Source organism: Citrobacter sp. RHBSTW-00859 (genome assembly GCF_013729795.1).
GTDB lineage: Bacteria > Pseudomonadota > Gammaproteobacteria > Enterobacterales > Enterobacteriaceae > Citrobacter > Citrobacter braakii.
This window is the reverse complement of the sequence record NZ_CP056284.1, coordinates 4,689,722-4,743,893: the sequence shown is the minus strand read 5'-3', so window position 1 is coordinate 4,743,893 and position 54,172 is coordinate 4,689,722. Positions and strand designations below refer to the sequence as shown.

The 54,172-nt window shown below is 52.7% G+C and carries 65 protein-coding genes and 2 pseudogenes (2 of these 67 cut by a window edge); 22 read left to right on the top strand and 45 right to left on the bottom strand.

Features of this window, described 5'->3' with window-relative positions; genetic code table 11:
* On the bottom strand, positions 1-571 hold the 5' portion of the coding sequence (gene lysC / locus HV302_RS23855; RefSeq protein ID WP_016155333.1) for a lysine-sensitive aspartokinase 3. Its footprint begins 779 nt before the window's first position; 571 of the gene's 1,350 nt are visible here — the first part of the coding sequence; its start codon is at positions 569-571; its stop codon lies off the left edge, out of view.
* Positions 572-873: 302 nt separating this feature from the next.
* Here lysC and pgi point away from each other — a divergent pair, with 302 nt between their 5' ends.
* The 5 genes from pgi (at position 874) to HV302_RS23830 (ending at position 6,764) form a co-directional block, all read left to right on the top strand.
* Positions 874-2,520 (top strand): glucose-6-phosphate isomerase, encoded by a 1,647-nt coding sequence (pgi, locus tag HV302_RS23850; protein WP_016155434.1) that lies wholly within the window; start codon positions 874-876, stop codon positions 2,518-2,520.
* A 469-nt stretch (positions 2,521-2,989) separates the two neighbouring features.
* Positions 2,990-3,232, top strand: coding sequence for an exopolysaccharide production protein YjbE (gene yjbE, locus HV302_RS23845; RefSeq protein ID WP_003826562.1), 243 nt, complete (start codon positions 2,990-2,992; stop codon positions 3,230-3,232).
* Between the two features lie 63 nt (positions 3,233-3,295).
* Positions 3,296-3,934 (top strand): YjbF family lipoprotein, encoded by a 639-nt coding sequence (locus HV302_RS23840; RefSeq protein ID WP_046275310.1) that lies wholly within the window; start codon positions 3,296-3,298, stop codon positions 3,932-3,934.
* Positions 3,931-4,668, top strand: coding sequence for a capsule biosynthesis GfcC family protein (locus HV302_RS23835; protein WP_016155437.1), 738 nt, complete (start codon positions 3,931-3,933; stop codon positions 4,666-4,668). Before HV302_RS23840 ends, HV302_RS23835 begins: the two co-directional genes overlap by 4 nt.
* A complete protein-coding gene (locus tag HV302_RS23830) occupies positions 4,668-6,764 on the top strand; it encodes a YjbH domain-containing protein (RefSeq protein ID WP_075848856.1) in 2,097 nt (698 codons plus the stop codon). The genes HV302_RS23835 and HV302_RS23830 overlap by 1 nt, the downstream gene beginning before the upstream one ends.
* A 34-nt stretch (positions 6,765-6,798) precedes the next feature.
* Here the strand turns inward: HV302_RS23830 and HV302_RS23825 are convergent, their stop codons facing one another.
* A complete protein-coding gene (locus HV302_RS23825; protein ID WP_016155439.1) occupies positions 6,799-7,251 on the bottom strand; it encodes an acyltransferase in 453 nt (150 codons plus the stop codon).
* A gap of 138 nt (positions 7,252-7,389) precedes the next feature.
* On the opposite strand from HV302_RS23825, the gene psiE reads away from it, so the two are divergent.
* The gene (gene psiE, locus HV302_RS23820) at positions 7,390-7,800 is read left to right on the top strand and encodes a phosphate-starvation-inducible protein PsiE (RefSeq protein WP_003031674.1); all 411 of its coding nucleotides are present in this window, start codon (positions 7,390-7,392) and stop codon (positions 7,798-7,800) included.
* A gap of 382 nt (positions 7,801-8,182) precedes the next feature.
* Here the strand turns inward: psiE and malG are convergent, their stop codons facing one another.
* The 3 genes from malG to malE form a co-directional block, all read right to left on the bottom strand.
* Positions 8,183-9,073 (bottom strand): maltose ABC transporter permease MalG, encoded by an 891-nt coding sequence (gene malG / locus HV302_RS23815; protein WP_016155340.1) that lies wholly within the window; start codon positions 9,071-9,073, stop codon positions 8,183-8,185.
* A gap of 14 nt (positions 9,074-9,087) precedes the next feature.
* Complete coding sequence (gene malF / locus HV302_RS23810; protein ID WP_019077872.1) at positions 9,088-10,632, bottom strand: maltose ABC transporter permease MalF; 1,545 nt, start codon at positions 10,630-10,632, stop codon at positions 9,088-9,090.
* A 187-nt stretch (positions 10,633-10,819) separates the two neighbouring features.
* The gene (gene malE / locus HV302_RS23805; protein ID WP_016155342.1) at positions 10,820-12,010 is read right to left on the bottom strand and encodes a maltose/maltodextrin ABC transporter substrate-binding protein MalE; all 1,191 of its coding nucleotides are present in this window, start codon (positions 12,008-12,010) and stop codon (positions 10,820-10,822) included.
* Positions 12,011-12,369: 359 nt separating this feature from the next.
* Here malE and malK point away from each other — a divergent pair, with 359 nt between their 5' ends.
* The 5 genes from malK to ubiA all read left to right on the top strand — a co-directional run bounded on the left by malK (position 12,370) and on the right by ubiA (position 17,639).
* Positions 12,370-13,479, top strand: coding sequence for a maltose/maltodextrin ABC transporter ATP-binding protein MalK (malK, locus tag HV302_RS23800; protein WP_016155343.1), 1,110 nt, complete (start codon positions 12,370-12,372; stop codon positions 13,477-13,479).
* 176 nt (positions 13,480-13,655) lie between these two features.
* A complete protein-coding gene (locus HV302_RS23795; RefSeq protein WP_016155344.1) occupies positions 13,656-15,014 on the top strand; it encodes a maltoporin in 1,359 nt (452 codons plus the stop codon).
* A 113-nt stretch (positions 15,015-15,127) separates the two neighbouring features.
* Complete coding sequence (gene malM, locus HV302_RS23790) at positions 15,128-16,075, top strand: maltose operon protein MalM (protein ID WP_016155345.1); 948 nt, start codon at positions 15,128-15,130, stop codon at positions 16,073-16,075.
* Between the two features lie 180 nt (positions 16,076-16,255).
* Positions 16,256-16,753 carry a chorismate lyase gene (gene ubiC, locus HV302_RS23785; protein WP_016155346.1) on the top strand — a complete coding sequence of 166 codons (498 nt, stop codon included), beginning with the start codon at positions 16,256-16,258 and terminating at the stop codon, positions 16,751-16,753.
* A 13-nt stretch (positions 16,754-16,766) separates the two neighbouring features.
* Positions 16,767-17,639, top strand: coding sequence for a 4-hydroxybenzoate octaprenyltransferase (gene ubiA / locus HV302_RS23780; protein ID WP_181626655.1), 873 nt, complete (start codon positions 16,767-16,769; stop codon positions 17,637-17,639).
* A 60-nt stretch (positions 17,640-17,699) separates the two neighbouring features.
* Here the strand turns inward: ubiA and plsB are convergent, their stop codons facing one another.
* Positions 17,700-20,120, bottom strand: a complete 2,421-nt coding sequence (gene plsB, locus HV302_RS23775) for a glycerol-3-phosphate 1-O-acyltransferase PlsB (protein ID WP_016155442.1) — start codon at positions 20,118-20,120, stop codon at positions 17,700-17,702.
* A gap of 171 nt (positions 20,121-20,291) precedes the next feature.
* Here plsB and HV302_RS23770 point away from each other — a divergent pair, with 171 nt between their 5' ends.
* The 4 genes from HV302_RS23770 to HV302_RS23755 all read left to right on the top strand — a co-directional run bounded on the left by HV302_RS23770 (position 20,292) and on the right by HV302_RS23755 (position 23,177).
* Positions 20,292-20,660 carry a diacylglycerol kinase gene (locus HV302_RS23770; RefSeq protein ID WP_003826594.1) on the top strand — a complete coding sequence of 123 codons (369 nt, stop codon included), beginning with the start codon at positions 20,292-20,294 and terminating at the stop codon, positions 20,658-20,660.
* Positions 20,661-20,769: 109 nt separating this feature from the next.
* Positions 20,770-21,378, top strand: coding sequence for a transcriptional repressor LexA (lexA, locus tag HV302_RS23765; RefSeq protein WP_003826596.1), 609 nt, complete (start codon positions 20,770-20,772; stop codon positions 21,376-21,378).
* 134 nt (positions 21,379-21,512) lie between these two features.
* On the top strand, positions 21,513-22,832 hold the full coding sequence (dinF, locus tag HV302_RS23760) for an MATE family efflux transporter DinF (RefSeq protein ID WP_181626654.1): 1,320 nt from the start codon (positions 21,513-21,515) through the stop codon (positions 22,830-22,832).
* A gap of 135 nt (positions 22,833-22,967) precedes the next feature.
* Positions 22,968-23,177, top strand: coding sequence for a CsbD family protein (locus tag HV302_RS23755; protein WP_019077869.1), 210 nt, complete (start codon positions 22,968-22,970; stop codon positions 23,175-23,177).
* Between the two features lie 48 nt (positions 23,178-23,225).
* Here HV302_RS23755 and zur read toward each other — a convergent pair whose 3' ends face one another.
* Positions 23,226-23,744, bottom strand: a complete 519-nt coding sequence (gene zur, locus HV302_RS23750) for a zinc uptake transcriptional repressor Zur (protein ID WP_003031709.1) — start codon at positions 23,742-23,744, stop codon at positions 23,226-23,228.
* A gap of 115 nt (positions 23,745-23,859) precedes the next feature.
* Here zur and HV302_RS23745 point away from each other — a divergent pair, with 115 nt between their 5' ends.
* The 4 genes and pseudogenes from HV302_RS23745 (at position 23,860) to HV302_RS23735 (ending at position 25,578) form a co-directional block, all read left to right on the top strand.
* Positions 23,860-24,348, top strand: coding sequence for a cupin domain-containing protein (locus HV302_RS23745; RefSeq protein WP_016155350.1), 489 nt, complete (start codon positions 23,860-23,862; stop codon positions 24,346-24,348).
* A gap of 107 nt (positions 24,349-24,455) precedes the next feature.
* A pseudogene (locus HV302_RS28435) lies at positions 24,456-24,530 on the top strand (hypothetical protein); the annotation flags it as partial.
* 145 nt (positions 24,531-24,675) lie between these two features.
* Positions 24,676-25,209, top strand: a complete 534-nt coding sequence (locus HV302_RS23740; protein WP_032177711.1) for a hypothetical protein — start codon at positions 24,676-24,678, stop codon at positions 25,207-25,209.
* 195 nt (positions 25,210-25,404) lie between these two features.
* Positions 25,405-25,578, top strand: a complete 174-nt coding sequence (locus tag HV302_RS23735; RefSeq protein ID WP_020838469.1) for a hypothetical protein — start codon at positions 25,405-25,407, stop codon at positions 25,576-25,578.
* 65 nt (positions 25,579-25,643) lie between these two features.
* Here HV302_RS23735 and HV302_RS23730 read toward each other — a convergent pair whose 3' ends face one another.
* From HV302_RS23730 to HV302_RS23680, 11 genes are all read right to left on the bottom strand, one after another.
* Complete coding sequence (locus HV302_RS23730; RefSeq protein WP_020838472.1) at positions 25,644-25,916, bottom strand: pyocin activator PrtN family protein; 273 nt, start codon at positions 25,914-25,916, stop codon at positions 25,644-25,646.
* Between the two features lie 38 nt (positions 25,917-25,954).
* Positions 25,955-26,527: a 3'-5' exonuclease gene (locus tag HV302_RS23725; protein ID WP_181626653.1), complete on the bottom strand. Its 573-nt coding sequence runs from the start codon at positions 26,525-26,527 to the stop codon at positions 25,955-25,957.
* A 1-nt stretch (position 26,528) separates the two neighbouring features.
* A complete protein-coding gene (locus HV302_RS23720) occupies positions 26,529-26,969 on the bottom strand; it encodes a hypothetical protein (RefSeq protein ID WP_181626652.1) in 441 nt (146 codons plus the stop codon).
* A gap of 10 nt (positions 26,970-26,979) precedes the next feature.
* Positions 26,980-27,735 carry a hypothetical protein gene (locus HV302_RS23715; protein ID WP_088583037.1) on the bottom strand — a complete coding sequence of 252 codons (756 nt, stop codon included), beginning with the start codon at positions 27,733-27,735 and terminating at the stop codon, positions 26,980-26,982.
* A 1-nt stretch (position 27,736) separates the two neighbouring features.
* Positions 27,737-28,267, bottom strand: coding sequence for an ead/Ea22-like family protein (locus HV302_RS23710; RefSeq protein WP_181626651.1), 531 nt, complete (start codon positions 28,265-28,267; stop codon positions 27,737-27,739).
* On the bottom strand, positions 28,264-28,518 hold the full coding sequence (locus HV302_RS23705; RefSeq protein ID WP_048220741.1) for a hypothetical protein: 255 nt from the start codon (positions 28,516-28,518) through the stop codon (positions 28,264-28,266). Before HV302_RS23705 ends, HV302_RS23710 begins: the two co-directional genes overlap by 4 nt.
* Positions 28,515-28,691, bottom strand: a complete 177-nt coding sequence (locus tag HV302_RS23700) for a hypothetical protein (RefSeq protein WP_172751031.1) — start codon at positions 28,689-28,691, stop codon at positions 28,515-28,517. Before HV302_RS23700 ends, HV302_RS23705 begins: the two co-directional genes overlap by 4 nt.
* Entirely contained in the window at positions 28,679-29,218 is a 540-nt protein-coding gene (locus tag HV302_RS23695; RefSeq protein WP_181626650.1) for an HD family hydrolase, read from the bottom strand. The genes HV302_RS23700 and HV302_RS23695 overlap by 13 nt, the downstream gene beginning before the upstream one ends.
* 107 nt (positions 29,219-29,325) lie before the next feature.
* On the bottom strand, positions 29,326-30,243 hold the full coding sequence (gene rdgC / locus HV302_RS23690) for a recombination-associated protein RdgC (protein WP_181626649.1): 918 nt from the start codon (positions 30,241-30,243) through the stop codon (positions 29,326-29,328).
* 445 nt (positions 30,244-30,688) lie between these two features.
* Positions 30,689-30,901: a hypothetical protein gene (locus HV302_RS23685; protein WP_181626648.1), complete on the bottom strand. Its 213-nt coding sequence runs from the start codon at positions 30,899-30,901 to the stop codon at positions 30,689-30,691.
* A gap of 195 nt (positions 30,902-31,096) precedes the next feature.
* Positions 31,097-31,753 carry a LexA family protein gene (locus tag HV302_RS23680; RefSeq protein WP_071684310.1) on the bottom strand — a complete coding sequence of 219 codons (657 nt, stop codon included), beginning with the start codon at positions 31,751-31,753 and terminating at the stop codon, positions 31,097-31,099.
* A 99-nt stretch (positions 31,754-31,852) separates the two neighbouring features.
* Here HV302_RS23680 and HV302_RS23675 point away from each other — a divergent pair, with 99 nt between their 5' ends.
* Positions 31,853-32,050 (top strand): Cro/CI family transcriptional regulator, encoded by a 198-nt coding sequence (locus HV302_RS23675; protein ID WP_049015425.1) that lies wholly within the window; start codon positions 31,853-31,855, stop codon positions 32,048-32,050.
* A gap of 28 nt (positions 32,051-32,078) precedes the next feature.
* A pseudogene (locus HV302_RS23670) lies at positions 32,079-32,375 on the top strand (YmfL family putative regulatory protein); the annotation flags it as partial.
* Between the two features lie 64 nt (positions 32,376-32,439).
* Here the strand turns inward: HV302_RS23670 and HV302_RS23665 are convergent.
* Positions 32,440-32,994, bottom strand: coding sequence for a recombinase family protein (locus HV302_RS23665; RefSeq protein WP_016239587.1), 555 nt, complete (start codon positions 32,992-32,994; stop codon positions 32,440-32,442).
* A gap of 144 nt (positions 32,995-33,138) precedes the next feature.
* On the opposite strand from HV302_RS23665, the gene HV302_RS23660 reads away from it, so the two are divergent.
* A complete protein-coding gene (locus HV302_RS23660) occupies positions 33,139-33,594 on the top strand; it encodes a phage tail protein (RefSeq protein WP_181627491.1) in 456 nt (151 codons plus the stop codon).
* 159 nt (positions 33,595-33,753) lie between these two features.
* On the opposite strand, the gene HV302_RS23655 is transcribed toward HV302_RS23660, so the two are convergent.
* The 26 genes from HV302_RS23655 to HV302_RS23530 form a co-directional block, all read right to left on the bottom strand.
* A complete protein-coding gene (locus tag HV302_RS23655) occupies positions 33,754-34,152 on the bottom strand; it encodes a tail fiber assembly protein (RefSeq protein WP_181626647.1) in 399 nt (132 codons plus the stop codon).
* Positions 34,152-35,111: a carbohydrate kinase gene (locus HV302_RS28430; RefSeq protein WP_326928736.1), complete on the bottom strand. Its 960-nt coding sequence runs from the start codon at positions 35,109-35,111 to the stop codon at positions 34,152-34,154. Before HV302_RS28430 ends, HV302_RS23655 begins: the two co-directional genes overlap by 1 nt.
* Positions 35,111-35,701 carry a putative phage tail protein gene (locus tag HV302_RS23645; RefSeq protein ID WP_181626646.1) on the bottom strand — a complete coding sequence of 197 codons (591 nt, stop codon included), beginning with the start codon at positions 35,699-35,701 and terminating at the stop codon, positions 35,111-35,113. Before HV302_RS23645 ends, HV302_RS28430 begins: the two co-directional genes overlap by 1 nt.
* The gene (locus HV302_RS23640) at positions 35,686-36,762 is read right to left on the bottom strand and encodes a baseplate J/gp47 family protein (RefSeq protein WP_181626645.1); all 1,077 of its coding nucleotides are present in this window, start codon (positions 36,760-36,762) and stop codon (positions 35,686-35,688) included. Before HV302_RS23640 ends, HV302_RS23645 begins: the two co-directional genes overlap by 16 nt.
* Entirely contained in the window at positions 36,752-37,204 is a 453-nt protein-coding gene (locus HV302_RS23635) for a phage GP46 family protein (protein WP_086538983.1), read from the bottom strand. Before HV302_RS23635 ends, HV302_RS23640 begins: the two co-directional genes overlap by 11 nt.
* Positions 37,201-37,743, bottom strand: coding sequence for a phage baseplate assembly protein V (locus HV302_RS23630; protein ID WP_181626644.1), 543 nt, complete (start codon positions 37,741-37,743; stop codon positions 37,201-37,203). Before HV302_RS23630 ends, HV302_RS23635 begins: the two co-directional genes overlap by 4 nt.
* Positions 37,734-38,825: a phage baseplate assembly protein gene (locus tag HV302_RS23625; RefSeq protein ID WP_016239593.1), complete on the bottom strand. Its 1,092-nt coding sequence runs from the start codon at positions 38,823-38,825 to the stop codon at positions 37,734-37,736. The genes HV302_RS23630 and HV302_RS23625 overlap by 10 nt, the downstream gene beginning before the upstream one ends.
* Entirely contained in the window at positions 38,825-40,156 is a 1,332-nt protein-coding gene (locus HV302_RS23620; protein WP_181626643.1) for a DNA circularization protein, read from the bottom strand. Before HV302_RS23620 ends, HV302_RS23625 begins: the two co-directional genes overlap by 1 nt.
* Positions 40,156-42,069 (bottom strand): phage tail tape measure protein, encoded by a 1,914-nt coding sequence (locus HV302_RS23615; RefSeq protein ID WP_181626642.1) that lies wholly within the window; start codon positions 42,067-42,069, stop codon positions 40,156-40,158. Before HV302_RS23615 ends, HV302_RS23620 begins: the two co-directional genes overlap by 1 nt.
* Positions 42,070-42,155: 86 nt before the next feature.
* Positions 42,156-42,551, bottom strand: coding sequence for a phage tail assembly protein (locus tag HV302_RS23610; RefSeq protein WP_181626641.1), 396 nt, complete (start codon positions 42,549-42,551; stop codon positions 42,156-42,158).
* 3 nt (positions 42,552-42,554) lie between these two features.
* The gene (locus HV302_RS23605) at positions 42,555-42,911 is read right to left on the bottom strand and encodes a phage tail tube protein (protein ID WP_016239597.1); all 357 of its coding nucleotides are present in this window, start codon (positions 42,909-42,911) and stop codon (positions 42,555-42,557) included.
* A gap of 9 nt (positions 42,912-42,920) precedes the next feature.
* Complete coding sequence (locus HV302_RS23600; protein ID WP_181627490.1) at positions 42,921-44,399, bottom strand: phage tail sheath subtilisin-like domain-containing protein; 1,479 nt, start codon at positions 44,397-44,399, stop codon at positions 42,921-42,923.
* Positions 44,399-44,587, bottom strand: a complete 189-nt coding sequence (locus tag HV302_RS23595; protein ID WP_044712104.1) for a DUF2635 domain-containing protein — start codon at positions 44,585-44,587, stop codon at positions 44,399-44,401. Before HV302_RS23595 ends, HV302_RS23600 begins: the two co-directional genes overlap by 1 nt.
* Entirely contained in the window at positions 44,568-45,191 is a 624-nt protein-coding gene (locus HV302_RS23590) for a hypothetical protein (RefSeq protein WP_181626640.1), read from the bottom strand. Before HV302_RS23590 ends, HV302_RS23595 begins: the two co-directional genes overlap by 20 nt.
* Entirely contained in the window at positions 45,188-45,730 is a 543-nt protein-coding gene (locus tag HV302_RS23585) for a phage virion morphogenesis protein (protein WP_016239601.1), read from the bottom strand. The genes HV302_RS23590 and HV302_RS23585 overlap by 4 nt, the downstream gene beginning before the upstream one ends.
* Positions 45,730-46,170, bottom strand: coding sequence for a gp436 family protein (locus HV302_RS23580; RefSeq protein ID WP_058587163.1), 441 nt, complete (start codon positions 46,168-46,170; stop codon positions 45,730-45,732). Before HV302_RS23580 ends, HV302_RS23585 begins: the two co-directional genes overlap by 1 nt.
* Positions 46,170-46,763 (bottom strand): hypothetical protein, encoded by a 594-nt coding sequence (locus HV302_RS23575; protein WP_181626639.1) that lies wholly within the window; start codon positions 46,761-46,763, stop codon positions 46,170-46,172. Before HV302_RS23575 ends, HV302_RS23580 begins: the two co-directional genes overlap by 1 nt.
* Positions 46,764-46,846: 83 nt before the next feature.
* Complete coding sequence (locus tag HV302_RS23570; RefSeq protein ID WP_181626638.1) at positions 46,847-47,743, bottom strand: Mu-like prophage major head subunit gpT family protein; 897 nt, start codon at positions 47,741-47,743, stop codon at positions 46,847-46,849.
* A 3-nt stretch (positions 47,744-47,746) separates the two neighbouring features.
* The gene (locus HV302_RS23565) at positions 47,747-48,703 is read right to left on the bottom strand and encodes a phage protease (protein WP_181626637.1); all 957 of its coding nucleotides are present in this window, start codon (positions 48,701-48,703) and stop codon (positions 47,747-47,749) included.
* Positions 48,704-48,906: 203 nt separating this feature from the next.
* Positions 48,907-49,701 (bottom strand): phage head morphogenesis protein, encoded by a 795-nt coding sequence (locus HV302_RS23560; RefSeq protein ID WP_016239606.1) that lies wholly within the window; start codon positions 49,699-49,701, stop codon positions 48,907-48,909.
* Positions 49,694-51,271 (bottom strand): DUF935 domain-containing protein, encoded by a 1,578-nt coding sequence (locus HV302_RS23555; protein ID WP_181626636.1) that lies wholly within the window; start codon positions 51,269-51,271, stop codon positions 49,694-49,696. The genes HV302_RS23560 and HV302_RS23555 overlap by 8 nt, the downstream gene beginning before the upstream one ends.
* On the bottom strand, positions 51,271-52,854 hold the full coding sequence (locus tag HV302_RS23550; RefSeq protein WP_181626635.1) for a terminase large subunit domain-containing protein: 1,584 nt from the start codon (positions 52,852-52,854) through the stop codon (positions 51,271-51,273). Before HV302_RS23550 ends, HV302_RS23555 begins: the two co-directional genes overlap by 1 nt.
* Positions 52,851-53,429 carry a DUF3486 family protein gene (locus HV302_RS23545; RefSeq protein WP_016239609.1) on the bottom strand — a complete coding sequence of 193 codons (579 nt, stop codon included), beginning with the start codon at positions 53,427-53,429 and terminating at the stop codon, positions 52,851-52,853. The genes HV302_RS23550 and HV302_RS23545 overlap by 4 nt, the downstream gene beginning before the upstream one ends.
* The gene (locus tag HV302_RS23540) at positions 53,419-53,697 is read right to left on the bottom strand and encodes a hypothetical protein (RefSeq protein ID WP_181533143.1); all 279 of its coding nucleotides are present in this window, start codon (positions 53,695-53,697) and stop codon (positions 53,419-53,421) included. The genes HV302_RS23545 and HV302_RS23540 overlap by 11 nt, the downstream gene beginning before the upstream one ends.
* Complete coding sequence (locus HV302_RS23535; RefSeq protein WP_249415193.1) at positions 53,690-54,040, bottom strand: hypothetical protein; 351 nt, start codon at positions 54,038-54,040, stop codon at positions 53,690-53,692. Before HV302_RS23535 ends, HV302_RS23540 begins: the two co-directional genes overlap by 8 nt.
* A 26-nt stretch (positions 54,041-54,066) precedes the next feature.
* Positions 54,067-54,172, bottom strand: the end of a protein-coding gene (locus HV302_RS23530) for a VpaChn25_0724 family phage protein (RefSeq protein WP_016239612.1). 182 nt of this gene lie beyond the right edge of the window; the window shows 106 of its 288 coding nt (coding positions 183-288); its start codon lies off the right edge, out of view — the gene reads right to left on this strand; the stop codon is at positions 54,067-54,069.

Below are 54,172 nucleotides of genomic sequence, written 5' to 3'. Positions count from 1 at the left end.
CTTTGCCTTCGCTGCCGATAAAACCCTGAGTGATTACCAGACCTTCGCTCAGACGCGGGGCCAACTGAAGCGTTGCCAGTTCAGCCAGCGCCGCGACGTCGGGTTCTGCGCGACCAAAACGATCGTTGGTGCGCATCACTTTACGCACGTCAAACCACTGCGCTTGCACGTTGCGTTCACGCAGGATCTCGACGAACAACAGGGTAGACATCAGTTCACCGTGGCTGACCAGTTCGTCGGTCAGGGCGGTTGAGGTCGCCAGTGACGCCGCTTCTGCCAGCGTGGTGATGTTTTCCAGCAGACGTTCAATCTCTTCACGAATTACGTTTGGATAACGCAGGCGTTCCAGAATATTGAACTGAATTTGACGAATGGCGTCGAGTTTTTCGAAGCGCTCGGTTGGCTCCAGCCCTTCAGCCAGTGCGACCAGCAGGTTGGTAATTCCAGCGGAAGCGGAAAGTACCACTACACGGACGTTAGCATCAGAAAGCACCACATCAGCGCTGCGATTCATGGCATCAAAATCCGCCACGCTGGTACCGCCAAACTTGGAGACAACTACATCAGTCATAACTACCTCGTGTCAGGGAATGAATAGAGCGACCATGGCACATAAGGCAGAACGAAAACCGGTGCAGGCGCAAATGCAAATACCGTATTTATAAATAAAATGTGTAGCTTGCACTGTCAACGCTGGGATTATGCGGATTTTTCATGCTGCGTTTCCGTTCAGTAACAGCGCTTATAACATCTATACTTTTTACCCTGGTTCGATGGATACAAGGGCGATGGCATTAAAACAATCACACTTTTCTGTGACTGGCGTTACAATCGATCTCAGTCACAATTCTCAAAATCAGAAGAGTATTGCTAATGAAAAACATCAATCCAACGCAGACCTCAGCCTGGCAGGCACTACAAAAACACTTTGAAGAGATGAAAGACGTTACTATCGCGGATCTGTTCGCGAAAGATAGCGATCGTTTCGCTAAATTTTCCGCTACGTTTGACGATCTGATGCTGGTGGATTTCTCCAAAAACCGCATCACTGAAGAGACGCTGGCTAAACTGCAGGATCTGGCGAAAGAGACCGATTTGGCAGGCGCCATCAAGTCCATGTTCTCCGGTGAGAAAATTAACCGCACTGAAGACCGTGCCGTGCTGCACGTGGCGCTGCGCAACCGTAGCAACACTCCAATCATCGTTGACGGCAAAGATGTGATGCCGGAAGTGAATGCGGTGCTGGAGAAGATGAAATCCTTCTCTGAAGCGATTATCTCCGGAAGCTGGAAAGGCTATACCGGTAAAGCCATTACTGATGTCGTGAACATCGGTATCGGCGGTTCAGACCTCGGCCCGTTCATGGTGACCGAAGCGCTGCGCCCGTACAAAAATCACCTGAACATGCATTTTGTGTCTAACGTCGATGGTACGCACATTGCCGAAGTGCTGAAGAAAGTGAATCCGGAGACTACGCTGTTCCTGGTCGCTTCCAAAACCTTCACCACTCAGGAAACCATGACTAACGCCCACAGCGCGCGCGACTGGTTCCTGGCGACCGCTGGCGACAACAAGCACGTTGCCAAACACTTCGCAGCGCTCTCCACTAACGGTAAAGCGGTTGGCGAGTTCGGTATTGATACCGCCAATATGTTCGAGTTCTGGGACTGGGTTGGCGGTCGTTACTCCCTGTGGTCTGCAATCGGTCTGTCCATCATCCTTTCTGTGGGCTTCGACAACTTTGTTGAGCTGCTTTCTGGCGCGCACGCCATGGACAAACACTTCTCCACCACTCCGGCGGAGAAAAACCTGCCGGTGCTGCTGGCGCTGATCGGTATCTGGTACAACAATTTCTTCGGTGCTGAAACCGAAGCGATTCTGCCGTACGACCAGTATATGCACCGTTTCGCGGCCTACTTCCAGCAGGGCAATATGGAATCCAACGGTAAATACGTTGACCGTAACGGCAATGCGGTGGATTACCAGACAGGCCCAATCATCTGGGGTGAGCCGGGTACTAACGGTCAGCATGCGTTCTACCAGCTGATTCATCAGGGTACCAAAATGGTGCCGTGCGATTTCATCGCTCCGGCAATCACCCACAACCCGCTGTCGGATCACCATCCGAAACTGCTGTCTAACTTCTTCGCCCAGACCGAAGCGCTGGCTTTTGGTAAATCTCGTGAAGTGGTTGAGCAGGAATACCGCGACCAGGGTAAAGATCCGGCAACGCTTGACCACGTTGTGCCGTTCAAAGTGTTCGAAGGTAACCGTCCAACTAACTCCATCCTGCTGCGCGAAATCACACCGTTCAGCCTGGGTGCGCTGATTGCACTGTACGAGCACAAAATCTTCACTCAGGGCGCGATCCTGAATATCTTCACCTTTGACCAGTGGGGCGTTGAGCTGGGCAAACAGCTGGCGAATCGCATTCTGCCAGAGCTGAATGATGATAAAGAAATCACCAGCCATGATTGCTCAACTAACGGTTTGATTAACCGTTATAAGTCCTGGCGTTAATCTGCTTCTTCCTTCGAGCCGCAGCGGTGTTGGCTGCGTTCGTTAACCCCGGTCACATAGCTATCTATGCTCCCGGGGATTAACGGTCTTGCCGCCTTGTTGCAATTCGAATGAATTTGCAGATTACTTATAAAAAAAGCCGATATTAATATCGGCTTTTTTATAATCTGGCGCCCGAATATCTACGTTTTTGCTTTACACCTTTATTGAGCTTAATCCTAAAATAATTCATTCTACGTTATCGCGTTTCTGATGTTTTCAGAATTACCGGGTATTGCGTTTCTGTTTTTATATTTTAACTTTTTGATTTTATTGATTTAATTATCTGCCGTTAATCATTTTATTTCTTGCTATCTAATTATCCTAAATTCCCGCCTGGCGTAATTTGCACACTTTGGCTTGTGTATACTCGATCTCGCCCGAAATTCTTTTGGGTAAATCTCCATTCATACAATGAAGGGAATTTGTGATGAAAAAAGTTCTGTATGGCCTTTGGGCTATATCTGCGCTTGCGGCGACTTCTGTCTATGCTGCCCCCGTTCAGGTGGGTGAGGCTGCAGGGTCGGCTGCCGCGTCGGTTTCGGCAGGAAGTTCCTCCGCAACCAGCGTGAGCACCGTAAGTTCTGCGGTGGGGGTTGCCCTTGCGGCAACCGGTGGCGGCGATGGTTCTAACACCGGAACCACAACCACCACAACCACCAGTACCCAGTAATACCGGTACGTTTAATTCTAACCACACTTCGGTGTGGTTATTTTGCCGCTGCGGAGAAATGTCGTGAAGCGACCAGCGCTGATAATGGTTTGCCTGTTATTACAGGCGTGCTCAGCCACCACCGAAGGGCTGGGTCATTCGCTATGGGATAGCGTGTTTGGTACTCCCGGCGTACAGATGACGGACGATGAAATCAAAAACATGCCCTACGCCAGCCAGTACATGCAGCTCAACGGCGGCCCACAACTGTTTGTGGTACTCGCGTTCGCGGAAAACGGACAGCAGAAATGGGTGACTCAGGATCGGGCCATTCTCGTCACGCAGTCTGGGCGCATGGTGAAAACGCATCTCGGCGGGGATAACCTGATCGAGGTGAATAATCTCGCGGCAGATCCGCTCATCAAACCAAACCAGATAGTTGATGGGGCAACGTGGACTCGCACGATGGGCTGGACCGAACATCAGCAGGTGCGCTATGCCACCGCCCGCTCGGTTTTCGAATGGGATGGCACTGACACCATTAAGGTGGGTAGCGAAGATACGCCAGTACGAATCCTTGACGAAGAAGTCACCACCGATCAAACGCGCTGGCATAACCGCTACTGGATCGACAGCGAAGGGCAGATTCGCCAATCGGAACAGTATCTTGGCGCACGTTACTTCCCGGTGAAAACCACGCTGATTAAGGCGGCAAAATCATGATGAAACGAGCCGTTGTGGCGCTGCTATTGAGCCTGAGCGCAGCGTCAGTTTTTGCTGCGGGTAGCGTTAAGGTCTTTACCTCCGCCAGCGAAGAGCCAAAGACGCTGACTGGGGCCGAACATCTGCTCGACCTGGTTGGGCAGCCGCGGTTGAGTAATAGCTGGTGGCCAGGAGCGGTTATCAGCGAAGAGCGGGCAACGACGGAAGCAGAGCGTCAGCAGCAGGCATTACTGGCTCGTCTGGCGATGCTCAGCGCTGAAGAAAGCGGTGACGATGCCGCGGCTATCAACGCATTGCGCCAGCAAATTCAGGCGCTGAAGGTGACCGGCAGACAGAAGATTAATCTCGACCCGGATGTTGTGCGCGTCAGTGAGCGAGGCAACCCGCCGTTGCAGGGCAATTACACGCTGTGGGTCGGACCGCAGCCAACGGATATAACGCTGTTTGGCCTGCTAAGTCATCCGGGTAAACAACCGTTTATACCCGGGCGCGATATCGCCAGCTATCTCGATGAGCAACGTCGGCTCAGCGGCGCAGATCGTAGCTACGCCTGGGTCATCTATCCCGACGGACGCACGCAAAAAGTCCCGGTCGCCTACTGGAACAAACGTCACGTTGAGCCGATGCCCGGCAGCATCATTTTTGTCGGGCTCTCTGATGCTGTCTGGCGCAGCACCCCGGATGAAATCAATGCCGACATTCTTCGCACCCTGACCCAGCGGATACCCGAATAATGAGAAAAACTTATCTGCTCAGCTTACTGGCGCTGGGCGTAAGCGTTGCCTGCCACGGTGAAACCTGGCCCGCGCCCATTGGACCTTCCCAGTCCGATTTTGGCGGCGTGGGACTGCTGCAAACCCCAACCGCACGCATGGCGCGTGAAGGCGAAATGAGCCTTAACTACCGCGATAACGATCAATACCGTTACTACTCTGCGTCGGTACAACTCTTCCCCTGGCTGGAAACCACCCTGCGCTATACCGATGTGCGTACCAAAAAATACAGCGGCGTGGAGTCGTTTTCTGGCGATCAGACTTATAAAGATAAGGCTTTTGATCTCAAACTTCGCCTGTGGGAAGAGAGCTACTGGATGCCGCAGGTGGCGGTTGGCGCGCGGGATATCGGCGGAACCGGCCTGTTTGATGCGGAGTATGTGGTGGCGAACAAAGCCTGGGGCCCGTTTGATTTCTCTCTCGGCCTTGGCTGGGGATATCTCGGGACCAGCGGCAACGTTAGCAATCCGTTTTGCTCATACAGTGATAAATTTTGCCATCGCGATAACAGCTACAAGCAGGCCGGTTCTATTGACGGTAGCCAGATGTTCCACGGCCCGGCGTCGCTGTTTGGCGGCGTAGAGTATCAGACTCCCTGGCAGCCGCTGCGCCTGAAACTGGAGTATGAAGGTAATAATTACCAGCAGGATTTTGCCGGCAAGTTGGATCAGAAGAGCAAGTTTAACGTCGGCGCTATTTATCGCGTCACCGATTGGGCCGACGTTAACCTCAGCTATGAGCGCGGGAACACCTTGATGTTTGGGGTCACGCTGCGGACTAACTTTAACGATCTGCGACCAAACTATAACGACAATACCCGCCCGAAATATCAACCACAGCCGCAGGATGCCATCCTGCAACATTCGGTGGTGGCGAATCAGTTAACGCTACTGAAATATAACGCCGGGCTGGCGGATCCTAAAATTCAGGTGCAGGGCGATACGCTGTATGTGACGGGTGAACAGGTGAAATACCGTGATTCGCGCGAAGGGATCGAGCGTGCTAACCGGATCGTGATGAACGATCTTCCCGATGGGATCCGCACGATCCGCATTACGGAAAACCGCCTTAACTTGCCGCAGGTGACGACCGAAACGGAGGTTTCCAGCCTCAAGCGCCATCTGGAAGGCGAGCCGTTGGGCCATGAAACTCAGCTGGCACAAAAACGCGTCGAACCCGAGGTACCGAAAACGACCGAGCAGGGCTGGTATATTGATAAGTCACGCTTCAATTTCCACATCGATCCGGTGCTAAATCAGTCGGTGGGCGGCCCGGAAAACTTCTATATGTATCAGTTGGGCGTGATGGGAACGGCGGATTTGTGGGTTACCGATCATCTGCTGACCACCGGGAGTTTGTTCGCCAACCTCGCCAATAACTATGACAAGTTTAACTACACCAACCCGCCGCAGGATTCGCATTTACCACGCGTGCGTACCCATGTGCGTGAGTATGTGCAAAACGATGTCTACGTGAATAACCTGCAGGCCAACTACTTCCAGTCACTCGGAAACGGGTTCTACGGACAGGTTTACGGGGGCTATCTGGAAACCATGTACGGCGGAGCGGGGGCAGAAGTGCTGTATCGCCCGCTGGACAGCAACTGGGCGTTTGGTGTTGATGCCAACTACGTGAAACAGCGTGACTGGCGTAGCGCGCAGGACATGATGAAGTTCACCGACTACAGCGTGAAGACCGGGCATTTGACGGCTTACTGGAATCCTTCGTTCGCCCAGGATGTACTGGTGAAAGCCAGCGTGGGGCAATATCTGGCGGGGGATAAGGGCGGAACGCTGGAAGTGGCGAAACGCTTTGACAGCGGCGTAGTGGTGGGTGGTTATGCGACCATCACCGACGCCTCGCCGGATGAGTACGGAGAGGGTGATTTTACCAAAGGGGTGTACGTTTCTGTGCCGCTGGATCTGTTCTCGTCAGGCCCAACCCGCAGTCGTGCGGCGATTGGCTGGACGCCGTTAACACGCGATGGCGGCCAGCAGCTTGGACGTAAGTTTGGTCTGTACGACATGACCAGCGACAGGAGTGAAAAATTCCGCTGATAGATGGCCGGATGGGATCTGCGCTTATCCGGCTCTATAAACGACGTAATAATTTTGCCGGATTTCCCGCATACACGCCTTTCTCGGTGATCGATTTGGTCACCACGCTTCCCGCGCCGACGACCACGCCATCACAGATAGTGACCGCCAGAATGGTCGCTCCGCTGCCGATCGAGACATCGTCGCCAATCGTAATACGTCCCCAACTGTTGCGGTCGGCATTGGGTTTTCCTTCGCGAAACATATCGTTGGCGAACATCACGCCGTGACCGATAAAACAGCGAGCGCCGAGGGTGACATATTCGCAGATGAAGGTGTGCGACTGAATTTTGCTGTCTGCGCCAATCTGCGTATTACCCTGGATTTCAACAAATGGTCCGACAAAAACGTTGTCCCCTAATGTGCAGTCGTAGAGATTTGCGGGTTCATAGATCACCACGTTCTCACCGCAGGTAACGTTGCGAACAGCGGATTGTCTGAGCTGCATAATTCATCCTGTGAAATGTGTCGTGACATACATCATTCCCTGCTGACCTTTCTTGCACAAAATATAAACAAAAAATGTAGATCTCTGTCACATTTTTGCGTTATACAGGAACCTTGCCACTGAGTAAGAGGTGCTGTTATGACGTCGCTATCTCGTCCGCGCGTGGAGTTTATCTCCACTATTTTACAGACCGTGTTGAATCTGGGGTTGCTGAGTCTGGGCCTGATCCTGGTCGTATTCCTCGGGAAAGAAACGCTGCATCTGGCGGATGTGCTGTTCGCGCCGGAACAAACCAGCAAGTATGAACTGGTGGAAGGGCTGGTGGTTTACTTTCTCTACTTTGAATTTATCGCGCTGATTGTGAAGTACTTTCAGTCAGGTTTTCACTTTCCGCTGCGCTACTTTGTCTATATCGGGATCACTGCGATTGTGCGGCTGATCATTGTCGATCATAAAGCGCCGATGGATGTGCTGATCTATTCTGCGGCGATCCTGCTGCTGGTGATCACCCTGTGGCTGTGTAATTCCAAACGGCTGAAGCGAGAGTAAAAGACAACACGCCGCAATTGGGCTGCGGCGTGTTTTGGGTAAAAATTACTGCGCAGAGGCCGGTTGGGTTTTCTCCGCCGCGGGTTCCCACAGTTCTTCAAATTTATCCACCGTCATGATCGCCAATACGGTAAAGCTAAGGTTGATCACGCCGATGGCGATAACGCCTGCGCCAAACTAATTCTGTTTAATTTGTCGAGTTTCAGGCGAAAAATTGATTTGCAGTGATGGGGAGCACGAAAGGAAATAATCGTAAGCGTAATGCAAAATAACATAAAAAAGGGCGCTCCGTAGAGCGCCGAATAACAGTCACAGGTTGGGATAACATAAGTTGAGGGTTGCAGTGGCATTGCCCGTTGCCGGGCAGTTACTTCGGTAAAACTTAACCTTTCACACCACCCGCCGTCAGTCCGTTGACCAGCCAGCGCTGTGCCAGCAGGAACACCAGAGTGATCGGAATGGCTGAAAGTACAGCTGCGGCGGCAAAGTCGCCCCACAAATAGTTCTGTGGATTGAGGTACTGCTGCATACCTACCGCAAGGGTATAGCTGTTCACATCACGCAGCAGCAGTGATGCGACCGGTACTTCGGTAATCGCGGCAATGAAAGACAGAATAAACACGACCGCCAGAATCGGAACGGAAAGCGGCAGCAACACCAGGCGGAATGCCTGCCATGGCGTTGCGCCATCCAGCGCGGCCGCTTCTTCCAGCGAACCGTCGATGGTTTCGAAATAGCCCTTAATCGTCCACACATGCAGCGCAATACCGCCGAGATAGGCGAAGATCACGCCACCGTGAGTGTTCAGACCAATAAACGGAATGTACTGGCCCAGGCGGTCAAACAAAGCATACAACGCGACCAGAGACAGCACCGCCGGGAACATCTGGAATATCAGCATCCCTTTCAGCAGGGTTGCTTTGCCCGGGAAGCGCATACGGGCAAAGGCGTAAGCGCAGGTGGTGGAAAGCGTCACGATACCGATCGCGGTAATGGTGGCTACTTTCACCGAGTTCCACAGCCATAACAGCACCGGGAACGGCGGCGGCGTCACGCGGCCATCCGCATGCTCAACGCTAAAGCCCAACGCCAGTTTCCAGTGTTCCCAGGAGATGTTTTCCGGGATCAGGCTGCCGGTGGCAAAGTTACCTTCACGCAGCGAGATAGCGATAACCATCAGCAGCGGGAACATGATCGCTGCAATGAAAATCAGCAGCAGCAAGTGCGTTGTTAAGAGACGCAGTTTCTGAGATTTGGGTTGTACCATAGCCATGTTCGTTGTCTCCCTTAATCAAACTTCATACGCGTGGCTTTCAGGTTCACGATGGCCAGCGCACCGACCAGCAGGAAGATCAGCGTGGCAATCGCCGCCGCCAGACCGAAGTCCTGACCACCGCCGCCTTCGAAGGCGATACGGTAGGTGTAGCTCACGAGCAGGTCGGTATAGCCTGCTGGCGTGGTGGTACCAAGACGGTCTGGACCACCGTTGGTCAACAGTTGAATCAGCACGAAGTTGTTAAAGTTAAAGGCGAAGCTGGCGATCATCAGCGGCGTCAGCGGCTTAATCAGCAGTGGCAACGTAATCTTAAAGAAGTTCTGGAACGGACCTGCACCATCCATCGCCGACGCTTCATACAGGTCGTCAGGGATCGCTTTAAGCAGACCCATGCACAGGATCATCATGTACGGGTAACCAAGCCAGGTGTTGACGATAATAATCATCGAACGCGCGGTGGTTGGGTCGCTGAACCAGGCCGGTTTGATGCCAAACAGCGCGCTCAGCATCATGTTGATTTCACCGAAGCTCTGGTTGAACAGCCCTTTGAAAATCAGAATCGAAATAAACGACGGTACGGCATACGGCAGAATCAGCAGGACACGGTAAATCGCTTTGCCTTTGAGAGACTCCCACTGTACGAGACAGGCCAGTACCATCCCCACGGCCACGGTGAGGATCACGGTCAGAACGGAGAAGACCACCGTCCAGACAAAGATGGCGAAGAACGGTTTCTGAATGCCTTCGTCGGTAAATACGCGGGCGAAGTTGTCCCAACCGATGGCAACGGTATAGCCTGGGCTGAGTTTTTCGTTACCCCAGCTACCGTCAGCGTTAATTGCCTGATAATAACCAATATCGTTGTTGGCGCGGTATTTTACGCCGCTTTGGCTGTTGGTAAGCGTGCCGTCATCAGCGAGCGTATAGAGTGGCTGCGTGCCGGAAAACTGGCGCAGTGAACTCATAATCACTTTGCTTTCATCCGGCAGGATGGCGGTGAGTTGGGTTAACGCCTGGCGATTTTGCGTAATGACACGCAGCGTCGCACGTTCGCCCGCTGGCAGCGCCTCGGCTTCTTTCAACTGCAGTTTCTGTTCGCCGCCAAATTTAAAGGCGTCGGAGAGATAATTCTTGCCGGTTTCTCCGTCGGTGAGGGCCAGTTGCCACTCCGTACCCGCCGGATACAGGCCGAAGTTGTAGGTTTTCCCCGCCTGATAAGAACGGTCCATCAGGACTTCCTGAGCACGTTCAAAGGTCAGTTGGTTGGTGCTGCTGTAGTTGGTAAAGGCAATTGCGATAGTACAAATTAGCGGAAACAGGACAAACAGCCCCATCCCTGCAACGCCTGGGTAAACATAGCGCCAGGCGTAGGCTTTACGGTTAGCAAAAATATACAGGCCAGCAGAGCTTAAAATCAGCGTCATGATGGCAAACAGGTACTCCCCCTGAGCATACATCAAAACAACAAGGTAACCGACCAGCAGCCCAAGCAGACCCATCACTGACCATTTCAGCCGGTCGCTTTGCCACCAGTGTTTCTTTTTAATGACATCCATGGGGATCAATCCTCTTTACGCTTTATCCTTCGCACTACCTCTTTGTTGGCTGCGGAAGCTCACCCCAGTCACTTACTTATGTAAGCTCCTGGGGATTTGCCTCCTTGCCGCCTCGATGTAGCGCGAGTGATTTCGCGTAACAACGTATTCAATAAACCTGATTCCCTAAGAAATAAGGGAAACCGTATTACTTGGTGATACGACCTTGTGCATCTTTCAGCGCGGCATCGACGGTCTGACGGCCGCTGGCAGCGTTGATCACTGCGGTACGAACGGCATACCAGAATGCGGACATCTGCGGGATGTTCGGCATGATCTCGCCTTTCTGGGCGTTATCCATGGTGGCCGCGATACGCGGGTCTTTCGCTAACTGATCCTGGAAGGATTTCAGTGCAACCGCGCCCAGCGGTTTGTCCTTATTCACTTCATCCAGACCCTGATCGGTCAGCAGGTAGTTTTCGAGGAACTCTTTTGCCAGTTCTTTGTTCGGGCTGGCAGCGTTGATACCTGCGCTCAGAACGCCCACGAACGGTTTGGACGGTTTACCCTTGAAGGTTGGCAGCAGGGCAACGCCGTAATTCACCTTGCTCTTATCGATGTTGGACCACGCCCACGGACCGTTGATGGTCATCGCGGTGTCACCTTTGTTAAAGGCCGCTTCGGCGATGGAGTAATCGGTATCCGCGTTCATGTGTTTGTTCTTGATCAGATCAACCAGGAAGGTCAGACCCGCTTTTGCGCCCGCGTTGTCCACGCCCACGTCTTTCACGTCGTACTTGCCGTTTTCAAACTTGAACGCGTAACCGCCGTCGGCGGCAATCAGCGGCCAGGTGAAGTACGGTTCTTGCAGGTTGAACATCAGCGCGGATTTTCCTTTCGCCTTCAGCTCTTTATCCAGCGCAGGAATTTCTTCCCAGGTTTTTGGCGGGTTTGGAACGAGGTCTTTGTTATAAATCAACGACAGCGCTTCAACCGCAATCGGGTAGGCAATCAGTTTGCCGTTATAGCGTACGGCATCCCAGGTGAACGGATAGAGTTTGTCCTGGAACGCTTTATCTGGGGTGATTTCAGCCAGCAGGCCAGACTGAGCGTAGCCGCCAAAACGGTCATGTGCCCAGAAGATGATGTCAGGGCCATCGCCAGTCGCGGCAACCTGTGGGAACTTCTCTTCCAGTTTGTCCGGGTGCTCAATGGTGACTTTGATACCGGTGTCTTTCTCGAATTTTTTGCCCACTTCAGCGAGGCCGTTATAGCCTTTGTCGCCGTTAATCCAGATAACCAGCTTACCTTCTTCAATCTTGGCGAGAGCCGAGGCGGAAAACATCATCGTCGTTAATGCAGACAATGCGAGGATGCGTGCGCCAGTTTTGATTTTCATAGTTCCCATCCTGTTTGGTGATTTTGCAGAGGTGGCTTAACGGTTACTAGTTTCTTTATACGACAACCTCTTTCCATCCTCCTTACCCCTACGCCCCACCCGCTCTTTATGTGATCTGTGTTACATAAATGTGAGTATTGCGTACTGGCGCACATAAAAACCCACTGATTTTTGCAGGCTGCATCACGAAATTCCTCCGCGGCGTACGGCCCGGGTCTCAGACGCTGTTCTCTCATCCTCCCGCCTCCTCCCCCATAAAAAAGCTGGGGGTGGAGGATTCACGCAGTCAAGGGATCACGCATAGTCAGCCCATCATGAATGTTGCTGTCGATGACAGGTTGTAACGAAGGGAGAAGGGCATGGCGAGCGTACAGCTGCGAAATGTAACGAAAGCCTGGGGTGACGTGGTGGTATCGAAAGATATCAATCTCGACATTCACGAAGGGGAATTCGTGGTGTTTGTCGGACCGTCAGGCTGCGGTAAGTCGACCTTGCTGCGTATGATCGCCGGGCTTGAAACCATCACCAGTGGCGACCTGTTTATCGGGGAGACCCGGATGAACGACATTCCCCCCGCCGAACGCGGCGTGGGCATGGTCTTTCAGTCCTACGCGTTGTATCCCCATTTATCCGTCGCAGAAAACATGTCGTTTGGCCTCAAACTGGCTGGCGCAAAAAAAGAGGTGATGAATCAGCGCGTGAATCAGGTCGCGGAAGTTCTGCAACTGGCGCACCTGCTGGAGCGTAAACCGAAGGCGCTTTCCGGCGGACAACGTCAGCGTGTGGCGATTGGCCGAACGCTGGTTGCCGAGCCGCGCGTATTCCTGCTGGATGAACCGTTGTCGAACCTCGACGCCGCTCTGCGTGTGCAAATGCGTATTGAAATCTCCCGCCTGCATAAACGTCTTGGCCGCACGATGATTTACGTCACCCACGATCAGGTCGAAGCGATGACGCTGGCCGACAAAATTGTGGTGCTGGATGCTGGTCGCGTGGCGCAGGTCGGCAAACCGCTGGAGCTATACCACTATCCGGCTGACCGCTTTGTGGCGGGCTTTATTGGTTCGCCGAAGATGAACTTCCTGCCGGTGAAAGTCACCGGGACGGCCATCGATCAGGTGCAGGTTGAACTGCCCAACCGCCAGCAAATATGGCTACCAGTGGACAGCCATGCGGTACAGGTTGGTGCCAACATGTCTTTAGGTATCCGCCCGGAACATCTGCTGCCCAGCGATATCGCCGATGTCACCCTCGAAGGTGAAGTGCAGGTGGTCGAGCAGCTTGGTCACGAAACTCAAATTCATATCCAGATCCCCGCCATCCGTCAAAACCTGGTTTACCGCCAGAACGACGTGGTGTTGGTAGAAGAGGGTGCCACATTCGCTATCGGCCTGCCGCCAGAGCGTTGCCATCTGTTCCGTGAGGATGGCACTGCATGTCGTCGGTTGCATCAAGAGCCAGGCGTTTAAGGTCCCCATAAAAAACGAAACGCAAAGCCATTCGAAGCTACATCGAGGCGGCAAGTAAATGAATCCCCGGGAGTGTACAAAGAGTACGCGACTGGGGTGACAGAACGCAGCCAACAAAGAGGCAGCCCGAAGGGGGACGCGTTTAAAGAAAAGCAATGATCTCAGGAGATAGAACGATGATTACTCTGCGCAAACTCCCTCTGGCGGTTGCTGTAGCAGCAGGCATTATGTCTGTTCAGGCAATGGCTGTAGATTTCCACGGTTACGCTCGTTCCGGTATTGGCTGGACAGGGAGTGGCGGTGAACAACAGTGTTTCCAGGCAACCGGTGCACAAAGTAAATACCGTCTCGGTAACGAATGTGAAACCTATGCGGAAATCAAATTAGGTCAGGAAGTGTGGAAAGAAGGCGATAAGAGCTTCTACTTCGACACCAACGTTGCTTACTCCGTCGCACAGCAGAATGACTGGGAAGGCACAGATCCGGCATTCCGTGAAGCTAACGTGCAGGGTAAAAACCTGATCGAATGGCTGCCAGGCTCCACTATCTGGGCCGGTAAGCGCTTCTACCAGCGTCATGACGTACACATGATCGACTTCTACTACTGGGATATTTCAGGTCCTGGCGCCGGTATTGAAAACATCGATCTGGGCTTCGGTAAACTGTCTTTGGCGGCGAGCCGTTCACAGGAAGCGGGTGGTTCATACGCTTTCAGCAGCCAGAATATCTATGATCGTACCAAAGACACCGCGAACGATGTATTTGACGTTCGTTTAGCGCAGTTGGCAACTAACCCGGATGGGATGTTGGAACTGGGCGTTGACTATGGTCGCGCGAATACCACCGACGATTACAGGCTGGCGGACGGCGCATCTAAAGATGGTTGGATGTTCACCGCTGAACATACCCAGAGCATGCTGAAGGGCTACAACAAGTTTGTCGTTCAGTACGCCACAGATTCCATGACCACCCAGGGCAAAGGCCTGAACCAGGGTTCTTATGGTTCTTCCACTACGACCATTGAAGATCCCGTTACTGGCGTTAAAACCAACTATGCCAACAATGTTGTGAATAACAACGGTAGCCTGTTCCGCGTGCTGGACCACGGTGCAATCTCCCTGGGCGACAAGTGGGACCTGATGTACGTCGGTATGTACCAGAACCTCGACATGGATAACGACCTGGGGACCGAATGGTACACCGTTGGTATTCGCCCGATGTATAAATGGACGCCAATCATGAGCACCCTGCTGGAAGTCGGTTACGACAACGTCAAATCTCAGCAGACCAGCGATCGCAACAGCCAGTACAAAATCACCCTGGCCCAACAATGGCAGGCGGGTGACAGCATCTGGTCTCGTCCGGCAATCCGCGTCTTCGCAACCTATGCAAAATGGGATGAAGAGTGGGGTTACATCAAAAATGGTAACGACGTAACCAAATTCGCAGCGGCAACGAACTCTGGTCTCAGCACAACCAGCCGTGGCGACAACGATGAGTGGTCCTTCGGTGCCCAGATGGAAATCTGGTGGTAATTCAGCACTAACCTGACGTAAAGACCGAAAGAGGGGCGCAAGCCCCTCTTGATTACGGTTTAGCGCGCTATTGCCTGGCCACCGCTGAACCCATGCTATCTGAGGTGATAACAATGAAAATGAAGAAAAGTCTCGTTGCCCTTTGTTTATCTGCAGGGTTATTTGCCAGCGCACCTGGCATCAGCCTGGCCGATGTGAATATTGTTCCGCAGAACACCACCGCGGCCCCATCTATTCCCACTGCGGCGCTGCAGCAGTTAACCTGGACGCCTGTTGATCAATCCAAAACCCAGTCTTCGCCGCTTGCGACAGCGGGTCAGCGTCTGGATGTCGCCGGTATTACCGGCCCGGTCGCTGCGTATAGCGTCCCGGCGAATATTGGCGAGCTCACTCTGACGCTGTCCAGTGAAGTGAATAAACAAACCAGCGTATTTGCGCCAAACGTATTAATTCTTGACCAAAACATGACGCCATCTGCGTTCTTCCCCAGCAGCTATTTTACCTACCAGGAGCCCGGCGTGATGAGTGCCGATCGTCTGGAAGGGGTAATGCGTCTGACGCCAGCGCTGGGTCAGCAAAAACTCTATGTTTTGGTCTTTACCACTGATAAAGATCTCCAGCAGACCACAACCCTGCTTGACCCGGCAAAAGCCTATGCCAAGGGCGTAGGTAACGCTATTCCGGATATTCCAGACCCGATCGCCCGTCATACCACCGACGGTTTACTGAAACTGAAAGTCAAAACCAGCTCCTCCTCCAGTGTTTTGGTCGGGCCGCTGTTTGGCTCATCCGGCCCTGGTCCTGTCACGGTGGGCAATACCGCCGCGCCTGCGGTGACCTATGCGGCTCCGGCAGCAGCCGTTGCGGCTCCAGCGCCACAACCGGTGAAGAAAAGTGAGCCGATGCTGAACGACACGGAAAGTTATTTTAACCAGGGCATTAAGGATGCTGTTGCGAAAGGCGATGTCGATAAAGCGCTGAAGCTGCTTGATGAAGCTGAGCGTCTGGGATCCAAATCTGCCCGATCCACCTTTATCAGCAGTGTAAAAGGCAAGGGGTAAACATCGCCCCGCATTGTTGATTTTGCAACAACTGGTGCGTCTCCTGGCGCACCTTTTTTTATCCTTCGGTGCTAATTGTTACACTTATGTTGCTCTGGCGATCACTTAATTGTGTTTGCTCACCCCGTAATGCATTTTCTGCGATACAATGCCTTCAAGTTATAAATCGGAGAGTAAGGCATGCCACACCCTGCGTTAACGCAACTGCGTGCGCTGCGTTATTTTGATGCGATCCCGGCGCTGGACGCCCAACTGCTCGACTGGTTGTTACTGGAAGATTCCATGACTAAACGTTTTGAGCAGCAGGGAAAACAGGTCACCGTAACGTTGATTCGCGAAGCATTCGTTGGGCAAAATGAGGTGCCTGAAGAGCTGCCGCTGCTGCCTAAAGAGTCCCGTTATTGGTTACGTGAGATCCTGTTATGCGCGGATGGTGAACCCTGGCTTGCCGGGCGGACCGTGGTGCCTGAATCAACCTTGTGCGGCCCTGAGCTGGCCTTACAAAATCTGGGGAAAACCCCGCTCGGACGTTACCTGTTTACATCATCGACATTGACCCGAGATTTTATTGAGATTGGCCGCGATGCAGCGCTGTGGGGGCGCCGTTCCCGCCTGCGGCTGAGCGGTAAGCCGCTGATGCTTACCGAGCTTTTTCTACCTGCATCGCCGTTGTACTGAGAGGAAGATAAAGATGGAGTGGAGTCTGACGCAGAATAAGCTGCTGGCATTTCACCGCTTGATGCGTACGGATAAGCCAATCGGTGCCTTACTGCTGCTCTGGCCTACGCTGTGGGCATTGTGGGTGGCAACCCCAGGCATGCCGCAATTGTGGATCCTGGCGGTTTTTGTTGCTGGCGTTTGGTTAATGCGCGCTGCCGGCTGCGTGGTGAATGATTATGCCGACAGGAAATTTGACGGACACGTTAAACGCACCGCAAATCGACCGCTGCCGAGCGGGGCCGTCACTGAAAAAGAGGCCCGAACGCTGTTCGTCGTATTGATACTGCTGGCCTTCCTGCTGGTTTTGACGCTCAACACGATGACCATTTTGTTGTCCGTTGCGGCGTTAGCGCTGGCGTGGGTTTACCCGTTCATGAAGCGCTATACGCACCTGCCGCAGGTGGTGCTGGGGGCGGCGTTTGGCTGGTCGATCCCGATGGCGTTCGCCGCCGTGAGCGAGTCCGTACCGCTGAGCTGCTGGCTGATGTTCCTCGCCAATATTCTCTGGGCGGTGGCCTACGACACGCAGTATGCGATGGTTGACCGCGATGATGACCTGAAGATCGGCATTAAATCGACCGCGATTCTGTTCGGTCAAAACGACAAGCTGATCATTGGTATCCTGCAGGTGGGCGTACTGGTGCTGATGGCGCTGGTGGGTTTGCTAAATGGGCTGGGACTGGGTTATTACTGGTCTCTGCTGGTGGCTGGCGCGCTGTTTGTATATCAGCAGAAACTGATCGTCAATCGCGAGCGTGATGCCTGTTTTAAAGCGTTTATGAACAATAACTACGTCGGTCTGGTGCTGTTCTTAGGGCTGGCGATGAGCTACTGGCATTTTTGAGTTTGGCTTAGCCTGCAAAATAAAAAACCGGTCATTTCATTTCGACCGGTTTTTTTATGCTTACTCGCCCTGTGTGGCGCTCTCGATGGTCAGACGTACATCTGACGTGACCAGTTCGGCCAACATCTGATAGATCTTCATCGTCTCTTCCGGTTCGGCATCTCCGGTATCGCTGATGAATCCCTCGTCACGCAGCGTCAGTACCAGAGAGCTGAACACGGCTTTATCGAAGAATTCCGGCGCGTTAATGCCGTGCAGTACGGAGAGGCGTTGCGCCACGGTGCGGCTCTCTTTCTCCAGCGTGCCACGGTTGATAGACGGGTTCGCGCTCAGCAGCCAGAAGGTAATGGCGTAGCGTTGCAACGTCTCGCGAGCACCCGCCGCCAACAGCTGTAGCGTACGGGAGCGGGCCGGATTGATATGCAGTTCGTCATCGTTCAGGGCGATCAGTCCCTGGCGCTGCATTTCGCTGGCCAGTTCGTCAATCACTCCGGCGAGTTCATCACGCTCCCAACGTAAGAACAGCTCTGCTTTCAGCATCGGGTACAGCGCATCAATATGCTGCTGTAGCGCGGCGCGTGAAATACGACGATGCTGAGTCACAATGGCTGCCATCAACGAAGGCAGAACCAGCATATGCGCAATGTTGTTGCGGTAATACGTCATCAATACCGCCTGCTCGCGCGGCAGAATGATGATGTCACCGATGGTGTCTTTCTCGACCTCAAACTTATTCATCTGTAAGGCATGGTCGATCAATTCACTGGCGCTCTGCGCAGGAACCGTACAATCTGCCGCGTACGGCACGTTACGCAGCAGACTCAGATAGCAGTCGAGCTGTTCAGTCAGTTGCTCACGGGTCAGAGAGCGCTGGCGGGAGGCCAACAGCGCGGTACAGCACAGGTTCATGGCATTGGCCGCGCCTGCATTGTTAATGCGTACCATCAGATCGGCGGCAATGCTATTCACCGTCGGCGTCAGCCAGGCCGGGCGGATGGACTCGATAGGATCGATCGATTCACGCCACTCCGGTACATGCTGATTGAGGTAAGTCATCAATGGCATCGGTTCGCCAAAGTTGACATACCCCTGACCCAGATTACGCAGCTTGCTCAAGCCACGCAGCATTTGCGGCAGACTCTCTTTCTCTTTCGTCGCGCCACGCAGCTCTTTCGCGTACGTGCCTACTTCCATTACGTGCTCGTAGCCGATGTAGATGGGTACGAGGGTAATCGGACGCGTACCGCCGCGCAGCATCGCCTGAATGGTCATCGATAGCGTGCCGGTTTTCGGGTCGAGCAGGCGCCCGGTGCGTGAACGGCCTCCTTCGACAAAGTATTCAACCGAGTAGCCGCGGCTGAACAACTCGCCCAGGTATTCGCGGAAAACGGTGGAATAGAGCTTGTTGCCCTTGAAGGTACGACGAATAAAGAACGCGCCCAGACGGCGGAAAATCGGACCTGCTGGCCAGAAGTTCAGGTTGATACCGGCAGCGATGTGCGGCGGAACCAGCCCCTGGTGGTACAGAACGTACGACAGCAGCATATAGTCCATATGGCTGCGGTGGCACGGAACATAGACGATTTCGTGCCCATCGTGCGCCAACTGACGTACACGCTCCGCATTGTGAACGTTAATCCCCTGATACAGACGGTTCCAGGTAAAGCCCAGAATACGGTCTGTCAGACGAATCATCTCGTAGGAGAAGTTGGCGGCAATCTCTTCCATCAGCGCAATGGCATTTTGCTGCGCTTTTTCGTGGGAGATTTTTTTACTGCGCGCTTCATCTTCTACCGCGCGAGCGATAGCTTTTGAGGCCAGCAGCTTATTAAACAGGTCCTGGCGGGCAGGGAGGCGCGGGCCGACTGCGGCCAGACGCTGACGAGCAAAGTGCATGCGCGCCACGCGAGCCAGCTTCTGAGCGATGATTTTATCTGTACCGTGTTCGTCCGCCATGCGACGCAGGGAGACCGACGGGGAGAAGCGGACAAAACTGTCGCGACCAAGCCAGGACACAGCAAAGAATTTCTGTACGCCGTTCAGCATGCGCAGCGGCGGATTGACCTCGCCTTTTTCACGCCCAGGCGCACGGCCAAACATCACCGAAACTGGCACCATTTGCACATCCAGGTCTGGATTGCTGCGGTGCAAGTCGAGATAGTTATGGAACAGCTTAATGGACTCTTCTTTCGGCGTGTAATAGGTGAACACGCGCGGGCCGCCGTGAATAAACACGTAGCGCGGCAGCAGAGTTCCGTCTATCTCCAGCGGTTCCAGGGGATCCGGGAGATCGTGCACCAGACATTGGGCACGCAGCGTCAGCAAGTCTGCTTTTGAATTGTACGGTAGGACGTACATAATGGGACGCGAAGTATCGAGCCCCAATTCCGGAGCAGGTTCTGCCGGAATAGACTTGCTTTTTACCAGGACGCTTAATGGTAAATTCAGTAATTTGTAGTAAATTCGTGGCCAGCCGGACATAAACGATGTAAAGCCTCTGGTTAATAATGCAAATGCGCTGCAAGGATATCAGAAAGTTTAGTGAATTTCTGGTGTATCCGGTCATACTTCGCGCTGCTTTGCCACACCCTGAAACAAACGGGGTAACGTTACAATGACATTGACGCTAATAATGTAAAAAGGTTCTTTTTGATGGCCAATAATACCACTGGATTCACCCGAATTATCAAAGCTGCAGGCTATTCCTGGAAAGGTTTTCGCGCCGCATGGATCAATGAGGCGGCATTCCGCCAGGAAAGCGTTGCCGTACTGTTGGGCGTAGCCATCGCCTGCTGGCTGGACGTCGATGCCATTACCCGCGTGCTGTTGATTGGTTCCGTGATGCTGGTGATGATCGTTGAAATCCTCAACAGTGCGATTGAGGCGGTGGTTGACCGTATTGGCTCTGAGTATCACGAACTTTCCGGTCGGGCGAAAGATATGGGCTCGGCGGCGGTATTGCTGTCTATTTTTGTCGCTCTGATCACCTGGGGCATCCTGTTGTGGTCGCATTTGCGATAAAGATTCCACAACTGCATAAATCTCCTGTTTTTTGTGCAGTTTGCGGTTCCAAAATCACCTTTAGCTGTATATACTCACAGCATAACTGTATATACACCCAGGGGGCGGAATGAAAGCGTTAACGGCCAGGCAGCAAGAGGTGTTTGATCTCATTAGGGATCACATCAGCCAGACAGGTATGCCACCGACGCGTGCGGAGATCGCGCAGCGTTTGGGGTTCCGTTCCCCAAACGCCGCTGAAGAACACCTGAAAGCGCTTGCGCGTAAAGGCGTACTTGAAATTGTATCCGGCGCATCGCGCGGTATTCGACTGCTGCAGGAAGAAGAAGAAGGGTTACCGCTTGTCGGACGTGTGGCTGCAGGCGAGCCACTGCTGGCGCAGCAGCACATCGAAGGCCACTATCAGGTCGATCCTTCACTGTTCAAACCGAACGCCGATTTTCTGCTGCGCGTCAGCGGTATGTCGATGAAAGACATCGGTATTATGGACGGTGATTTACTGGCTGTGCATAAAACTCAGGATGTGCGTAACGGTCAGGTTGTTGTTGCCCGTATCGACGACGAAGTCACCGTTAAGCGCCTGAAAAAGCAGGGCAACAAGGTTGAGCTCCTGCCAGAAAACAGCGAATTTAAACCTATTGTTGTCGACCTGCGCGAGCAAAACTTCACTATTGAAGGGTTGGCGGTAGGCGTCATTCGTAACGGTGAATGGCTGTAATTTTCTGTTGATTCCCTGTAGCCCGGGTAAGACGTTTACGTCGCTATCCGGCAACTTGCCCGGTGGCGCTACGCTTACCGGGCCTACACAGCATCTTTTTTCAGTACATCTAACTTCTTCTCAGGCTCTCCTGTATGCCTTTCTTTACCTCTTCTGATAAAGCACTCTGGCACCTCGCCTTACCGATGATCTTCTCCAATATCACCGTTCCCCTGTTGGGACTGGTGGATACCGCGGTGATTGGTCATCTGGATAGTCCGGTCTATCTTGGCGGCGTTGCCGTTGGCGCCACGGCGACCAGCTTTCTCTTTATGCTGCTACTTTTTTTGCGCATGAGTACCACCGGCCTTACCGCGCAGGCATTTGGCGCAAAAAATCCGCAGGCGCTGGCGCGCGCGTTGGTGCAGCCGCTATTGCTGGCGCTGGGCGCTGGGCTGCTTATCGCACTGTTTCGGACGCCGATTATCGAGCTGGCTCTGCATATTGTCGGCGGAAGTGAGGCGGTACTGGAGCAGGCCCGACGTTTCCTGGAAATCCGCTGGTTAAGCGCACCCGCATCGCTGGCGAATCTGGTGCTGCTCGGCTGGTTGCTTGGCGTTCAGTATGCGCGCGCGCCAGTTATCCTGTTGATTGTCGGCAATATTCTCAACATTATGCTCGATTTATGGCTGGTAATGGGCCTGCATATGAACGTGCAGGGAGCGGCGTTAGCGACGGTGATTGCCGAATATGCCACGCTGCTGATTGGCCTGATGATGGTACGCAAAGTCCTGCATATGCGTGGAATTTCGCTGGCAATGTTGAAGCTGGCGTGGCGTGGTAACTTCCGTCGTTTGCTGGCGCTCAACCGCGACATCATGCTGCGTTCTCTGCTGCTACAGCTCTGCTTTGGGGCCATTACGGTTCTTGGCGCGCGTTTGGGAGGCGACATCATCGCGGTTAACGCCGTTCTGATGACTCTGCTGACGTTTACCGCCTACGCGCTGGATGGATTTGCCTATGCCGTGGAAGCGCATTCGGGTCAGGCCTATGGGGCGAGGGATGGCAGCCAGTTGCTTGATGTCTGGCGGGCGGCCTGTCGACAGTCCGGTATTGTGGCTATTCTGTTTTCGCTGGTTTATGCCCTGTTTGGCGAGCAGATTGTTGCGCTGCTGACCTCGCTGCCGCAAATCCAACTTTTGGCCGATCGCTATCTTTTCTGGCAGGTGGTTTTGCCGCTAGTGGGAGTGTGGTGTTATCTGCTCGACGGTATGTTTATTGGAGCGACACGGGCTGCAGAAATGCGCAACAGTATGGCCGTTGCCGCAGCAGGATTCGCATTAACGCTACTGGCTTTACCGTTGCTGGGAAATCATGGTTTGTGGCTGGCGTTAACCGTTTTTCTCGCACTGCGTGGGCTTTCCCTGGCCTTTATCTGGCGGCGTCACTGGCGTAATGGAACCTGGTTTGCCTGAGCGGATGGTTAAAAATTCCGAATAGTAAATAAAACCCAGAATCCCTGACTACACTTATTCTCACGTCCAGCAAAAACAGCATGTGTCTGGACATGGCACTCTCGCTATTCACAACCTAACGATGAGGACTTGATGATGAATAAAGACGAAGTCGGCGGTAACTGGAAGCAGTTTAAAGGTAAAGTGAAAGAGCAATGGGGCAAACTGACCGATGATGATATGACGGTCATTGAAGGTAAACGTGACCAACTGGTCGGTAAAGTCCAGGAGCGTTACGGTTACGCGAAAGATCAGGCGGAGAAAGAAGTGACCGATTGGGAAAAACGTAATGATTACCGCTGGTAATTAACCCTTCCCTCCTGAGAGTACAAGGATGTACGCTCTCCCACCCGCTTAACGCCCAACTTTCTTCTTCACCTGAATCGTATGGTCATGCTGGCATTCGCCAGGGTGACGACATGACTCAACCTCCACACAGGCCGGGCACAGTCCATGGGCTTCAATAACGTTATGTCGCAGGGCAAAGCCCATTTTTGCTGCCAGCGTATGCATGATGTCTTCCACGCCTTCCGCGCACTCTTCTTTTACCACACCACAGCGATCGCAAATGAACATTGCGGAACTGTGGGTTGGCTGATCGAACAGATGGCAAAGCACATAGCTGTTGGTGGATTCCACCTTGTGCACAAACCCTTGTTCCAGCAGAAAATCGAGCGCACGATACACGGTCGGCGGCTTGGCCTGCGGCTCGGTTTCCCGCAACAGGTCAAGTAGGTCGTAAGCGCTGATTGCGCCTTCCTGCAGGCTCATCAGGCGCAGCACTTCGAGGCGTTGTGGCGTAAGCCGTACGTTGCGTTGCGCACAGAGTTTTTCAGCTTGAGCCAATAACTCCTGCGTGGTGGTTTTGTCCATTTGGCGCCTCGATTTGCGTGCAAGGTTAATCCCTTACTTTAACATGTTCTGTTTAAAACACCGAGATCCACCACGGTGTGCTATACCTGACCCATCGCAATACTGGAAAATAATCATGAAAAGACCCGATTGTATTCGTCACTGGCGTGAAGTTGAGGGGGCTGATGACTCCACCTATCCCGACAGCGATGAGCTGTTTTCCATAGGTGCGCCGCTTGCCCGCAAGCTGGGGTTAGGGCGACTCGGCATTCATCATGAGCGCCTGCCGCCGGGCCGACGCACCTCGTATCCGCACGCTGAAAGCGATGAGGAAGAGTTTATCTATGTGCTGGAAGGATATCCTGAAGCCTGGATTAACGGTTATTTATGGAAGCTGGAACCGGGCGACAGCGTCGGTTTCCCGGCGGGCACCGGCGTGTGTCACACCTTTATCAATAACACCAGTGAAGAGGTACGTCTGCTGGTCGTGGGTGAGGCGAACAAAAAATACAATCGTATTTATTATCCGCTTAATCCGGTTTATGCCGCCACGCGTGAGGACCGTTGGGTCGACCATCCGCCGCAGTTTTTTGGATCTCACGACGGAAAACCAGGGCGTAAATAGCGCTTGTCGGGGAGCAGGGAGGGGGAACTGCGAGGATGTGGCTCACTATCGTAACGGTCTATGCTATAGTAGCGCCCCTTTTTTAACCGGATGCTTGAATATTCGCCATGCTGCCTGAATCTCAGTCTACCGCTTTTCCCGCTCATCGTTTTTCTATCGCGCCGATGCTCGATAGGACGGATTATACAGAGAAATAGCGGTGTTGTGTGTTTTATGGGGGCCTATTGGGGACCCGATGTTTTTAATTTAATACGCAACTCTTACCAGGCATTGCATGGCGGGAATAGGTATAATGGGGTCTTTCGCCGTTCCGCTTGAGAGGCTCTAATGCTCACTTTAGACGAGATAGGTCAATCTGTTCGTAACAACATTCAGTTAGTTATTGACCATGTGGGGTTGCCTCTCGCAGTTGGCCCGATCAGTGATGAAGATTACAAGATCCTCTGTGGTGGTTATGGCGAGCTTGAGTGGGACTATATGCTCGGTGCCTATGGTAATTCTGATGACAAGTATGAATTTTGCATCAAACTTGTTCAGCAAGGAGTAGTGCAGGGGATTCCTTCAGGGGCGGCAATTTGTGTTTACGGGGTTGAAGATAAAATCTTTCGCATCCATATTGTTGAAAGGTTCTCAAGGGAAGATGAATCACACCCACTAAAAGGGCGAATGGTTTTGCTCACACTAATGAGTGCCTTTGTTTTTTGTAAGGCTGTCGAGTGTGAGGTTGTTCAAATCATTGAACCAGTTCCTGAATTGCGGCCATTTTATGAGTCGTTCGGTTTTTGTATGGAAAAGTGTGGCTACGTAATGTCTACAGCCACAGATAATCTGCAAGAGACATTTCTTAAATTCGCACAATAGATGTAGACGCCGAGTGTCTACAGATTGTAGGATATCCATCCGGATTACCTTAAAGGTACATCTGGGACAGTCGTTATGTATTCGCACTACTGAAAACGATGTCACCAATCGGAGGAACCGATTGGCACAAGTTGGCTGGACAAGCTAGCTTTAACTAAGAGGTTAGAGACGCCCTTATCGTCTCGGGAGTTTTCTATGAAAGATCAAAAAGCAACCAAGCCACAGGTTAAGTTCGACACAATGAAAGCATTCGCAGGTATGGGTGCTGCTGTTGAAGTTCTGATGAAGGCTGCTCCTAACGCGTTCACGCACGCTATTGTCTCTGGTAAAGAGCAGCAGGGTAAGCTTCGTCGTCGCAAGGCAGCATGATCATAGCTGGTGCTTTTTGAAAGCCCGCCATCTGGCGGGTTTTTCTTTTTTTATCGGTGCGGAACTCAACTATTTTTCTGTTTGTTCGTTCTGACCCTTTCCCATTCAATTCTGCCTTCTTCACGCCGCTGGTCTATATACTCAGCAAGATCCTGAATGTTGATACAGCGCTTCGCTTTCTGTGATGTTCCTACACGGTAAGTCGGGATCGGCAACTGACAGGCATTTGCTTTCGCTTCTGCTGTGTTAGGGCTCATACCGAAATACTTTTGGCATACCGCTGACAGCTCGATGTTAGGCGTGTTGAACTCAGCCATAAGTAAAAACAAAGTATTCATAGACATTCTCCATACAACCTGGCTGCACCCAGGGAAAATTACAGGTCTCTGCTGGTGGCCGGAATCAACTTCTGCCAGATCGCGGACACGTATTTTGCTTGATGTCGCGCATCGGCCAGTGCGTTATGTGCAACCCCATCGAATGGCATATCTCGCTTTGGATCGAAACCCACAACTCTGCCTAATGTGACGATGGTTCTGACGTCGTGATCGTTCCAAAATTGCCATGGACAAACCTGGTCGGCGCGCTCATATGCGCCGCGCAATATAACGTTGTCGAAAGTAGCTCCATTGCCCCAAACTTTTAAATATTTAGGGTTATCAGAATGCCGATTAATGAAATGGCTCAGTTCAAATAGGGCAGACGATATTGGCAGAGAATCATCAACACAGATTGCTGATCGTGCTTCTGGGCTTTGTTTTAACCACCACAGAATAGTGTCACCATCCGGCACTGCTCCCTGTTCCATAGCACTTTCAAGGTTAACGGCGGTGTAAAACTCCTGACCCAGTTCACCGCTTTGCGGATCGAAGAACACGGCACCAATGGAGACGATAGGGGCATTCGGTTTTTTGCCCATGGATTCGAGGTCGATCATTAAATTGTTCACGTTAAATATTCTCCTGTTTTGGTGCTGCTTTAAGCATTGCAGTGCGGCAGGCGTTCCATCCCTTGACTTCAGCGATTGCAGCTACAGCGTCTATCGCATGCATTTTCGACGCTTCTGGCATCGGCTTTTCATCCGGCACTACTGCCGCTGGCTGCGGGGAGGCCCAGAGCTTATTGACGCCATCCGGCAGATTATTAAAATCAAACGTACTGCCCGGAATCCTGCCAGCTTGAATCCAGTCGTCTCCATCAACCTCGATGAAAAATACTGGCTCTGCGTTCCTCGATGCTAGCACCTCATCAATCACATTCAACATATCAGCGAGAATGTAAGCTCTGTTCCCGCCGTTTGAGTACTGGGTATCATGCTGCAGGTGGTCGCGTATTTGGTGCAGGCGATCGAGTGATACAGGACCGTGCGCCGGGTGGTTGTTAGTTGTCATGGGGTAGTCCTTACACTGCTAATTGCAGTTGCATGTCGAATCGGTCACGCTGCTCGCAGTACGCGAGAGAGCCGGGGCTGTTATGCGATTCAATGCGCTCAACCATCAGCGCGGCGCGTGTCTCTTTGCTGGCTGGCGCATAAGCTCCTGACCAGGCTTTATCAATGCCGATATTGCGGGCGACGTTTGTGCTGTCAGCGCTGGCTAATGGTAGCTTTGTGAAAATTAGTGGGTTTAGCATACGCAATCCGTGTAACTTCGTGACAGGTTGGCTGTGAGCATCAACAACATGACGAATCAGGTCTTTCATTCTGGCTACAGCAAGGTTGGGACGCTTAACGTCATAGTCACCACATGAACCGATTGCAACGCGGGGATACTCATTGCAGAGCCTGATAAAACGCTCGTCGCTTTCATTCATGTGCCAGACAGGAACGCCGAAAAACTCCCCATGCGGCCACTCATCAAGAAGCGCTTCGTTCTCTTCCTCGCCGCCGTCGATAACATCCGGGATGATGGCGAAATCAAAGCCAGGATGATTTTTCCAGCGGGCCACAAACTCGTAGTAATCGCTCCAGTCGATTTTGTTTTTGCCAGCTGCTTTCCACGCAGTGAATGCACCGTTGTCCAGCGCGAATGACTGGCAGTATTCAGCCGCGAGGTTAATTTGCCCTGAGTGCGCGAAACTGATAAACGCATGGCGTCCTTTCCACGCTTTCATGGCGCACGTATCCGGCGTTATTGGTCCGCCGTGATAGTGAATCATCTCACTCCTCCTTCACGCCAATGCCAGCGGCGCGGATTTCGTGAATAGCGTTGTCATTACCAGCACACCATCCCTCGGCATAATCCCGGCTGAATCCGCTCATGTGCATGACTTCACCAACGCTGCGTTTTGGCAAGTTAACATCCCGCGCCTCCAGCTCAGCGATGCGATTGCGCGCTGAAATGAGTTCCACCATGTGCTCACGGATGCTGTCAGTTGCTGCTTCCAGCTTGTCCCAGTCAGGGTTGAAGCTTGCCAGCTGCGCGAGTTGCTCTTTCAGAAATTCATTGCTTTTCTGCGCGGCTTCCAGCTCATCCAGCAGCGCCAGAATGATGTCTGGGTTAGCTGCTTGGATAAACTCTCTGTTTTCCTTCGCATCTGGCCCCTCAAGATGCGCGATGATGAAGTTGCCGTTGACCTGGTCGTCAGAACTGCAAATAGCCTCCCAACCATCACCAGACTCTTTAATCCATTCGCCTGAGCTTGCCGACCGCGACTTACTCCGCAGCGCCTGTTTGTTGAGTGCTGTCATTGGGCTGCTCCCTGTCTGGCGCTATTCAATAGCTGGTTAAACATCATGGTTAGGCTGTTACTGCACCCAAACGGCATATCGTTAACACGGTATGTTGGTATGCCCTTGCGAACACCAGACTTCACGATCCGGCCGGTGCCATAGAGTTGCGATAATGCGCCAGCGATCGAAGCTGTCTTTTTGTTTAAACCCTTAGCTATTTCAGCGCTGGTGGCGTTTGGGTGAGCCTGGAGATATTCAAATACGGTCATGGCGTTTTACCTTTACGTTCCTGTTCCAGTTGCACCAGAGACTCTTTTAATGCTGCGAACGTAGCTTCCAGTCTGGTGGCGACTTCGCGCATAAGCAGTGCATGCTTTGGTGGCAACTCAGCAACGGAGGCAAAAGCCTCCGCTACGAGTTCTTTTACCTTCATGCGGCGCATTGGCGCTGCTCCATCAATTCGTTGAAGCGATTAATGAACATGCCATATGACTGGCCTGGACGAACTGGGTTGATGATGAATAGATCCGTTGGGACAACTCCCTCGAGGCAAGGCCACACGGAACCTTCGTCAATCTCAAAATCGCGGCGTTCGCTGGCAAGCATCACCAGATCGGCATATTTCACGGTTGGGTGTTGCTCAGTCGGTAGACCGAACTTCTGCCGAATGGCTGCATCCACGCGAGCTTCGATCACCTGGTAATCCGGAAGCAGGTGCTTAAGCGGGGAGGGGATGTCCTGCAGGTAGGCTTCAGCAGCATCATGAAGCAGTGCTTCTAATGCAAACTCCTGCGGAACGAGGTGGCTGGTTAAAACGCTATGCTGGCCGACGCTATAAAACTCAGGAAGATGCCCTGCAAAACGGCAGATATGAGACAAAGCGGTAGCAATATCCTCGATCACGATATCGTCCTGTTGGATATCGAGGTAATTAAAGTGTTTACCGGATAATGTCTGAATGTAGCTCATGGTTTTCTCCATATTGGCGCGCTGCACCGCGCCATTAAATTAATGAATTGCTGAATTTAGCGTGCAGCAACCCAACCCATGCTTATGGGGTAATTGTTGCCTGGTGTTTATCGCTTGGCTTCGCCGCCGAGAGAGGTTGTTAATCCGTTAATGAGAGAGATAAGCTCGCCGGTCATCAGAACAAAGTCAGCGTCGAACTGCTGAGCCGCATCCTCACGGTCGATATCGTCGTTTTGTTCTGTCAGCTCATCAGAGAACTTAAGGCGCTTGATGCTGCCGTCATCGCAAAGAACGAACTGAATGCGCTGTTGCCAGTCGATAGACAGCTTTGTAACTACTTTGCCAGCTTCCAGATGCACATGAATTTCGTCACTGACCAGAGTCTGTTTTTTAAAGCGTCCAATACCGCCATCTTCAAGAATAGCTTTCAGTTCGGCTTCATCACCCAGGCCAAAGCCAGCAGGCGCACTACCGGAACGAACCCAGTCGGTCATAGTTAGTTCGATCGGCGTTTCCATAGTCAGCGGTACCACCGGGAGAGAACCGAGAGTTTTACGAAGCAGGGCCAGTGAGTCTTCGGCACGTTTAGCGCTGGCTGCATCAACCATGATCAGACCGTCGGTGACGTTGATCCACAAACTAACAGTCGAGTTTTTGGAGAACGCCCGAGGAAGCAGGGAGTGCAACACTTCATCACGCAGCGAATCTTTCTCAGTTTTTTTGAGGCGACGCCCCTGATCGGATTCCAGATGCGACACACGCTTGCGCAGTTCTTCAGCAATGACAGGAGATGGCAGTATTTTTTCTTCCCGGCGAATAACCAACAACACTTGATTATTGACAGTGTGATGCAAGCGATCTGACAGCTGACCAAGTGGTGATACCCAACCGGTTTTTGCCATATCCTGGCTACCGCATGGAGTGAAGCGAAATAGTTCAAGCTGCTGTTCCAGCTCTTCCTGGTTGATGGTGAACTCGCGACTAATGCGATACACCAACATATTTTTGAAAAACGGATTGTTCATTCTCGGTTCCTCAACGCCTCTGCACCGGCGCTAAAAAGTTAGTTTCTCCATACACAACAGAGAAGGGCACCTGCATTGGTCGGCGGCTTGCAGAGACCGCTTTCTTTTTGCCCGGGTGGATTGGGTTATGAGCCCGTCGCCCGGTGATGCCCTTTTCTGTTGTGCCCTGAAAAAGGCTGGCGGTGACCGGACAAACGGGAAAACACCGGGCCGCCAGAACAGGGAGTTAATTGTTATTGCTTTGGCCTGCTTTTAACCACATCAGGCGCGGTGGTAGGTATCTTTGGGCGGGGTGCTAAGGGGGTGATTGACCCTGTTCCCTAACACTCCTGCTGGTTTTGGTATTCCTGGCTTGGGTATCGCCACCAGCTATAGGAATTTGACTATGAGTTGCGGTTAATCAGGCCGCGCCTCTGTTACCCCTCCCGAAGACACCTGTCTGCTGTTAAAACGTCAAATTGCGTATCAGTGGAGCAGCTGTAGAACCGCCAGTCATTTGTACCCTGACGCGGTTCACTGATGGCTTGCTGCGTTCTTCGCCGGTAAAGCTATTGAACATGCACGGTCCCAGAACTGTGCGAGGAACCCCACGTAAAACCACCACTTCCCCGGCCTTGGGGTGCTTGCGATAAGCCTTGCGCCGTTGTGCTGCATTCATCGTGTAACCCTCAGTTTTTAGTCATGCTCAGCGAATCATCCGGTTATTCATACGCCACCGGCGGCTACTTCGTGGGCGTCCTGCCTGTTCGCTGTTGATGTGATTAATGTAGGATAACTTACTATTTGGGGTCAAGTGGAAATGTTGGGTAACTTACATCTAGGGGCGAAAAAAAACCGGGTATTCCCGGTTTTCTTATAAATCCATTATTACTTGTCTTACTAATCCTACCAATCGGCAGTTGCCATTGACTTCTAAAGTCCTGTAATTGGGGTTAAGAGGTACTAGGTATTTCAGCGGCCCATCGATGACGAATTTTTTAATAGTGGCTTCATCACTGCCCATAAGCTGTGCAATAACAATTTTACCATTAGCTTGACTGGCATCACCAAAATCAGGTTCTACAACGACAATAGAACCTTCGGGAATACTTGGTGCACCTGTAGGGTTGGTCATCGAGTCGCCGCGAACAATAAGTGCAAATGCACTTTCAGAAACGGCAGCCGAAGTATAGACCCAGTCATGGATGTCCCGCTCTGTGATCGCTACGCAATTTGCCGTCCATTCCCCGGCCTGTACCCATGTGAGAACGGGAACTGACCTAATTCCGAATCTTTGCTCCGGGTCCATAGTTGGTGGCTGCTGACTTCCATCATCCTTTCCATCCAGTAACCACTGCGGTGTCTTTTCTAATGCAGCCGCAAGCGCCTGGAGGTTTTCACCACCCGGTTTGTAGTCACCGGATTCCCAACCGGTGATAGTGACGCGATTAACCCCGACGAGCTTTGCCAGGACGGATTGCGTCATCTTTAGCTCTTTTCGTCTGCTTCGGATTCGATCATTCATTTTCATGTAGGTAATCCTACCATTATCTGATGTAGGAGTGCTTGACCACTTAATGTAAGATATCCTACTATCAGTGCACTGCATTACTTAACTCCAGAGGGAAAAATGAAAAAGAATGACGTTATTTCTTACTTCGGTGGCGTAGGGAAAACCGCTAAGGCTTTGAATATCTCTCATGCGTCCGTGTCGGGATGGGATGAAATTATTCCAAAGGGACGAGCTTTTGAGATCCAAGCGCTGACCAAAGGTGTATTGAAAGTTGACCAATCACTTTATGAAAAGCGTAGCCACTCGGCTGCGTGATTAAAACCACAGAATTAAGGGGTTAACCGTGGGTAACGAACCTATTTGGAAAGTTGAACGTCAGCCTGCCTGGCTGGTGGCCGCGATTAAAAAGACGATTACCGATCTGCCTGGTGGGTATGCCGAGGCCGCGGAATGGTTGGGTGTGACAGAGAACGCATTATTTAACCGCCTTCGTGTTGACGGCGACCAGATTTTCCCGCTGGGCTGGGCAATGGTTTTACAACGTGCTGGTGGTTCAACCCATATCGCTGATGCCGTTGCGCGCCATTCTCAGGGCGTATTTGTTCCGCTGGCAGATGTCGATGATCTGGATAACGCCGATGCCGCGCGCCAATCAAAACGCGACACATTGACAACTAACATTGGATCGCGTTTGTGATCGTGATTTATATGTCAGATGCTGGGAATCGTTTATACAGGGTTGAGATTCCGACATCATAAATTAGGGCCACCCTCTGACGAGTTTCGCCAGCCGCTAACAGTCTTCCAGCCTGCGCCCACTGTTCAGGTGTTAACTTAGGTCTTCGGCCTCCCACGCGCCCCTCAGCTCGCGCAGCAGCCAGACCTGCACGGGTACGTTCAACAATCAGTTCACGTTCCATCTCGGCCAATGCTCCCATCACATGAAAGAAGAAGCGCCCCATAGGTGATGAAGTATCTATGCTGTCAGTCAGGCTTTTAAAGTTGATGCCGCGCTCGCGTAGTTCTTCCACCAACCCAACCAGATGACGCATGCTGCGCCCAAGTCGATCAAGTTTCCAGACCACGAGCGTGTCACCTTCAGATAGCGTTCTGAGTACCCGTTTAAGTCCGGGTCTGTCTGAGGTTCTGCCGCTTATCTTGTCTTCAAAAATCAGCTCACATCCTGCACATTCCAGCGCATTACGCTGTAAAGCAGTGTTCTGGTCATTTGTTGACACACGTACATAACCAATAAGCATCGTTTTAGCCCCTTTAAAAGGCCGCAATAATGCCATTTGAACGCAGATATATCTCTTCCCCAAAGGCGTGGTTGACGTTTCTACGATTCTGCGAAAATGTTTGGTTGACGTTTCCACGAATTCCCCCAAAGGTTCGTTTTTGAACTGAGGACACTGCCTTACCAGCAGTTGCGCCACTCACTGAACTGGCGGCATGTGAAAAATGACCGTATCAACCGATCAGCAAAATGGCAGTACATCGGCGCGGGGGAGACACAGATCAACCTGGATGGCGTACTTTACCCTGAAATTACGGGCGGCGACGTATCTCTAACTGTTCTGGCAACGCAGGCATACACCGGGCGTCCATGGCCTTTAATCAGTGGTGCGGGGCAGATTTACGGGATGTACGTGCTGACCGGGCTACAGGCCACGCATACGGAATTTGACCGCTACGGAAAGGCGAAAAAAATAGAATTTTCGATCAGCTTTCAGCGCTGCGATGAAGACTTACGCGAACGCCTGCAAGCGTCGTCTGTGGGTGATTTACTTTCAGGGCTGAAGGATAAGGCGACCACTGCCTATAATTCTGTCAGCAGTACGCTATCGGGTCTTTTTTAGCAAATTGCTGGAAAATTATGCGGGCACAAGCCCGCTTTTTCATATACACGACCAATCATATCTGACTGTGCTGCAGCACAGTCAATAATGACGTTACTCGATATGCATGAAGTACATCCGGTGTAGTGAAGGTAGTCGATGCCGCCATTGTGCCGGATGTTAACTGGCCTGATCTCCCGGGGGGGCAGGCCATTCAATATCTGGGGCTGTCGATGTGTCAACTGATTCCAACTCATCAATATAATCCAGTATTGCGTTTACTTTTCCCTTTTCCACTGATGTCAGCGTACGCCCCATTAGCAGTTTTGTTTGCAGCAGAGAAATTGATTGCTGGGCAGCATTTGTAAGGGAAACCTTTTGTTGCTCAGCTTCATCAACTGTCATTGCGTGCTGAACAATGGGTGGTGCAATGAATTCTCCATTCTCATAACCCCAGCCGATAACTACACCATCCGGCGCAATGATCACCTCGCCAACATCTGGTGAAAACTCGGCAATTCCGTCCCAGACAATTAAATTGATAACGATATTATTCTTAACTATCGCGTAATTATTCATTATGCGTACTCCCATACAATCACGATGCCGTCGCCACCTTTCCCACCGCCGTAACCGCCACCACCGATGGCCTGCGCCCCTCCTGATCCACCTGAACCAAGTAATCCATCCAGCCCCTGACCGCCTGCGGCTCCGGCTGAAAGTGTATTACCGCTGAAGTGCGATGCGCTACCATTTCCACCCGATGGAATACCCTGAGTGATTAGCGCGGGAAACCCTGCACCACCACTTCCATTTATTGTTCCACCAGACGATGTTCCACCCAAGCCCCCCCTGGCATGGCCTGAGTATGAATTCCCGCCGTTGACTGCATTACTCACCCCTGCACTACCACCAGTGGCCATTATCGTGGCATTAAAAGAAGAATTCCCCCCGGCCCCGCCACCTGAACCTCCCGCCCCGACAATTACAGATGCAGAAGCAGGCACAATGTCAAGCCAGGATGAAGCATAACCCCCGGCTCCACCACCTGAACCTGATGATGCGGCTGTGCCAGTCCCGTTTGTTGCATTCCCCCCAGGGCCACCTGCACCCTGCACCTCAACAAAAATTGATTTTGTGCCTGGTGTTGGCGTGTATATTCCTGACGACGTGAAAATCTTCGGCGCGGCTAGCATACGTCCCACTCGGCCATTGGGGTTTGTTAATCCAAGGTTTGATAGAGCCGTAGCTATTGCCGCCGCACCATCTGTTTTAATGTCGCCAAATGGATTGGAGCGGCTCAGAAACAGTTTCTTGAGAGCGGCGAGAATCTGCGTGTTGTCCATTTTGTCCGGATCAAGCCCAGCGGCCCTGATAATATTAAGCAGCTCACTTTGAATGGCATTAAACCAGTCCGGGCCGGGATATGTCGGAGGAACTCCATTACCACCTTCAGTAAAGAAAAGCTCTGTCTCACTGGTGATAGGAGACGGTAGTGGCATAACCGGAACACCGGTCGAATTATCTACGTGATACATCAGTTATCTCCTGAAGAATAATAATATTCGTATGCTGTGCCGCCGAGACGGTATTTTGTCAGCACACACTCCAGTTCTCTTGCCCGTTCACTCAGAAGCGGTGTCATGACGTTATCGATACAGGTAAAACGTCCGCCGCTTATACCGATCACATCAATCTGTAACGTCCAGCGATAACGGGCTGGATAAAGGGGATACATGCAGCTACGCATGCAATGGTGAGGCAGAATGACAGTAACCCGGATAGTAAATCCAAGCGCGACAGCCACCGCTTCAATCTGCCACGGGGAAAGGCCACCTTTGCGGTGATACTTCTCCACGACAGCACGACGTCGATCTTCTACAGTACCGCTTAACTGCCCACACTCCGGCAGTTCAAGGTATTCCTCCCATTCTTCCAGAAGCATAAATGTTGTTTCTGGCCGCATCTCCGGTAGCAGATTTTCTGCATCAAATTCCGTCTGACTTAAACGCCTGGCTAACGCCCGTAAAAAAAGGTTTAAATCACCATCCTCATCGCGTGACCACGCTTTGCCACGTGGCATGATCTGCCATAAAGCACCCAGCCATTCATCTACGCTGTGTGCCATGTCAGTTCCCCGATAGTAATAAGTTCATTCTGATCGCAGGGAATGTCAGCAGTCAGATCCAGTGTGTAATCGGTCACGCCAGATGCTGTGCCGATAGCAGTCCTGATTGCTGAAATGGGTAACGTCTGCCCAGGTAGCAGCGTCTTCTGAAGCGTCAGCAGGCGGGACTGGACAGCTTTACGCGTGGCAGACGTATCCGGTGTTATGTCGATAACCATATTGACGGGACGGAGCACCAGTTCAACGGGCCAGACTTCTATTCCTCCAGGTTTACCAACCCATACGCCAGTCGCCGGGTCGGTATGACGGAAAAGGTAATCTTCCATATTTTTCCGGTCCTGATATTCGGGGGTAATCACTGAACGATCGTCATAAACCCATGCCAGTCCGATTGTGCAGGGGCCATGCCAGGCATCAAATGCCCACGCCCGACTGACACCAGCCATTTCTCGTGCCCAGATGACATAGTCATGCACAGCCCCACCAACAGGGGGATTGCGTTTACGGAATAAAAGCCGGTCAAGCAATTCTGGAACTGGCTCAATATCTGCACCACCGATGATGCCGCCCGTTCCCGTTAAACCAATGCTCTCCACGCCGGGAACGGGGGACATCAGGGTCAGGCTTTCACCTTCCGGAAGGTTTCCTGACGCGCCGGCATCGCTGGCCTGAATGGTTACAGTCATGACCCCATCTACAGGAACGCCGGAAGTCGTCACGGCATAAACAATACCGGTAGCGGTTTGCATCTCCGTATCATCCGGCAGAGGTGTATTCCCTTTAAATACAGCCGGTCCCGTAGCAAACGTGGCCTGTTTTCTGATGACGCCTTCGCTGGCCGCAGTCTCAATGATGGTTTCATCATCAGATTTAACGGACGGAATAATCTGGTCTTTAATCCAGCTCTGATGGTCGTATAAATCACGAACCTGATTGCTGAATGAGGTATTTAGAGCTTTCTCAACGCCTACTGGCGGAAGTTTTTGCAGCCCCAGTTCAAAGGCAATATCTTTTTCGCCGTCAGTAATAAGCTTGCGTAGCGCGGGAACGTTATAAGGCATTAGCAGTGAACTCCCAGCGTTTACTTATTTCAATCCGGAGCGTCGTTTTATCCGGGCGGGTTAAAATGACAATAAAATTAATTCGGTCATTGCCGCTTATAGTGGCTGTGACTGCTGCATTACGCGCATAACCAGACCGTAAAAGCGGTTGCATAGAAAGCAGTGCATAATCTTCCACCCGCATTCTGACGGATTCCGTCAGCTTCTCGCGATCCAGCAACCAGAGTTTCGATCCCCACGGGTAATCACTGAAGGTGTCGCCGGGCCAGCCTCGCGGGTCCGATGAGCTATCAGGAATAATGTCATCAGTATCAGCACGGACGTCGGTGAAAAGACAAATCAGAACCAGAGTGACCAGTCCTTCATCACGCGATAAACCATCATGGTTAATGGTCAGTTCACCTCTGGATAGCTGATTATTCCAGCTGATACCAATTGTCATTTCATCTCCGATGTTTTTTTGCCATCCCCGTCAATATGGAAATGCTCAAGAACAGATTTTCCGGCGACCTGAATATCCTTTGAAAATTCAGATGGGCCGTTAACTTTTAATAATTTTGTATTTATCGCAAACAATTCGCCGGCATCGTAATTAACCGATTTCCCTTTAACGTCGATAAGACCACCTTTTTTCAGGGTGATATAAGACTGACCATCACCGTGATATAACCTGACCTCTCCATTTTCCAGACCTTTTGGACGACAGCGCTTGTCTTCAACAGCGATTGCCACCAGACCTTCCCGGCGTCCCCCCACTGCCAGAATGAGTGCTTCTGAACCGACTGGCGGCACAGACGTCAGGCCGTAGTTCTGGAAACGTTCAACATCATCATTGGTGGAATCCGCCAGAGACTGGATCTGGAGGTTCTGACGCCCGAGACTGTCTGTAACGATACGAACAACGGCCCTGTCAACGAGCAATCGCAGCCGGCGTCCAATACCTTCAAGTATGCGACCGATATTTGCCGGATTCAGTCCCATGTTTCCTCCGTTTTTGCCTTTGATCTCTTGCCTTTCTTGCCTGCTTTTTTCGCACTGGTTTCAGGCATATCCATCGACTCAGGGGGAACCAGCGTCAGAACGCAGAGACGTCCGTTATCACCTTCAGTAAACGTGACGGTTTTAATCAGCCATGAGTCCTTCAGGTTCTGTACCGGGTCATCAATATCAACGCGCCTGTTTTTCTGCCATAACGGGCCTTCATCGCCATTCTCTCGCCATCCTGCCAGTGTAATTTCGGTGCTGTTGGCTTCGCCCATCATCCGCGCTTTGTACCATTCACCGCGTGTACTTGCGCCTCCGACGGTCAGGCTGTCTTCATTGACCAGAATTTTCGGGCGGTAACGGTTGATATCACCATCATCAACGATGGTCTGACGTCCTCCAATCACTTTGACAGGCTGATCGTCCCACGTGCTCCCACCCGCACTGGAGGTGCCTTTCACGATGTACTGGCTGTTTCTCTCACGCCAGCTGAACCGGCCGCGGGCTGCAAGAATATTGGTTCCAAATATCAGAGGAACGCCGGCACGCTTTGTTGATGCACGGGTGATGATCAGATTACCCAGACCATCAGCAGTCAGCAGAACGCCGCGTTGTTTAGCCAGGCGGTCAAGAAGATCGAAGGCGGTCTCTCCCTGTTCAAGCACCACGCTACCGAAGGTTTCACCAGTGTCAGTTTCACTGATAACACTGATGCCATAGGGTTTGCAGATTTCCACTGCCAGTTGCTCCAGTCGAACACCTTTCCACTGGCCGGATTTATGCACCACTGAGCTGTCAACGAGATCGCCGGTTTTATCCCGCCCCATAACGCGAATACTCATGTTTTCTGCGTCATAGCTGGGAATGAAATCATCAATATACCCCGTCAGAACCGTATCTTTTCCCAGCCTGACGATGCAGGGCATGCCCTGCTTAATCACGCGCGGTGATGCTTCTGACCATTGTGTGGTGACAGTGAGATCAAATTCGCCGGCAACAGCCTCCAGTGAGGAAGTGATGGACATCTCTGTCCATCCGTCCCACTGCTGGCCGTCAACCTCAAGCACAACCATTTCCATCAATCTGTTACCTCGACAGGTTTACCCGGAAGAACGAACGCCGGGTCTTTCAATCGGTTCCTTGACGCGATGGCGTCACGGTTCTCGGTATTACCGGTTTCACGCCATGCAATCAGAGATACCGGGGACGTTGTGGTCAGAATGACCGTTCGTGTCTGTGGTAGCTGAGCGCTTCTGACCCGCACGTCATTGACGACGGCAAAGCGCAGCTCACGCAGGGCATGCCACAAATCCCGCTGACCGTTTTCTACGGCGTACACAGCCTGTTCATTCAGTTGCTCAGCCAGCGTGTCACCCGCACTTATGGCTTCCTCACTGCTTCTGAAATCGGTGCTGGCAACGGTCTCTGCCTGTCCAGTTAGGCTGGCAACGACAATCAACTGACGGAAATGAGTGATGTTGTCCTGCATGGCATCGGTCAGCTCAGGGACAACGTCCGGAAGGCTGCTGGCAAAACCATACTTTCCGTCAGTCACTGAACCTGGTGTGACTGACATGTATTTGGGCAACTGGTGGAGTGCAGCGGCTGTCGCGCGGTCACTTGTATTTGTTGACGAAGCCGGCGACGACCACGGCGAAGATGAAGAACCGGAAAACTGTTCTCCCTGCCACCGGCTACGGAGCTGATCATAAACCCGCATTGACCACAAAGGTTCGGTCACGGTATCGCGTACACCGCTGACAAGGGTCAGAACATCATTGATAAACCCGGCGGGTTTCGCGACGGCCAGCTCAATCAGTCCGCGAAAGCGTCCGAGGCGGTCAGTCCATTCTGTGATCGCGGAGGGTAGCGTCAGCACACCCACCACCAGATTCTCCATGTCGTCCATCCACGTATCAGCCATCTCACCAAGACCATCCAGCAGGGCAAAGACATCACCATTAGCCAGGGCAGCTTTAACCTTATCCGCTGCGCTGAGTACCGTCAGGCTGGTGTTTTCTGTCGGCGCAGGGAACAGGCGTTCACCCGCCTCATATACCTCAAAAGAGATATAGGCAATGCCGCCTTCCTCAGTGCTCAGACGGTGCGTCACCTTGCCGACCTGAACTTTCTCAATGCCGAACCACGGATGGATTAGTTCACCAGGTCCCGGCATGTTCAGAACGTGCAGAAGCGCCTCCAGTTGGCTCTGGTAGTCCTTGCCAATCAGCTTGCCGTTGATTTGCTGTTGGGTCAGAACAGCACCGTTATCCTCGGTCCAGCCCACTTCTTTTTTAGGGTAGGCTCGGGGGATTGCACGGCGTCCACTGGTGCCTTCGTTATCGACCAGATAGAAGGATACGCCCCGAAATGAAGCATCTCGCAGGTCTTCCCATCGTGTTTTTCCCATTAGCCTTGTCCCACGCTGCTCACGCCAGCAGAAGCGCTGAGTTTTATATCAGACTGGTTCATGGAGACATTTTTAACGCGACCATTCCCCTCAAGGATCACACGAATTTCACCCTGTATCTCTTTCACTGTCGGGGCCAGAGGAACGGATGGCTGTGCTGATTTATCAAGCGCATTTTTGTTCTCTATTGCGGCGTTAGTGCCCCGCAGAAAATCAACGATGACACCAAACAAAGAATGGTCACTCGTTTCAGGGCGCGGTCTGTCTGCCGGGGGATTTTCAGACGCAGGGATAAACGGCGTTGCCGGTGTCATTGATGCCCACGGGCGCGGGTCAATAACCGGTTTCTCATTCGCTTTGCGTTTAGCACGATCCTTTGCCCACTGAACCATGCCAGCTTTGTCGTCATCGGTCAGTGAAGAATCATCATCAAGATAGGGAATTGTGGCCATCATTAGAGATGTTCCGATCATCCCTCCAGGAACACTAAGACGTCCTGGGCCATTGGGTTTACGAGGTTCTTTTCCATCGGGAATTAAATCACCAGGACCACCCATTCCACCTTTGCCCATGTTCACGACATAAACGGGCATAACACCGGAGCCAAAAACATCTGAGACGCCTTTAGGTATGCCTTTTCCTCCTTTTTCTGGCTGGAGAAAATCCCATGCACCTTTACCGATTTTAAATGCTTTACGTGCTGCAATGACTCCGGCAGTCGCAATGGCAATTTTCTTGCCGACTTCAAGCCAGTTCTGAACCGTCTTTTGATCTACTGAATTGATGGCATCAGCCAGTTCCTGTACCGGTCCGGCAAGATTGCTGTTAGAAAATTTCTTCCAGGTAACATTCAGGCTGGTCAGCGCCGAAGTAAAATCTTTCGCCGCATATTCAGCATCTTTCATGATGCCTGTACCATCTCCGACTACTGACTGGTATCGCTTGAGGTTTTCTGCTCCTTTACCAGAGGTGACACTGCTGATAAGTAAAATACTGTCCTGGTTAAAACCGGCTTTCAGTAGTCTTTCATTCTGCTCTTGCGATCCTTTGCTACCAGATGATTTCGCTACTTCAGCCAGAATTTCTGGAAGAGAACGCATTTTTCCATCTTTGCCATATACGTTAATTCCTGCTTTCTTCTTGAGAGTGTCAACAACCTTTGGCAACTGCAGATCACGAATAAGGTTTTCAGTCGCCGTGGCTGCTGTATCACGGTTGCCTGTGGCATCAATGGCAGATTCCAGTACAACGCCTACGTCTTTGACTCCCTTAACGCCACTCCCGCCAGCAGCGGAGTACATAGAGAAGGCTCTGACGCCTTTTTCTGCAATGTCTTTCAGCTCAAATGCGCCTTCTTTTCCCAGAAGGTTTAACGTATCCATAGCTGCAAGCGTCTGCTTTTCAGTCTGAAGACCAAATTTAGGGAACTGAGAAAACAGTCCGCCAATCGAATCCCCCTGAGAGCCTGATGCAGCAATAGAAGCGGCTATCATGCCCTTATTCTGAATACCAAAATCCAGATCGCCGGTCGTTTTGTTGACATTCTCCAGCGCCGCCAACACCTCCGAGTCATCGACCCGGAATTTGATGGCGGTTTCCTGAATGCCATCAAAGATATTGCGCATCTCATCACGAGTTTTACCGGCAGCAATACCCAGCCCGGTTAATTGTCGATCTGTTTTAGCAAATTCCCTCAGCGCTGCGCCGCTGGCAAGGCCGGCAATCATCGTTGTATAGCGATTACTGAGCATATCCAGACCACGTCCGGCAGATTCAGACGCAGCCTTCACAACAGACATTGCTTTCTGGTTACGGCTGGCAAACTCGCTCATATTAGCGCCGTACTGGCGGGCTTTGGCCGTCAGGTTCCCGGCAAGGTTAATCAGAATTTCAGTGCTTAGGCGGTTTGTCATATTGCTTCCTCAGTTGCCTGACCTGAATAAGCAACTGCCGCAGGGGCAGTTGCTCAAGCCGGTTAACATCGAAACGCTGAGAGAGGTTAATCAGCAGTAGATTGAGCGCCGCTGCCATCGGCACCATGTCGCCCCCGTTCGGCAGTCTCCCCCAGCATGTCATCCATCGCCTGACCCTTTTCAGTCAGCAACTTCAAATCTTCCGGATGCAGGGCATAAATTTGATTCATGTCCAGTGGGCCGGGGATTTCACCAATATTCTTAATCTGCCGGCGCATCATCTCCAGCCCCATCATGACCTCAGAGCAGTAGGCAACCGCCTTGCCATTATCCCCAAGCACGACGCGCTCTGAGGCCAGTTGTGATTCGATAACATCCCGTGATGTCAGCTCGCGAAGCGTCACATCCTTGTGAAGCATTTCGTCGGTAGTGCCTTTGCCTGTACGCAGACCATGTACCAGAGTGAATGTCATTTCAGCCATGTCTTACACCTTCACACACTTGACGCCGATGAAGTTAGCCGAGACCGTCCCCGCGTCTTCGTCCAGTTCTGCCGGGTTATCGGTGGCCGCGCCGGTCATCATGTAGTTGAGACCGTTGTCACCGTAAAACATGACGGTCACGTCCTCCCAGTTACTGATTTCAATCACATCGACATCGCGATCTGCAGCAATGGTCAGCTTGATGGAGGGGGCCGCCATCTTGCGGGAATTACCCCAGACTTTACCGCCGCCCATATGTTGCTGGCGGGCATAGCCTCCCGGATTCAGGGTGGATTTGCCTTCAGTTTTGATTTCACGGCCATTAATACGAATCGCCGCCATACCCAGAATGTTTGCCATGCTGGCTCCTTAAAGTTTGAACTGGATGAGACCGGCCAGAACGCGCAACTGATTCACCAGGTTCGGGTGGCAGATAAAGTTCAGACGGTTTGGATCTTTACTGTCGATAGTGACATCGAGCGTTTCTTTGTAGTCCTCAAAGTCTTCTACCAAGCCAGCCGGGATAAGCTCAGTCAGTGCAATATCCAGCAGTTCAGCGGTCGCAATCTTCGGTGTCATCACCGGCTGACCGGCATCAAGCAAATCAAGTACGTCATCATCCGCCAGCTTGTGGCGCGGATAACGGCTGGTGAAGCGGTTTTTGATGACATAACGGATGCGGCCAAGCGTTGCCGGCGACTGCACATCGAGGTATGAAATGTCGGTATCGCCATAGCGGTTCACGCGGTACATGGTGATTTCGCGCTCAATACAGACGTTATCTCCGGCATCAACAAAGTGCGTGGCGATACCGTCATGCAGCAGCAGGTTACGCTCTGGCATATCCCAGCGGATACCGCGAGCGGGCGGCTTGATACCGGTCAGGATCAGCGTCTGGAGAGGACGGGCAGGATCAAGGGCCAACTGGTATGCCGCCGTTGCGCCGTAGCTGGCGGCCCATAGCCATGACGGTTCTGGTGCGATGTTGGTGCCAATACAGGAAATCAGCCAGTCATTGCGGGTATGCCCGAATGTACCGCTCTGGGCATGCGTACCACGATAAGCAGACCACAGAATCGCCTCCATCATCTTGAGCGGCCCCCAGCGTTCTTCCAGTTCGTCACGAATGCTGTTCAGACTCTGCGTGTCGGTGTACGGGAAAATAATATCCGTGTACCAGTCATCCCCCAGAGCGGCAACAACCTCCTCAATATCCGGCGTCCCCGTGCCACCCGAAAAGGCGGTCAGTGTTGCACTGATGCCGGCAGGTGTTTGTTCTCCGGCGTAATAGTTCAGGCGCACATCGCTGTCATTTCCCGTGACACCTTTCCACTTCACGGTCAGCACTACCGTTGCAGCAGCTTCAGCTTTTGCTGTGGCGGTGACCTGAGTGGCAGGCTTTGCGGTAATCGCAGTGATGATATTGCCAGCAATGGTTGCCGCTTCATCACCGATGCTGACCCCGACCTGGACAGACACGCCATTGATCATCAGTGCCAGCGTACCGGCCTGAGTGGCGGTGCCTAGCATCGTGACTGTGGCACTCGCTGCGGCGCCCTGGGCAATATCCTCCAGTCCCATCGCATACATCTCGGTGTAGCTGTTGGCCTTACGGACCATCTTTGCCATTTCACCCAGCATGGAGCCACGGCCATAGAGTTCATCGGCCATGCTGTCGCCAGTAATACGATTCAGCGTCAACGGTAAAGCAGTCGCGCTGGCGAGCTGCTGACCCACAACCAGAATTTTTCGGGACTGTGCCGGCGCGGCACTCATCGCCATAGAGTTATCGATATCGATCCAGACCAGCGGGACACGAATATCATCAGGAATATTACCGATGGACATCATGCCTCCTTATCGGTTTTAGATGTGCGGGACTTCGGTGGCTCAGTGATATTCACATCGCCTTCTTTTTCACGGCGCAGCCAGTACGCATTGACCGGCAGTGTCTCGCCATCAGCGGCAAGGTGACTGCCATCAGCCTTACGAACGAGCAGGCCCGCCCGTGATGGCTTAATCATTTTCTTTGTCATCAGTCTGTCCTTCTCTTACGTTTATGATTTGCGGCTCATCGCTTACCGGCTGTCCGTTCACCACAATGGTTGCACCCAGTCGCAGGAATTCCGGCAGCGTGGACAGGTCTATCTCATCATCAAGACGGAATTCCTGTTCCCATGTAACGGCCCACATGGTGATCCCGAGATTGTCCAGGCCACCCGACCAGAGGTTTTCAGCGGCGATGTTCTCAGCCATACGCTCAGCCTTCATGCCCGCAGCCGCTTCACGACAGCTGATACGACGGGCAAGGCGTCCGGCAATAACCTCACAGCGGGCATCGCGCGGGTATCCCCATGAATCAGCCATCATGATGTAGGCCGCCCAGGTCACAAGGCCGGTCATGCCGCGACGGTTCTGGATATTCCTGACCCGTAAGGCCGCAATACGGATACTGCCTCCGCGCCCGGACATATAGCTTTTGACCTGATCCGGGGTGTTAAACTGACCGATGTGACGTTCCACTTTTTCAACCCGGTCTGGTTGATTTTCACCCTCAAGTTCAGCTTTCAGCCAGTTAACAATATTCTCGGCGGCACTGACCGTGCTGCCCAGGGTGACAAATGCCGGACGCTCACTCATTGCAGAACCTCATTCCAGAAATCCCCGATGACGTGCAGCAGTTCCTGACTGTTCCCGGAGGACAGGCCGAGGAATTCACGCTGCGGGATGTTTAACATACGTTTATGCGCCCCCACGGTTTGCCATACCCCGTGTTTAAGCGCCCGACCAAATGCCTGTGAGATGAGGCGCTTATGGGCTGACACAGACACCGAGCCGGAAAAACCCTCGTTATGCGTCCGGCCATAATCAAGTGGCGTACCCACACGAACGACAGAGCCGCTGACCACATACTGGATACTGTCGAGCAGGTCGCCGTTGCCCTGTAACAGACTCTGGTTGCTGTGTCGGGTTTTCGCGTAGCTGTCAGACCAGTCCTGCCATTTCTCGCCGGCAGGACTGGATTTTTCGCTGGAGATGCGCCGGCGGGTCTGTGACTCCACCACAGCGCCAATGCTCTCCAGTAGCTCCTGTTGCAGCGACTGGTCAGCCAGTCGCTCAATCGCACGGCGAATGTCCTGAAACTTCTGGTCTCCTCTGACCTCGACAGTAATTCCCATCACAGCACCCCTTTCAGGTTGTTACGGGTGAACAGACGACGGTTTTCACTGACGATGATCAGCTTTCCTGTGTCGGTCTCAGGGACCGGGGTGTCAGACGGCACACCGAGGTCACGGGTGCCGTTGGCGATTTCACGCAGGGTGCGGAGGGCTTCGTCGTAACGCTTCTGGATTTCATCGGTGATCTGATGGTCCCGTTCAGACAGCCAGTAGAACGCGATGGAGACCGCCGCCCGGCGCAACGGACTCGGCAGGGTCGGAAGGTTCAGCGGCAACTGATAACGCTTTGCCAGAAAGGAATTAATTTCTGCATCAGTGTCATCAATCGCTCGCTGGATCTTTTCTTCGTCAAGCTGCTGCGTCTCTTTGTTGATTGCCATGTTCCAGACGCGGTCACCATCGGTTGCCAGCAGGTCTTCACGCGTTACGTAGATGCCCATTATTTGCTCTCCGCGTCGGCTTCAGTCCCGGTAACGGTCGCCAGCTCGGTCACAATCAGCATCTTTTCAGCCTTCAGACGCAGGGCTGTGTCGGTACTGATCACGCAACCCTCCAGCGGCTTACCTCCGGCATCTTCCAGAATCTGTTCATCCGGGTTATCGCTGACAAACACATGCACCGTATCGTGCGGCCAGAATCGGCCTGCCCGGTGAAAGCCATTTTCCGGAATGGCGCGGACCTCCAGCACCACGACATTTTCAGCAATGCGAACAGCCTCTGAATGGTCATGGGCCAGCGTTTCCCGCCAGACATGTTTTCTCAGGTCATCACCCGTGTTTTCACCCGGTATGGTGACAAGACTGACTGTGGCCGGGATAACCGTTATTCCATTATCACCGGGTACAGGTTCCGGGTCAGATGCGACATCTGAAGCTGCAACCGTCGGTTGTGATGCCTGACTGTCATCAGTAATAACTGGTGCCACCGGTGCCGGTTGCGCCGGGACAGACGTATCCTTCGTTGCTTTGTCGTCTTTCTTTTCCGAAGTGGTTCCGGTCTTACCAGCGGCTGACTTATTAACTTTTCCACTCACTTTTTAAACCTCATTCAGGGTGGGTTTAAAGGAGGATTAACTCCTCCTTAATCCGGCGTTACGTGATTTTTTACGTAATGACGTCACGCTTTTTTGATGAAAGGTGAAACCATCAAGTCAACATCCTTGTAATAGATATTTGAACCACCACCATCAGCCGTAACCGCTTCAATCAGCGCTTTGGCCGCGCCACGGTTGTTCTTACCGACGACCAGCAATGTCGGATTCATGCCCAGTGGTTCGTCGTTAGAATCAGTGATGCCCATCATTGCGGAGACCGCGGCTTCATAGTTCGCTTTGTTCAGTGCGGCTTTTGATCCCACACAGGTCTGCCAGAAACCAAAGCCAACGTTGCTGCGGCCATCGGTCCCGTAGGCGAATTCGTTCTGAAGGAACACCCGCTCACTGGTGAGGTCATCGAGGGCGATGAAGTTAAACGGACGACGCTCCTGGTAAATGATGGGCAGCAGCGCATGCGTCGCATCAATCAGGAACCACGGTTCACCCGTATCGGTCGCCGGGTCGCCCACAACGTTCGATTTGGTGGATGCACCAACAGGGTGATCGGTATCAAAGAAATACTGACCGTCCCAGCACAGCGTATCGAAACCTTTGCACAGCAACTCAAACGACAGCTTGTCCGGGAAAATCGTGGTATCGCGGCCAAGCTGCTCAGCAATCACGGAATACTGACCAATCTGATCGTCCTCGATTTTTTCGCGCTTAACCTTGACCGAGTTTTCCCAAGTCTTGTTGGTAATGACATACCCGGCCTGAGCCAGTTCTTTCAGTTGACGCGCCCCGATCCATTCTTTGATGGTCGGGAAGTCTTCAACCCAGCCATAAGTGTTAGACGCGCCGGAACTGGGGATGACCGTGGCGATGGATCGATACTGCGGATTGACACGACCAACACCTTTGGTAAAGGCGGCGCTCAGTGCGGTGGTCAGGGCATGCAATACTTCTGCGGATACCTGCATGAATTATTTCTCCTGCTTACGAACGGAAAGGAATTCTTCTTCGCTGATGCCCATATGGCGGCACATCGCGAGGTCTTCGTCAGAAAGCGAGGCGTGACCTTCGGTGCTTTCTTTTTTGGTCGTCGTGGTCTTGCTGACAATGACCGGTGCCGCTTTCAGGAATTCAGCAAACCGCTTTCGACCTTCTTCAGAGCGGCAGGTGGCGAGATACATTTCGCGGTTGGCTGGTGCGACTTTCCCCGACTCAATGGCGCTGTCCACCAGTGCTTCTGATTCTTTGATGGCAATCTCATTGAGTTTGTTTTCAGCGCTTTCCGCACGGTTAAGTGCTAACTGGTGGGTCTCTACCGGAATGAACTTCGTCAGGTCAGGATTCTCAGCGCGGTTAAGCGCCACCTGCTCGGCGGTCTTAATCTGCTGAATGGCTTTTACTGCGTCGTCTGCTGTGGCAGTGGCCGCGAGGCCAAGCACTGTCACAATCTGGACAGGTACGGTCATCGTGTTTTCCTCAGAGTTGAGTGCGGGTAAATCAAGGTTGGGTTTGTTGGTCAGCGCGGCGCTGGACAGGCGGGTGACCTGACCGTCCGCAGTGAACCGAAAGGCCGGACTGTAATAGAGGTACTTCTTGCCGCGCAGCTGCGCCATGCCGTCATCAGTCCATTCAACGTGCGCCTCCACCACGCCATCACTGACGCGATAGCCGTCAATCCAGCCATAAGCCGGGGCTTCATCGCCTTTCGGGCCTTTCAGTTCGGTAGAGTGCTCGATATCAAACGGGAGCTTTGGATAAGCCATCGAGGCACGAATGATGGCTTCCGGATTGTTGTTCACCCACGAACGGCCATCACGCCCTGTAAAGGTTCCCGCCGGTATCATCGGCAGCCATTCCGGCAATGCATCATCGGTAAGGTCAGGAAGCTGAAAGCAGAGCGCCAGCAGTTCCGTATTGTTCGGGTTCATGGTGTTGTCCGGTCACGTTGTTTACTTCCGGACAGTGTGGGGGGGAACGGGGATGCAGGTGGATTAACCGGCTTCACTGTAAACGCGGCATGAAACCGCGTTTAAAACACGTTTAAAAACGCTGTGGCGCGTTTAACGATTTTTTCACGTGCCGTCATGACGTAATAATCGTTAATGCCGCCACGCGCGTTGTGGGATGGTTTTTATCTTTGTGGCGAATGACTGTCAAACGCGTCCTGTTTTCTGCGTAGCTGTTCATCCAGCTCGCGACTGCGGGAGATTCCGGGGTTGTACGCCCAGCCGGGATCAATCCCCTCCGGAATGGTCTCTTCTTCGCCGGTGCGTTTGTTAACCCATCTGACCGTACGCACTTCAGGGGCTTCCGTGTTGATAGTGCCGTTGGCCTTCATCTGCTCATACTCATACCGGCTGATTTGCCGTGTACCGCATTTGCATCCCCAGCCGTTCGGCCCCATGTGTGTTCGCCAGAACGGATGATCCACCGGCAGGCAGACATCCTTCCAGCGCAGATGCTCCGCACGGTGCTCACGTGAGGGGCCGACGGTGTAGACAAGATAAGGCATTGCCCGTTGGGTCCGTTCAATACGCTGCCATTGTCCCGCCGCGCGGGCTGTCCGCATGTTGGTGTCGTAGATAACGCGCATCCGGCGGTCACTGCCGAGCTGGACAGTACGGGTTTCACCGGTCAGTGGATCATCCATCAGTTGCTGTCCCCACCATCCACGTTTGACCAGCATAGGTTTAAGAACCTCGCGAAATTGCTCAAAGGTCTGGCCGCTCTCCAGTGCGTCCTCCACGAGCTGGCGAACGTCCGCCAGCAAATCAAGCTGCGTCATCTTTGCCACAGTAAAGCCGATGCTGTGTTCTTCCATCCAGACATCGCGGTAATCAAATCCCGGCTTCAGCTTTTTCGCCTTCAGCCAGGCCAGTGCTTCCTGGGGAATAATGCTGTATTTATCGCTGACCGGCTTAGCCATCGTTTACATCTCCCAGCGACCGGGCTTTAAAACAGAGCATCGCCAGCTGCGTCGCAAACTCATCAGCATCAAGTTCTTTCTGAAGCGCCGGCAGGCCAGCAAGAAAAGATTCAAAGCTGTCAGATTTCTTTGCCAGCTCAAGCACCGGACTGGTGAACGCATCGCCGGTACGCTGCCAGTCATTCATCGCTTCATCCACCATCATATCAAGAACGTCAGGCTGGCTGCGGTTAAGCGCGGTCTGCTCACGGTTCATGGCCGGTAGCGGGCTAGTCATTTGCGCCGTTGGTGTCAGAATTTTTGCGCCTTTCTCCGGTTCAGACAGCCCAAATTTGTCACGGATCTCTGACATCTGAACTTCCATACCCCGGTCAATCAGTGGCGACAGTGCATCCACCAGTACCTTAAGGTCTTCCGGTTTGCTGATGCGCAGTACGACGCGGGGGTAATGCTCCTGTGGCCCGTAATTCATATCCACATAGGGACGGACAAGGAATTCAGACAGAGTGTTGGATAACTGCCAGGCATCCCATTTGGCGATGTCCATACGCACACCATTGTGGACTTCCGCCTGAGCACGTGAACTGCCGTCATCGGTGGTCATGGTCTGCCCCAGTACGGCCTTACTAATCTGCGCGTCACACCATTCGGCCATCTCTTTAAAGAGAGTGCCACCGCTGTTACGGCTCGCCGCTTCCTGCATCTCCAGTTTCATCGAATCGGGGATTGCGCAGCCGGCATCTGATGCCAGTGATGCAATCGCATCCAGCAATGTCTGGATTTGTTCCGGGCTGGCATTGTTGCCGTATTTACCTACCACAATCGGGATGCCAAATTTTTCAGCAAACGCCCACCAGTCCCGGACGGTGTAAGACTTGAGCATATACATGACGGCCACCAGACGCGCCAGACCGTTACGCAAGGGCAGGCCGGATTTCAGGCGGGGCTTATGGACGATAAATTTCCCCGGCGACAATGGCTCACCATCAATAGGGTTCCTGTCCGTCAGTAGCCTGAAATCACGCAGGGTTTCCCGGTCAGGTATCAGAAAGCGCGGATCAACCCATTCATAATCGCGGGGTTTCCAGTGTGTGGTGCTGGTATTCCAGAGGATTTCGCAGACACCAACCCCTTTACCAAGCCCGTCCAGCAGATCGAACAGCAGCTCGGGAACCTGCGGTTGCGTCATGAGGTTACGGATATCATCTGCGATTTCCACGTCACGCGGGGAATCGCTCCCGGCCTCCACCGAAGGTTCAATCCCGGAAACCGTCAGCTTGCGCGTACGTAAAACGCTGGCGTAGTGGAGGTCACGTTCCTCCAGTTCTTCCGCCATGATGAAGAAATCACGCGCATGACCATCGGCTGCATTACGTAAGATCCCCGCAAGCCTGCCGGGACTCAGCGTACTGGCAACGCTGATACCTGTCGAAGGGGAACGTACACTCATCACCGCCGCTGCGGATTGCGTCTGCTTCAGTTCGTCCTTGTTCACAGTGACAACTTCCCCCGTGGCAGGACTGAGCAGCCGGCGAACGGCTCCGGTTAGTACGGTTAGTTGTTTAAACATCAGAGTAATCCCCGCTGATTTTTAAGACCCCGTGTGATGCGGACCTGACGGTGTTCATTACGCTCATCGGGGCGGGAAGGTTTCTTTAACTTGTGGACTTCATAACGCCGGCAGTCCTCGCGACTGGCGAGGAAACCGAGAAAAATAGCGATAGCGGAGTCACCGTGGCGCTTGCGGCCATCGGTGCCGGTAGTGCGTGCATCATCAATGCCCGGTACGCCGCGATAAAGCTGAATAGCGCCGAGGTCGGTGATCACATCTTCATGCTTTGGCAGTACCAGCTCATTGTCTTCGAATGCAGCACGGAACCGGGGCATGTTTTCCCGGTAGTATTTGACGGAAAGCTGCACCTGCTCAACTTCATCACCGTATTTTTCCGCCGCCTGTTCTGCCAGATACTGACCGTTACCCCGCGCATCGAGCTTGATGCCGTCGCGGCGGGGAAGACGATCACAGATATAAAACAGCGCCTGTTCCTGCTGTTTAAATGGCACATTGCTGAGTTCCACCAGGAACGGGACGTTGCGCGTCGTGTCATCGTTGACTGTCACCGGCGCAAACACGGTCAGGTCACCGTTACGTGCAAAGTCTTCTCCCAGACAGTGGCGCAGGTTCTGCGGCAGTTTCTCCAGTTCGGGAAGTACGACCGTCTCCAGCCATTCCTGCATGTCCACACGGCGCAGCCCGTCCGGCATCGCGTTAAAATCAGCCGTACCGGTGAAGCGCAGGACAACGGTCGGACCTCTGGCCGCGCGTTCGCGCAGGGAACGTGCGATATAGACGCCACCGCCGTTCTTCGGCTCGCAGTAGTATTCCTCGCGGGCATCTTCCTCCGTAGCCGTGTCGCTCAGCAGGTTAGCCAGCCATTCCGCTTCGGCCTCCACAGACCAGACTTTTTTTGTGACCTGACAGATGCGCTGATACAGCCCCTCAGCAATGGCCGTTTCAATATCGACATGATGGACAGAGTAGCGTTTTTTCCCGGCCCGGCTGTCGGTGATGATAGTGTTAAACAGGTTATCAATACCGTTGTGGGTGGAAATAAGGCGAACATTATTCCCCCACATTGTCAGCGCCAGCGCCGCCTTGAGTACCGCTGCAAGGTCAGCCTGGAATGCGGCCTCATCAATGATGACGTTACCCTGCATACCACGCAGGTTCGACGGGTTAGACGACAGTGCCTTGATTTTATAGCCACTGGCGAACTGGATGACATAGACCAGGATGTCTTTGTCTTCATCCTTCAGCACTTCTTCACCAATGCCGGATGCGGCGCGGTCATAGGCTTTCGCCCACATCGCACAGGCATCAATAAACTCACGAGCCATGTCTTTCGTCGTACCGACGTAGAACGTATCGCACCCGCCGGCCTCCACCGACATTGAGCCGTTCAGGGCTGCGTCAGCCGCTTCTGCCCAGGTCAGACCGGTACGACGCGACTTCTCGGCAATCTTCAGTTGAGAGGGGTCAGCAATCCACCGCTTCTGGTAGGGAAGCAACAGCTGGCTTTTGTCGAACTCACCCGACAGGATAGCGGCAGCAGACTGACTGGTCAGTGTTCTGTCCGGCGTCATCGTTGTCATTCTGCAATCCCCAGAATCTGACGTTTGATATCGGCAGCAGTCTCAGCCGACAAACCAGCTGAACGGGTTATGGTCTCTGCGGCCGCAGCGGCTTTTTTTGCAAACTCCTGCTGGATCTCTTTCTCGCGTTTGTGGCTTGCCATCGCAGCGGCTTCCAGTCGCTGGGCAACAAGAGCAAGCTGACCCAGCGCCTTTGGTTCGACAGTTTTATCGCTGTCAGCCATTTCCATTGAGGTTTCAAAAGCCAGTGTTTTAACAAACTCCAGCAGTAACTTCCCGACATCTGACGTCGGTGCAGAACCAAGCTTTGAGGCCCATATTTCAGCCATCTCGCGGGAAGCGCGAATCTTTGACCCCATCGTTTCCATGCGGCTTGCGTAGCGGTTCAGACCGGTACGACTGATTTGCATGTCCTCCGGGAGGTTATATTCGTTGATCAGCTCGTTAATAGCTTCGCGGATTTCTTCCTGGGTATGTCGTTTATCGCGCAGCATCTGATGCAGTTGCTCCCGGACCGCATCCGGGAGCAAATCAATCTTTGAAGGTCGTCCGCGCGTCTGGCGTTCACTTGCCATTCTCCCTCCTCATACGTTCAAGGAAGTCACGTTCAACGCTGGATTTGTCTTTCAGCAGCAGCTTCCAGACGCGTTTGTATTCCGGGTTGTTGTTGAGGAATGTATTCAGATACGAATCAGCGGATTCGGAGTTGTATTTTTTACCCGTCGATTTTTCAAACTGTGGTGCAATGGCTCTGACTTCAATTTCCGCACAGACGAGAATGGCGGCCATTTTCCGGATAATGTCACGCTGGCTGCTGCTCAGTGGCTTAAGGGATTTAGGCATGGCTGATATTCTCCAGTTCAAAAATACGCTCTGTCACGTCGTTAATCGCATCCGTAAAGCCAAATGCGGTGCTCCACTCCGGAGGCGCACCGGTTACAGCCTCATACATGCTGTCCAGTGCGGCGATGACCTGATCACGCTCTCCGATAAGCTGGGTTTCAGAGCGGTCCAGCCGCGCAATGCCTTCCAGTGCTTTTTCATTTGCACTGATAAGGGATTCGATAATCACAGCGGCCTGAAAAAGCGCATTCGCTGACATGCCGATTTCACCGGACTCCCGACGCTCCGCCAGACCTGACAGGCGGCGCAACTGTTCCGCCTGCTGGCGGCAGGTCATTAACATTTGAAGTATTCTGGCCCGTTCCATTGTCACTCCCGCGCACGTGGTTTTTTGACGCCGGGGACTGTCGCCAGCCCGAAGGCCACATCTTCACCGCGTCCTGTGATGCCGGCGACGTAACACCCGGAGACATCT

What these genes read in the sequence shown, in the direction of transcription:
- malG (WP_016155340.1), bottom strand. Translation starts at nt 9,073, where the DNA reads ATGGCTATGGTACAACCCAAATCTCAGAAACTGCGTCTCTTAACAACG.
- HV302_RS23600 (WP_181627490.1), bottom strand. Translation starts at nt 44,399, where the DNA reads ATGTCCATCGGTAATATTCCTGATGATATTCGTGTCCCGCTGGTCTGG.
- HV302_RS23635 (WP_086538983.1), bottom strand. Translation starts at nt 37,204, where the DNA reads ATGACAATTGGTATCAGCTGGAATAATCAGCTATCCAGAGGTGAACTG.
- HV302_RS23545 (WP_016239609.1), bottom strand. Translation starts at nt 53,429, where the DNA reads ATGGCAAGTGAACGCCAGACGCGCGGACGACCTTCAAAGATTGATTTG.
- yjbE (WP_003826562.1), top strand. Translation starts at nt 2,990, where the DNA reads ATGAAAAAAGTTCTGTATGGCCTTTGGGCTATATCTGCGCTTGCGGCG.
- HV302_RS23595 (WP_044712104.1), bottom strand. Translation starts at nt 44,587, where the DNA reads ATGACAAAGAAAATGATTAAGCCATCACGGGCGGGCCTGCTCGTTCGT.
- ubiA (WP_181626655.1), top strand. Translation starts at nt 16,767, where the DNA reads ATGGAGTGGAGTCTGACGCAGAATAAGCTGCTGGCATTTCACCGCTTG.
- HV302_RS23535 (WP_249415193.1), bottom strand. Translation starts at nt 54,040, where the DNA reads ATGTTAATGACCTGCCGCCAGCAGGCGGAACAGTTGCGCCGCCTGTCA.
- pgi (WP_016155434.1), top strand. Translation starts at nt 874, where the DNA reads ATGAAAAACATCAATCCAACGCAGACCTCAGCCTGGCAGGCACTACAA.
- HV302_RS23615 (WP_181626642.1), bottom strand. Translation starts at nt 42,069, where the DNA reads ATGACAAACCGCCTAAGCACTGAAATTCTGATTAACCTTGCCGGGAAC.
- HV302_RS23705 (WP_048220741.1), bottom strand. Translation starts at nt 28,518, where the DNA reads ATGACCGTATTTGAATATCTCCAGGCTCACCCAAACGCCACCAGCGCT.
- HV302_RS23735 (WP_020838469.1), top strand. Translation starts at nt 25,405, where the DNA reads ATGAAAGATCAAAAAGCAACCAAGCCACAGGTTAAGTTCGACACAATG.
- malM (WP_016155345.1), top strand. Translation starts at nt 15,128, where the DNA reads ATGAAAATGAAGAAAAGTCTCGTTGCCCTTTGTTTATCTGCAGGGTTA.
- HV302_RS23745 (WP_016155350.1), top strand. Translation starts at nt 23,860, where the DNA reads ATGAAAAGACCCGATTGTATTCGTCACTGGCGTGAAGTTGAGGGGGCT.
- psiE (WP_003031674.1), top strand. Translation starts at nt 7,390, where the DNA reads ATGACGTCGCTATCTCGTCCGCGCGTGGAGTTTATCTCCACTATTTTA.
- malF (WP_019077872.1), bottom strand. Translation starts at nt 10,632, where the DNA reads ATGGATGTCATTAAAAAGAAACACTGGTGGCAAAGCGACCGGCTGAAA.
- HV302_RS23680 (WP_071684310.1), bottom strand. Translation starts at nt 31,753, where the DNA reads ATGAAAATGAATGATCGAATCCGAAGCAGACGAAAAGAGCTAAAGATG.
- HV302_RS23730 (WP_020838472.1), bottom strand. Translation starts at nt 25,916, where the DNA reads ATGAATACTTTGTTTTTACTTATGGCTGAGTTCAACACGCCTAACATC.
- HV302_RS23665 (WP_016239587.1), bottom strand. Translation starts at nt 32,994, where the DNA reads ATGCTTATTGGTTATGTACGTGTGTCAACAAATGACCAGAACACTGCT.
- lexA (WP_003826596.1), top strand. Translation starts at nt 20,770, where the DNA reads ATGAAAGCGTTAACGGCCAGGCAGCAAGAGGTGTTTGATCTCATTAGG.
- HV302_RS23625 (WP_016239593.1), bottom strand. Translation starts at nt 38,825, where the DNA reads ATGGAAATGGTTGTGCTTGAGGTTGACGGCCAGCAGTGGGACGGATGG.
- HV302_RS23630 (WP_181626644.1), bottom strand. Translation starts at nt 37,743, where the DNA reads ATGGGACTGAATCCGGCAAATATCGGTCGCATACTTGAAGGTATTGGA.
- HV302_RS23570 (WP_181626638.1), bottom strand. Translation starts at nt 47,743, where the DNA reads ATGCAGGTATCCGCAGAAGTATTGCATGCCCTGACCACCGCACTGAGC.
- HV302_RS23695 (WP_181626650.1), bottom strand. Translation starts at nt 29,218, where the DNA reads ATGAGCTACATTCAGACATTATCCGGTAAACACTTTAATTACCTCGAT.
- malK (WP_016155343.1), top strand. Translation starts at nt 12,370, where the DNA reads ATGGCGAGCGTACAGCTGCGAAATGTAACGAAAGCCTGGGGTGACGTG.
- HV302_RS23565 (WP_181626637.1), bottom strand. Translation starts at nt 48,703, where the DNA reads ATGAACCCGAACAATACGGAACTGCTGGCGCTCTGCTTTCAGCTTCCT.
- HV302_RS23620 (WP_181626643.1), bottom strand. Translation starts at nt 40,156, where the DNA reads ATGGGAAAAACACGATGGGAAGACCTGCGAGATGCTTCATTTCGGGGC.
- HV302_RS23590 (WP_181626640.1), bottom strand. Translation starts at nt 45,191, where the DNA reads ATGAGTGAGCGTCCGGCATTTGTCACCCTGGGCAGCACGGTCAGTGCC.
- plsB (WP_016155442.1), bottom strand. Translation starts at nt 20,120, where the DNA reads ATGTCCGGCTGGCCACGAATTTACTACAAATTACTGAATTTACCATTA.
- HV302_RS23605 (WP_016239597.1), bottom strand. Translation starts at nt 42,911, where the DNA reads ATGGCAAACATTCTGGGTATGGCGGCGATTCGTATTAATGGCCGTGAA.
- HV302_RS23715 (WP_088583037.1), bottom strand. Translation starts at nt 27,735, where the DNA reads ATGATTCACTATCACGGCGGACCAATAACGCCGGATACGTGCGCCATG.
- HV302_RS28430 (WP_326928736.1), bottom strand. Translation starts at nt 35,111, where the DNA reads ATGTATCACGTAGATAATTCGACCGGTGTTCCGGTTATGCCACTACCG.
- HV302_RS23675 (WP_049015425.1), top strand. Translation starts at nt 31,853, where the DNA reads ATGAAAAAGAATGACGTTATTTCTTACTTCGGTGGCGTAGGGAAAACC.
- rdgC (WP_181626649.1), bottom strand. Translation starts at nt 30,243, where the DNA reads ATGAACAATCCGTTTTTCAAAAATATGTTGGTGTATCGCATTAGTCGC.
- HV302_RS23720 (WP_181626652.1), bottom strand. Translation starts at nt 26,969, where the DNA reads ATGACAACTAACAACCACCCGGCGCACGGTCCTGTATCACTCGATCGC.
- HV302_RS23795 (WP_016155344.1), top strand. Translation starts at nt 13,656, where the DNA reads ATGATTACTCTGCGCAAACTCCCTCTGGCGGTTGCTGTAGCAGCAGGC.
- HV302_RS23710 (WP_181626651.1), bottom strand. Translation starts at nt 28,267, where the DNA reads ATGACAGCACTCAACAAACAGGCGCTGCGGAGTAAGTCGCGGTCGGCA.
- malE (WP_016155342.1), bottom strand. Translation starts at nt 12,010, where the DNA reads ATGAAAATCAAAACTGGCGCACGCATCCTCGCATTGTCTGCATTAACG.
- HV302_RS23540 (WP_181533143.1), bottom strand. Translation starts at nt 53,697, where the DNA reads ATGCCTAAATCCCTTAAGCCACTGAGCAGCAGCCAGCGTGACATTATC.
- dinF (WP_181626654.1), top strand. Translation starts at nt 21,513, where the DNA reads ATGCCTTTCTTTACCTCTTCTGATAAAGCACTCTGGCACCTCGCCTTA.
- HV302_RS23685 (WP_181626648.1), bottom strand. Translation starts at nt 30,901, where the DNA reads ATGAATGCAGCACAACGGCGCAAGGCTTATCGCAAGCACCCCAAGGCC.
- HV302_RS23560 (WP_016239606.1), bottom strand. Translation starts at nt 49,701, where the DNA reads ATGGCTAAGCCGGTCAGCGATAAATACAGCATTATTCCCCAGGAAGCA.
- HV302_RS23755 (WP_019077869.1), top strand. Translation starts at nt 22,968, where the DNA reads ATGAATAAAGACGAAGTCGGCGGTAACTGGAAGCAGTTTAAAGGTAAA.
- HV302_RS23640 (WP_181626645.1), bottom strand. Translation starts at nt 36,762, where the DNA reads ATGCCTTATAACGTTCCCGCGCTACGCAAGCTTATTACTGACGGCGAA.
- ubiC (WP_016155346.1), top strand. Translation starts at nt 16,256, where the DNA reads ATGCCACACCCTGCGTTAACGCAACTGCGTGCGCTGCGTTATTTTGAT.
- HV302_RS23585 (WP_016239601.1), bottom strand. Translation starts at nt 45,730, where the DNA reads ATGGGAATTACTGTCGAGGTCAGAGGAGACCAGAAGTTTCAGGACATT.
- zur (WP_003031709.1), bottom strand. Translation starts at nt 23,744, where the DNA reads ATGGACAAAACCACCACGCAGGAGTTATTGGCTCAAGCTGAAAAACTC.
- HV302_RS23830 (WP_075848856.1), top strand. Translation starts at nt 4,668, where the DNA reads ATGAGAAAAACTTATCTGCTCAGCTTACTGGCGCTGGGCGTAAGCGTT.
- HV302_RS23550 (WP_181626635.1), bottom strand. Translation starts at nt 52,854, where the DNA reads ATGACAACGATGACGCCGGACAGAACACTGACCAGTCAGTCTGCTGCC.
- HV302_RS23770 (WP_003826594.1), top strand. Translation starts at nt 20,292, where the DNA reads ATGGCCAATAATACCACTGGATTCACCCGAATTATCAAAGCTGCAGGC.
- HV302_RS23610 (WP_181626641.1), bottom strand. Translation starts at nt 42,551, where the DNA reads ATGGCTGAAATGACATTCACTCTGGTACATGGTCTGCGTACAGGCAAA.
- HV302_RS23700 (WP_172751031.1), bottom strand. Translation starts at nt 28,691, where the DNA reads ATGCGCCGCATGAAGGTAAAAGAACTCGTAGCGGAGGCTTTTGCCTCC.
- HV302_RS23835 (WP_016155437.1), top strand. Translation starts at nt 3,931, where the DNA reads ATGATGAAACGAGCCGTTGTGGCGCTGCTATTGAGCCTGAGCGCAGCG.
- HV302_RS23825 (WP_016155439.1), bottom strand. Translation starts at nt 7,251, where the DNA reads ATGCAGCTCAGACAATCCGCTGTTCGCAACGTTACCTGCGGTGAGAAC.
- HV302_RS23580 (WP_058587163.1), bottom strand. Translation starts at nt 46,170, where the DNA reads ATGGGCATCTACGTAACGCGTGAAGACCTGCTGGCAACCGATGGTGAC.
- HV302_RS23655 (WP_181626647.1), bottom strand. Translation starts at nt 34,152, where the DNA reads ATGAATAATTACGCGATAGTTAAGAATAATATCGTTATCAATTTAATT.
- HV302_RS23645 (WP_181626646.1), bottom strand. Translation starts at nt 35,701, where the DNA reads ATGGCACACAGCGTAGATGAATGGCTGGGTGCTTTATGGCAGATCATG.
- HV302_RS23555 (WP_181626636.1), bottom strand. Translation starts at nt 51,271, where the DNA reads ATGTTTAAACAACTAACCGTACTAACCGGAGCCGTTCGCCGGCTGCTC.
- HV302_RS23740 (WP_032177711.1), top strand. Translation starts at nt 24,676, where the DNA reads ATGCTCACTTTAGACGAGATAGGTCAATCTGTTCGTAACAACATTCAG.